This window comes from Mesorhizobium dulcispinae, from assembly GCF_033977345.1.
Classification (GTDB): Bacteria; Pseudomonadota; Alphaproteobacteria; order Rhizobiales; family Rhizobiaceae; genus Mesorhizobium; species Mesorhizobium dulcispinae.
Genome location: NZ_JAVIIY010000012.1, coordinates 55,641 through 111,543, shown reverse-complemented (window position 1 = coordinate 111,543; position 55,903 = coordinate 55,641). Strand labels below are relative to the sequence as shown.

Annotated in this window: 53 protein-coding genes and 2 tRNA genes (1 of these 55 running past the window's edge); 18 read left to right on the top strand and 37 right to left on the bottom strand. The window is 63.2% G+C overall.

Features of this window, described 5'->3' with window-relative positions:
* Positions 1-465: 465 nt before the first annotated feature.
* The 3 genes from trmFO to RFN30_RS23875 all read left to right on the top strand — a co-directional run bounded on the left by trmFO (position 466) and on the right by RFN30_RS23875 (position 2,543).
* Positions 466-1,875 carry a methylenetetrahydrofolate--tRNA-(uracil(54)-C(5))-methyltransferase (FADH(2)-oxidizing) TrmFO gene (trmFO, locus tag RFN30_RS23885; protein ID WP_320264535.1) on the top strand — a complete coding sequence of 470 codons (1,410 nt, stop codon included), beginning with the start codon at positions 466-468 and terminating at the stop codon, positions 1,873-1,875.
* 67 nt (positions 1,876-1,942) lie between these two features.
* On the top strand, positions 1,943-2,245 hold the full coding sequence (locus RFN30_RS23880) for a type II toxin-antitoxin system ParD family antitoxin (protein ID WP_320264534.1): 303 nt from the start codon (positions 1,943-1,945) through the stop codon (positions 2,243-2,245).
* Positions 2,217-2,543, top strand: coding sequence for a type II toxin-antitoxin system RelE/ParE family toxin (locus RFN30_RS23875; RefSeq protein ID WP_320264533.1), 327 nt, complete (start codon positions 2,217-2,219; stop codon positions 2,541-2,543). Before RFN30_RS23880 ends, RFN30_RS23875 begins: the two co-directional genes overlap by 29 nt.
* Before the next feature lie 8 nt (positions 2,544-2,551).
* On the opposite strand, the gene RFN30_RS23870 is transcribed toward RFN30_RS23875, so the two are convergent.
* The 6 genes from RFN30_RS23870 to yajC form a co-directional block, all read right to left on the bottom strand.
* Positions 2,552-3,499, bottom strand: a complete 948-nt coding sequence (locus tag RFN30_RS23870; RefSeq protein WP_320264532.1) for a sterol desaturase family protein — start codon at positions 3,497-3,499, stop codon at positions 2,552-2,554.
* Positions 3,499-3,924, bottom strand: coding sequence for a hypothetical protein (locus RFN30_RS23865; RefSeq protein ID WP_320264531.1), 426 nt, complete (start codon positions 3,922-3,924; stop codon positions 3,499-3,501). The genes RFN30_RS23870 and RFN30_RS23865 overlap by 1 nt, the downstream gene beginning before the upstream one ends.
* An 81-nt stretch (positions 3,925-4,005) precedes the next feature.
* The gene (locus RFN30_RS23860) at positions 4,006-4,848 is read right to left on the bottom strand and encodes a phytoene/squalene synthase family protein (RefSeq protein ID WP_320264530.1); all 843 of its coding nucleotides are present in this window, start codon (positions 4,846-4,848) and stop codon (positions 4,006-4,008) included.
* Positions 4,849-5,238: an Mth938-like domain-containing protein gene (locus tag RFN30_RS23855; protein ID WP_320264529.1), complete on the bottom strand. Its 390-nt coding sequence runs from the start codon at positions 5,236-5,238 to the stop codon at positions 4,849-4,851.
* A 78-nt stretch (positions 5,239-5,316) separates the two neighbouring features.
* Positions 5,317-7,872 (bottom strand): protein translocase subunit SecDF, encoded by a 2,556-nt coding sequence (secDF, locus tag RFN30_RS23850; protein WP_320264528.1) that lies wholly within the window; start codon positions 7,870-7,872, stop codon positions 5,317-5,319.
* A gap of 55 nt (positions 7,873-7,927) precedes the next feature.
* Entirely contained in the window at positions 7,928-8,266 is a 339-nt protein-coding gene (yajC, locus tag RFN30_RS23845; RefSeq protein ID WP_067000009.1) for a preprotein translocase subunit YajC, read from the bottom strand.
* Positions 8,267-8,532: 266 nt separating this feature from the next.
* On the opposite strand from yajC, the gene RFN30_RS23840 reads away from it, so the two are divergent.
* Entirely contained in the window at positions 8,533-9,405 is an 873-nt protein-coding gene (locus RFN30_RS23840) for an ATP-binding protein (protein ID WP_320264527.1), read from the top strand.
* Positions 9,406-9,507: 102 nt separating this feature from the next.
* On the opposite strand, the gene RFN30_RS23835 is transcribed toward RFN30_RS23840, so the two are convergent.
* From RFN30_RS23835 to RFN30_RS23775, 13 genes are all read right to left on the bottom strand, one after another.
* Entirely contained in the window at positions 9,508-11,040 is a 1,533-nt protein-coding gene (locus tag RFN30_RS23835; RefSeq protein WP_320264526.1) for a peptidoglycan DD-metalloendopeptidase family protein, read from the bottom strand.
* Positions 11,041-11,182: 142 nt separating this feature from the next.
* A complete protein-coding gene (locus RFN30_RS23830; RefSeq protein ID WP_320264525.1) occupies positions 11,183-11,836 on the bottom strand; it encodes a protein-L-isoaspartate(D-aspartate) O-methyltransferase in 654 nt (217 codons plus the stop codon).
* Positions 11,837-11,849: 13 nt separating this feature from the next.
* Entirely contained in the window at positions 11,850-12,608 is a 759-nt protein-coding gene (surE, locus tag RFN30_RS23825) for a 5'/3'-nucleotidase SurE (RefSeq protein ID WP_320264524.1), read from the bottom strand.
* 4 nt (positions 12,609-12,612) lie between these two features.
* A complete protein-coding gene (gene serS / locus RFN30_RS23820; RefSeq protein ID WP_320264523.1) occupies positions 12,613-13,917 on the bottom strand; it encodes a serine--tRNA ligase in 1,305 nt (434 codons plus the stop codon).
* 99 nt (positions 13,918-14,016) lie between these two features.
* Positions 14,017-14,892 carry a twin-arginine translocase subunit TatC gene (tatC, locus tag RFN30_RS23815; RefSeq protein ID WP_320264522.1) on the bottom strand — a complete coding sequence of 292 codons (876 nt, stop codon included), beginning with the start codon at positions 14,890-14,892 and terminating at the stop codon, positions 14,017-14,019.
* Positions 14,889-15,599 (bottom strand): Sec-independent protein translocase protein TatB, encoded by a 711-nt coding sequence (gene tatB, locus RFN30_RS23810; protein ID WP_320264521.1) that lies wholly within the window; start codon positions 15,597-15,599, stop codon positions 14,889-14,891. Before tatB ends, tatC begins: the two co-directional genes overlap by 4 nt.
* A 44-nt stretch (positions 15,600-15,643) precedes the next feature.
* Positions 15,644-15,862, bottom strand: a complete 219-nt coding sequence (locus RFN30_RS23805; RefSeq protein ID WP_095815328.1) for a twin-arginine translocase TatA/TatE family subunit — start codon at positions 15,860-15,862, stop codon at positions 15,644-15,646.
* A 180-nt stretch (positions 15,863-16,042) separates the two neighbouring features.
* Entirely contained in the window at positions 16,043-16,798 is a 756-nt protein-coding gene (scpB, locus tag RFN30_RS23800) for an SMC-Scp complex subunit ScpB (protein WP_320264520.1), read from the bottom strand.
* Positions 16,795-17,595 carry a segregation and condensation protein A gene (locus RFN30_RS23795; protein WP_320264624.1) on the bottom strand — a complete coding sequence of 267 codons (801 nt, stop codon included), beginning with the start codon at positions 17,593-17,595 and terminating at the stop codon, positions 16,795-16,797. Before RFN30_RS23795 ends, scpB begins: the two co-directional genes overlap by 4 nt.
* 63 nt (positions 17,596-17,658) lie before the next feature.
* The gene (nagZ, locus tag RFN30_RS23790) at positions 17,659-18,678 is read right to left on the bottom strand and encodes a beta-N-acetylhexosaminidase (RefSeq protein ID WP_320264519.1); all 1,020 of its coding nucleotides are present in this window, start codon (positions 18,676-18,678) and stop codon (positions 17,659-17,661) included.
* A gap of 132 nt (positions 18,679-18,810) precedes the next feature.
* A complete protein-coding gene (locus RFN30_RS23785) occupies positions 18,811-22,590 on the bottom strand; it encodes an SPOR domain-containing protein (protein WP_320264518.1) in 3,780 nt (1,259 codons plus the stop codon).
* Between the two features lie 103 nt (positions 22,591-22,693).
* Entirely contained in the window at positions 22,694-24,451 is a 1,758-nt protein-coding gene (gene argS, locus RFN30_RS23780; protein WP_320264517.1) for an arginine--tRNA ligase, read from the bottom strand.
* 63 nt (positions 24,452-24,514) lie between these two features.
* The gene (locus RFN30_RS23775; RefSeq protein ID WP_320264516.1) at positions 24,515-25,732 is read right to left on the bottom strand and encodes a deoxyguanosinetriphosphate triphosphohydrolase; all 1,218 of its coding nucleotides are present in this window, start codon (positions 25,730-25,732) and stop codon (positions 24,515-24,517) included.
* Between the two features lie 70 nt (positions 25,733-25,802).
* Between RFN30_RS23775 and erpA the strand changes: the two genes are divergently transcribed.
* From erpA to RFN30_RS23755, 4 genes are all read left to right on the top strand, one after another.
* Positions 25,803-26,150 (top strand): iron-sulfur cluster insertion protein ErpA, encoded by a 348-nt coding sequence (gene erpA / locus RFN30_RS23770; protein ID WP_320264515.1) that lies wholly within the window; start codon positions 25,803-25,805, stop codon positions 26,148-26,150.
* A 9-nt stretch (positions 26,151-26,159) separates the two neighbouring features.
* Positions 26,160-26,552, top strand: a complete 393-nt coding sequence (locus RFN30_RS23765; RefSeq protein WP_320264514.1) for a VOC family protein — start codon at positions 26,160-26,162, stop codon at positions 26,550-26,552.
* 7 nt (positions 26,553-26,559) lie between these two features.
* The gene (xth, locus tag RFN30_RS23760) at positions 26,560-27,354 is read left to right on the top strand and encodes an exodeoxyribonuclease III (protein WP_320264513.1); all 795 of its coding nucleotides are present in this window, start codon (positions 26,560-26,562) and stop codon (positions 27,352-27,354) included.
* 80 nt (positions 27,355-27,434) lie between these two features.
* Positions 27,435-27,728, top strand: coding sequence for a hypothetical protein (locus RFN30_RS23755; protein ID WP_320264512.1), 294 nt, complete (start codon positions 27,435-27,437; stop codon positions 27,726-27,728).
* A 65-nt stretch (positions 27,729-27,793) separates the two neighbouring features.
* On the opposite strand, the gene RFN30_RS23750 is transcribed toward RFN30_RS23755, so the two are convergent.
* The 9 genes from RFN30_RS23750 to RFN30_RS23710 all read right to left on the bottom strand — a co-directional run bounded on the left by RFN30_RS23750 (position 27,794) and on the right by RFN30_RS23710 (position 39,152).
* On the bottom strand, positions 27,794-28,621 hold the full coding sequence (locus RFN30_RS23750) for a tetratricopeptide repeat protein (RefSeq protein ID WP_126088767.1): 828 nt from the start codon (positions 28,619-28,621) through the stop codon (positions 27,794-27,796).
* Positions 28,608-30,332 carry a dihydroxy-acid dehydratase gene (gene ilvD / locus RFN30_RS23745; RefSeq protein ID WP_320264511.1) on the bottom strand — a complete coding sequence of 575 codons (1,725 nt, stop codon included), beginning with the start codon at positions 30,330-30,332 and terminating at the stop codon, positions 28,608-28,610. The genes RFN30_RS23750 and ilvD overlap by 14 nt, the downstream gene beginning before the upstream one ends.
* 290 nt (positions 30,333-30,622) lie before the next feature.
* Entirely contained in the window at positions 30,623-31,852 is a 1,230-nt protein-coding gene (locus RFN30_RS23740; protein ID WP_320264510.1) for an outer membrane protein transport protein, read from the bottom strand.
* A gap of 360 nt (positions 31,853-32,212) precedes the next feature.
* Positions 32,213-34,996 (bottom strand): valine--tRNA ligase, encoded by a 2,784-nt coding sequence (locus RFN30_RS23735; RefSeq protein WP_320264509.1) that lies wholly within the window; start codon positions 34,994-34,996, stop codon positions 32,213-32,215.
* Between the two features lie 217 nt (positions 34,997-35,213).
* A complete protein-coding gene (locus RFN30_RS23730; protein WP_320264508.1) occupies positions 35,214-36,029 on the bottom strand; it encodes a PopZ family protein in 816 nt (271 codons plus the stop codon).
* Between the two features lie 232 nt (positions 36,030-36,261).
* Positions 36,262-37,656 (bottom strand): TolC family outer membrane protein, encoded by a 1,395-nt coding sequence (locus RFN30_RS23725; RefSeq protein WP_320264507.1) that lies wholly within the window; start codon positions 37,654-37,656, stop codon positions 36,262-36,264.
* A 185-nt stretch (positions 37,657-37,841) separates the two neighbouring features.
* Complete coding sequence (locus RFN30_RS23720; protein WP_320264506.1) at positions 37,842-38,516, bottom strand: protein-L-isoaspartate O-methyltransferase family protein; 675 nt, start codon at positions 38,514-38,516, stop codon at positions 37,842-37,844.
* Between the two features lie 126 nt (positions 38,517-38,642).
* A tRNA-Cys gene (locus RFN30_RS23715) sits at positions 38,643-38,716 on the bottom strand.
* 175 nt (positions 38,717-38,891) lie between these two features.
* Positions 38,892-39,152 carry a hypothetical protein gene (locus RFN30_RS23710; RefSeq protein WP_320264505.1) on the bottom strand — a complete coding sequence of 87 codons (261 nt, stop codon included), beginning with the start codon at positions 39,150-39,152 and terminating at the stop codon, positions 38,892-38,894.
* 217 nt (positions 39,153-39,369) lie between these two features.
* Here RFN30_RS23710 and RFN30_RS23705 point away from each other — a divergent pair.
* Positions 39,370-39,444 (top strand) — tRNA-Asn (locus RFN30_RS23705).
* Between the two features lie 263 nt (positions 39,445-39,707).
* Here RFN30_RS23705 and RFN30_RS23700 read toward each other — a convergent pair.
* The 6 genes from RFN30_RS23700 to RFN30_RS23675 form a co-directional block, all read right to left on the bottom strand.
* Entirely contained in the window at positions 39,708-40,613 is a 906-nt protein-coding gene (locus tag RFN30_RS23700; RefSeq protein ID WP_320264504.1) for a GGDEF domain-containing protein, read from the bottom strand.
* 6 nt (positions 40,614-40,619) lie between these two features.
* Entirely contained in the window at positions 40,620-41,066 is a 447-nt protein-coding gene (locus tag RFN30_RS23695) for a response regulator (RefSeq protein WP_040969735.1), read from the bottom strand.
* The gene (locus RFN30_RS23690) at positions 41,063-43,039 is read right to left on the bottom strand and encodes a sensor histidine kinase (protein WP_320264503.1); all 1,977 of its coding nucleotides are present in this window, start codon (positions 43,037-43,039) and stop codon (positions 41,063-41,065) included. Before RFN30_RS23690 ends, RFN30_RS23695 begins: the two co-directional genes overlap by 4 nt.
* On the bottom strand, positions 43,036-43,959 hold the full coding sequence (locus RFN30_RS23685) for a porin PorA family protein (protein ID WP_320264502.1): 924 nt from the start codon (positions 43,957-43,959) through the stop codon (positions 43,036-43,038). The genes RFN30_RS23690 and RFN30_RS23685 overlap by 4 nt, the downstream gene beginning before the upstream one ends.
* Positions 43,960-44,226: 267 nt before the next feature.
* Positions 44,227-44,817, bottom strand: a complete 591-nt coding sequence (locus tag RFN30_RS23680; RefSeq protein ID WP_320264501.1) for an ATP-dependent DNA ligase — start codon at positions 44,815-44,817, stop codon at positions 44,227-44,229.
* A 698-nt stretch (positions 44,818-45,515) separates the two neighbouring features.
* Entirely contained in the window at positions 45,516-46,658 is a 1,143-nt protein-coding gene (locus RFN30_RS23675) for a helix-turn-helix domain-containing protein (RefSeq protein ID WP_320264623.1), read from the bottom strand.
* Between the two features lie 220 nt (positions 46,659-46,878).
* Here RFN30_RS23675 and RFN30_RS23670 point away from each other — a divergent pair, with 220 nt between their 5' ends.
* The 3 genes from RFN30_RS23670 to RFN30_RS23660 all read left to right on the top strand — a co-directional run bounded on the left by RFN30_RS23670 (position 46,879) and on the right by RFN30_RS23660 (position 50,105).
* The gene (locus RFN30_RS23670) at positions 46,879-47,169 is read left to right on the top strand and encodes a hypothetical protein (protein WP_320264500.1); all 291 of its coding nucleotides are present in this window, start codon (positions 46,879-46,881) and stop codon (positions 47,167-47,169) included.
* Between the two features lie 107 nt (positions 47,170-47,276).
* Positions 47,277-47,540, top strand: coding sequence for a hypothetical protein (locus RFN30_RS23665; protein ID WP_320264499.1), 264 nt, complete (start codon positions 47,277-47,279; stop codon positions 47,538-47,540).
* Positions 47,541-48,746: 1,206 nt separating this feature from the next.
* Positions 48,747-50,105, top strand: a complete 1,359-nt coding sequence (locus RFN30_RS23660; protein ID WP_320264498.1) for a coiled-coil domain-containing protein — start codon at positions 48,747-48,749, stop codon at positions 50,103-50,105.
* Between the two features lie 59 nt (positions 50,106-50,164).
* Here RFN30_RS23660 and RFN30_RS23655 read toward each other — a convergent pair whose 3' ends face one another.
* Complete coding sequence (locus RFN30_RS23655) at positions 50,165-50,857, bottom strand: hypothetical protein (RefSeq protein WP_320264497.1); 693 nt, start codon at positions 50,855-50,857, stop codon at positions 50,165-50,167.
* Positions 50,858-51,240: 383 nt separating this feature from the next.
* Here RFN30_RS23655 and RFN30_RS23650 point away from each other — a divergent pair, with 383 nt between their 5' ends.
* The 3 genes from RFN30_RS23650 (at position 51,241) to RFN30_RS23640 (ending at position 52,709) form a co-directional block, all read left to right on the top strand.
* Complete coding sequence (locus tag RFN30_RS23650) at positions 51,241-51,741, top strand: hypothetical protein (protein ID WP_320264496.1); 501 nt, start codon at positions 51,241-51,243, stop codon at positions 51,739-51,741.
* A gap of 42 nt (positions 51,742-51,783) precedes the next feature.
* Positions 51,784-52,089: a hypothetical protein gene (locus RFN30_RS23645; RefSeq protein WP_320264495.1), complete on the top strand. Its 306-nt coding sequence runs from the start codon at positions 51,784-51,786 to the stop codon at positions 52,087-52,089.
* Positions 52,090-52,280: 191 nt separating this feature from the next.
* A complete protein-coding gene (locus RFN30_RS23640) occupies positions 52,281-52,709 on the top strand; it encodes a cupin domain-containing protein (protein ID WP_320264494.1) in 429 nt (142 codons plus the stop codon).
* Positions 52,710-52,771: 62 nt separating this feature from the next.
* Here the strand turns inward: RFN30_RS23640 and RFN30_RS23635 are convergent, their stop codons facing one another.
* Positions 52,772-53,227, bottom strand: a complete 456-nt coding sequence (locus RFN30_RS23635; protein WP_320264493.1) for a carboxymuconolactone decarboxylase family protein — start codon at positions 53,225-53,227, stop codon at positions 52,772-52,774.
* Between the two features lie 246 nt (positions 53,228-53,473).
* Between RFN30_RS23635 and RFN30_RS23630 the strand changes: the two genes are divergently transcribed.
* The 3 genes from RFN30_RS23630 to RFN30_RS23620 all read left to right on the top strand — a co-directional run bounded on the left by RFN30_RS23630 (position 53,474) and on the right by RFN30_RS23620 (position 55,296).
* On the top strand, positions 53,474-54,229 hold the full coding sequence (locus RFN30_RS23630; protein WP_320264492.1) for a copper homeostasis protein CutC: 756 nt from the start codon (positions 53,474-53,476) through the stop codon (positions 54,227-54,229).
* Positions 54,229-54,741 carry a GNAT family N-acetyltransferase gene (locus RFN30_RS23625; RefSeq protein WP_320264491.1) on the top strand — a complete coding sequence of 171 codons (513 nt, stop codon included), beginning with the start codon at positions 54,229-54,231 and terminating at the stop codon, positions 54,739-54,741. The genes RFN30_RS23630 and RFN30_RS23625 overlap by 1 nt, the downstream gene beginning before the upstream one ends.
* Positions 54,742-54,810: 69 nt before the next feature.
* Complete coding sequence (locus tag RFN30_RS23620; protein WP_320264490.1) at positions 54,811-55,296, top strand: SRPBCC family protein; 486 nt, start codon at positions 54,811-54,813, stop codon at positions 55,294-55,296.
* Between the two features lie 3 nt (positions 55,297-55,299).
* Here the strand turns inward: RFN30_RS23620 and RFN30_RS23615 are convergent, their stop codons facing one another.
* On the bottom strand, positions 55,300-55,903 hold the 3' portion of the coding sequence (locus RFN30_RS23615) for an acyltransferase family protein (RefSeq protein WP_320264489.1). It continues 419 nt past the right edge of the window; 604 of the gene's 1,023 nt are visible here — the last part of the coding sequence; the start codon falls outside the window, past its right edge — the gene reads right to left on this strand; it ends in the stop codon at positions 55,300-55,302.

Here is a 55,903-nt window from a genome sequence, read left to right as displayed (position 1 = left end):
CCTTTACCTCCTCCCAAAGGTTGACCACTGAAACGGCGCCCGCCGGACCTCCTCCCCCGGCGGGCGTTGTTCTCCAGAAAGGATCCGCCCCTTGTCAATTGGCGGAAGGAATTTCGTCAAAGCCGACCTCCTCCCCGGCGATGGCGAATATGGTCGATCTTCACCTCCTCCCGAGGGTCGACCCCCGAAACGACACCCGCCGGACCTCCTCCCCCGGCGGGTGTTGTTCTCCAGAAAGGATCCGCCCCTTTTCAATTGGCGGAAGGAATTTCGTCAAAGCCGACCTCCTCCCCGGCGATGACGAATATGGTCGATCTTCACCTCCTCCCGAGGATCGACCCCCAAAACGACACCCGCCGGACCTCCTCCCCCGGCGGGTGTTGTTGTTTTTGAGGCAGACTTCCCGCTTCAGCCCGTCGAAACCGGCAATTGCATTCGCTGCGCCAAGCGACTATTTCGGCGCACATGAGCAAAAATCCTGTACACGTCATCGGCGGCGGCCTCGCCGGCTCCGAAGCCGCATGGCAGATCGCCGAAGCCGGCGTTCCGGTCGTGCTGCATGAAATGCGCCCCGTGCGCGGCACCGACGCGCACAAGACCGAGGGGCTCGCCGAGCTCGTCTGCTCTAATTCCTTTCGCTCCGACGACGCCGAAACCAATGCCGTCGGCCTGCTGCATGCCGAAATGCGACTCGCCGGCTCGCTGATCATGAGCGCCGGCGACGCGCATCAGGTTCCTGCCGGCGGCGCGCTTGCCGTCGACCGCGACGGCTTTTCCGACGCGGTCACAGCGAAGATCGAGGCACACCCCTTGATCACCATCGTCCGCGAGGAAGTGCCTGGACTGCCGCCGGCGGACTGGGACCAGGCGATCATCGCCACCGGCCCGCTGACGGCGCCGTCGCTGGCGCAGTCGATCGCCGAGGCAACCGGGGCCGATGCGCTCGCCTTCTTCGACGCCATCGCGCCGATCGTGCATTTCGACACGATCGACATGAATACGTGCTGGTTCCAGTCGCGCTACGACAAGGTCGGCCCCGGCGGCACCGGCAAGGACTACATCAACTGCCCGATGGACAAGGAGCAGTATCTCGCCTTCGTCCAGGCGCTGCTCGACGGCCAGAAAACCGAGTTCAAGCAGTGGGAAGGCACGCCCTATTTCGACGGCTGCCTGCCGATCGAGGTAATGGCCGAGCGTGGCGTCGAGACGCTGCGCTACGGACCGATGAAGCCGATGGGCCTGACCAACGTCCACAATCCGTCGGTCAAGGCCTATGCGGTCGTGCAACTCCGCCAGGACAACGCGCTGGGCACGCTCTACAACATGGTCGGTTTCCAGACCAAGCTGAAGCATGCCGAGCAGGTGCGCATCTTCCGCACCATTCCGGGGCTTCAAAACGCGGACTTCGCGCGGCTCGGCGGCCTGCACCGCAACACCTACATCAACTCGCCGACGCTGCTCGATCCGTCGCTGCAGCTGAAATCGCGGCTTGGCATGCGCTTTGCCGGGCAGATCACCGGCTGCGAGGGCTATGTCGAAAGCGCCGCGATCGGCCTGCTCGCCGGCCGCTTCGCCGCCGCCGAGCGGCTTAGCCAGGCGCCCTCGCTGCCGCCGCCGACCACCGCCTTCGGCGCGCTGCTCAACCACATCACCGGCGGCCACATCGTCTCGGATGACGAGCCCGGCAAACGCTCCTTCCAGCCGATGAACGTCAATTTCGGCCTGTTCCCGCCGGTGGAAGCACCTAAGGTCGAAGGCAAGCGCCTGCGCGGCAAGGACAAGACCGTCGCCAAGCGCCGCGCTATCACCGCGCGTGCTCTGGCCGATTGCAGGGCATGGCTGGGGTTGCCGGCGCGAGCCGAGGCGGCGGAATAAGCTTTTCGTTCCGATTGGACGCCCCATATAAAGTAGGATATTCTCCTACTTTATATGGGAGCAAGCCATGGAAGCCGCCGAGAAACTGTCGATCACCGTCACGCCGGCCATGGCGCGCATGATCCGCGAAAAGGTCGAGGACGGCTCTTTCGGGTCGGCGAGCGAGGTTATCCGCGCCGCGCTGCGCGCCTTCCAGCGCGAGGAAGAAGAGCATGCCGAGCGCATGGCCTCGATCCGAGCGCGCGTGAAGGCTTCGATCGAGGACAAGAGGCCAGCCGTTCCGCTCGACGAGGCGATCGAGAGGGTAAAGGGTCGGATTTCGCAATTGGCGCGAGACCATAATGATCCAGCGTCTCGCCGTCGTTCTTAGCGAAGCTGCCATATCCGATCTCGACGCTATTGCCGCCTATATTTTCGAAAGCAGCGGAAGCCAAAGCGTTGCCACAAGCTTCGTTGATCGCATCAAGGGCCGCTGTCACAGCATCGGCAATGCGCCTCGCGGCGGCCGCCCGCGCGATGACATTATGCTGGGACTGAGAACCGTCCCGTTCGAACAATCCGCTGTTATTGCTTATATCGTCGAGGCCGACGCTGTTCGCATCGTCAATGTCTTCTATGGCGGCCGCGACTACGAAGCGCTGATGCGCGGCAGCAGCGAACCATCCTGACGGCAAAACTACTCGGCCGGTTCCGTTGCCGCCATCGGCAACCCGGGCTTACCCGCCTCACCCGGGTTTCTCCGCACATAAGCCGCCTTCAGCGTCTCGGACGTATCGCGTGAGCCGTCATGGCTCCAGCCGGGCGGCTGGATGAGATAGTTGAGACGCTGGCGCAGCGTCAGCCCCGGCATGGCCGCGTCCTTGAACATGCCTATCCATTCGTGGAACGCCACCTTCAGCGGGTTGAAGGTGCCGATGTTCTTGACGATGCCGTAGCGCGGCCGGTCCTCCTTCAACTCCTCGACGAAAGTGCCGAACATGCGATCCCAGATGATCAGCGTGCCGGCGAAATTGGCGTCGAGATAGCGCGGGTTCGTAGCGTGGTGGACGCGGTGATGCGAGGGCGTGTTGAAGATGAATTCGAACCAGCCCCACATTTTGCCGATCGTCTCGGTGTGGATCCAGAACTGCCAGACCAAGTTCAAGCCGAAGACGAAGGCGATCACCGCCGGATGGAAACCGAGCAGCACCAGCGGCGCCTGCAGGATGAAGGTGAAGGTGAAGAGGCCGGTCCAGCTTTGCCTGAGCGCCGTCGAGAGATTGTAGTGCTGGCTGGAATGATGGTTGACGTGCTCGGCCCACACCCAGCGCACGCGGTGCGCGATGCGGTGATAGACGTAATAGCGCAGGTCATCGAGCAGGAAGGCGGCGACGAACACCCAGATCGACAGGCCGAGATTGAAGAAGCGGAACTGCCAGAGCCACAGCAGCGCCCAGTAGGATACGACGCCGAGCAGCAGCCCGGCAACGACATTGCCGGTTCCCATCATCAGGCTGGCCAGCGTATCGCGCGTCTCGAACGATCCCCTGGCGCGGCCGGTGCGCACCAGCCAGAGCTCGATCAGGATCGCAGTGACGAAGAACGGAATGGCAAGCTGGGTGACCTGCGGGAAATTGTAGTCCATCACGCCGCCTTTCGGATCTGATCTTGGCCTTGCAGCGCCGCCGCCACGGCCAGCGCGTCGGCTTCGTTGGCGAAGGCAAACCGTCCGCCTTTCCAGGTGAAATCATCCATTCGCAACGACACGGCCGTCCCTTCCCGCGCCAAGGCGAGAACATCCCGCGGCGTAACGATCCGGGTCAGGAAACAGTCGCCTATGGCCTGGACGATGCCGCAGCGTTGCGGACCAAGTTCAAGAAACGCGGCATGCCTGTCCGCTGTTAGCCGCACACGGCCGGGCTTTTCGTCAGGGAAATCCTCGGCGAAACACGCGAGCGCCTGATCGGCAGTGGCAAGCGTCGCGGTCGTCGTGCCACCGGCGAAATGCACGGCTGCGACCGAGAGCGCGATGCCGAAGACGACAAGGACGACCAGGACTGGCAGGCTCATGGAAAGGCGGCTCCTCCGGCGGCTCGCATTTCTTCGACGCGAGTCCACGCGACAGAACCCCTAGCATGATTGACGTTTACGTCAAAGGGGTGTCCAGCCCCGCATGGCAAGACGCAGGAGCAGCCAGTGCCGGCGCAAAGTTGAGAGCGCCGCAGTTCCCAGGAGCGGAGATCTGCCCGGTCTTTCCATCTTGCCGAGATAGGCGCGCGTCAGCGCCAACGGCAGGAAGGCGGGGCGCAGTGACGCGGGAAGCGCCGATGCGCCCTTCTCGAAAGCGCTGAGATGCTCCCGCGCCAAGGCTATCATCGCCGCCACCGCCCGCTCCGCGGCAGGACCACCGTCGCCTTTGACGAACTCTTCCGGTGTCGTACCCGCGGCCGCCAGGATGTCGGCGGGCACGTAGCATTGGCCCCGCCTGCGGTGCAGCGGCAACAAAAGCAGTAAGCCGGTGATGGCCTGCGCGCAGCCCGCCCTGCCCGCCAATTCAGCAAAGCGCGGCGCCTCAGCCGCATCGAGCACCATCGCCGCAAGCTGGATGAGCGCGGCGGCTGTCTCGCCGCAATAGCCCTCGAGGTCGGTGCGCGACGGCATCGGGTCGTCATAGAGATCGAAGATGCGCGCCTCGAGCATGTTCTCGAATGCGGTCTTCGGCAGATCGTTGGCGGCAATCGCCGCCCTCAGCGCATCGGCGGTCGGATGGCCGGTCTCCGCCCCCGCCATGATGACATCGCGCCACCATTGCAGCCTCACCTCGCCGGGCAGCGGCTCGTGGATGCGGTCGCGAACGCTGGCGACCTCGGCATTGAAGGCATAGAGCGCAAGCAGCGCGTCGCGCTTGTCCGCCGGCGCATAGAGCGCGCACAGATAGCGGTCAGGATCAGCGGCACGCACCGCATCCATGACGATGTTGGAGGTGCCGGTCATTCAATCGACGGCGATCAGCGCTGCGGCCACGGCGCGGTCCTCGGCCAGAAGCACATTGTAGGTGCGCACGGCCGCGCCCGTCGACATCGGGTCGGCCGATATGCCGGCCTCTTTCAGCGCGGCACGCAGCGCCGCCGGCAGCGGCCGCAGGTCCTTGCCGGTGCCGACCAGCAGGATCTCGACCTTGTCGGCCTGGGCGAACAGCTTGTCGAAGTCAGACACTTTCAGCGCCAGCGGATCGGCCGGTTCCCAGCCGTGGATGCCCGACGGCAGGCAGAGCAGCGAGCCGCGATGCGACATGTCGGCAAAGCGGAACCCGCCATTGCCATAGGCTTCGATCGGCGCCCTGCCCGGGAAATGCGCCTCGCGGATGATGATGCCTTTGGCCATGGGTCTAGAGCATGATGCCGAAAAGTGTGGAGCGGTCTTCGGACGACATCATGCTCTATCTCTTTGATTTAGACGGCGTCAGGTCGCCACGGCCTTGCCGCCGTTCACCGGCTTCTTCTCCTCTTCGGCAGTCGTGGCCTGTGGCCGCAACTTGAACAGGATCAGCAGCGGCGCGGCGATGAAGATCGACGAATAGGTGCCGAACACAACGCCGAACAGCATCGCCAGCGTGAACGAGCGGATCACCTCGCCGCCGAACAGCACCAGTGCCAAAAGCGCCAGGGACGTCGTGACCGAGGTCAGCGTGGTTCGCGACAGCGTCTCGTTGATGGCATTGTTCAGAAGCTGCGGCAGCGGCATCTTCTTGTATTTGCGTAAATCCTCGCGCACACGGTCGTAGACGACGATGGTATCGTTCAGCGAATAGCCGATGATGGTGAGGATCGCCGCAAGCGACGACTGGTTGAATTCCAGCCCCGATATGACGAAGAAGCCGATCGTCATCACCACGTCGTGCACCGTAGCGACGATAGCGCCGACCGCGAACTGCCATTCGAAGCGGAACCAGACATAGAGCAGGATGCCGACCAGCGCGATCAACATGGCGATCGTGCCTTGCTTGGCCAGCTCGCCGGAGACTGTCGGTCCCACCACCTCGACGCGGCGGAAGTCATACTGGTCCTGCAACTCGCCCCTCACCTTGTCGATGACGGTCTGCTCGGCATTCTCGCCGGCATCTTGTGTTCCGACGCGGATCAGGACGTCGTTCGGCTGGCCGAACTGCTGCACCTGGATCTCGCCGATGTTGAGCTCGGACAGCCGGCCACGGATGTCGGCGAGATCGGCGTTGCCCTGCTTCGCCTGCACCTCGATCATCGAACCGCCCTTGAAGTCGATGCCGTAATTGATGTCGACGGTCAGGAACCCGACGACCGACAGGATCGACAGCAGGCTGGACAAAGCGAAGGTCCAGCGGCGGATACCCATGAATGGGATCTTGGTGCCTGGCGGAATGAAGGTGACCGGCGCGCGCGGCAATTCCTTCGGGCGGGCGCGGCGCAGCCAGATGGCCACCAGCATGCGGGTGAAGGTGAAGGCGGTGAAGACCGTCGTCAGAATGCCAATGGCATAGGTGATGGCGAAGCCCTTGACCGGACCGGTGCCCAGCCAGAACAGCACCACGGTCGCGATCAGCGAGGTTACGTTGGAGTCGACGATGGTGGCCAGCGCCTTGGAGAAGCCGGTATCGATCGCCTGGATGACCGAACGGCCGTTTCGTCGCTCCTCGCGGATACGCTCGTAGATCAGAACGTTCGAGTCCACCGCCATGCCGATGGTGAGCACGATACCGGCGATACCCGGCAAGGTGAGCGTCGCGCCAAGCAGCGAAAGCGCGCCCACGATCATCGCTACGTGCACGGCAAGCGCGACGTTGGCCAGGAAACCGAGAAAGCCATAGGCGACGAACATGAAGGCGACGACCAGGACCGAGCCAATCATACCCGCCACCTTGCCGGCGTGAATTGAATCCTGACCGAGGCCAGGACCAACCGTGCGCTCTTCGATGATGGTCAATTTGGCCGGCAATGCGCCGGCGCGCAGCAACACGGCAAGATCGTTAGCGCTCTCGGCGGTAAAACTGCCGGAGATTTGCCCGCTCCCGCCAAGGATCGGCTCGCGGATCACCGGCGCCGAGATCACCTGGTTGTCGAGCACGATGGCGAACGGCTTGCCGACATTCTGCTGGGTCGCCTGGCCGAACCGGGTCGCCCCGCGAGAATTGAACGTGAACGAAACCACCGGTTCGTTGGTCTGTGAGTTATAAGTCGGCGTCGCATTCGACAGGTCTTCGCCCGACACGATAACGCGGTTCTCGACCAGATAGGGAACCGGAGGATCGTCCTGGGAATACAGGACCGAATCGCCTGGCGGCGGGCGGTTCTTCATCGCGTCCTGGACCGGCACCGACGTATCGACCATTTGGAACGTCAGCTTGGCGGTCTGGCCGATGATATCCTTGAGCCTTTGCGGGTTCTGAAGCCCAGGCACTTGGACCAGAATGCGATCATCGCCCTGTCGTTGTACGATCGGCTCGGTCGTGCCGAGCGCATTGACACGCCGCTCCACGACTTCGATCGCCTGCGACAACGCCGTCGACGTACGGTATTTGATACCGGCATCCGTGACGGTGAGCTTCAACAAGCCGGGCTCGGAATCGTCCAGCGCCATCGACTGCACGGAACCGCCGGTGAAGAGGCCAGCCGCGATCGGATTGGTTATCGGCTTCAGCGCTGTCTTGGCGGCTTCGACCTGGCTCGGATCGCTAATGCGCACCTGCACGGTCCGGCCCGTTCCACCAAGGCCGGTGTATTGGATCTTGGCTTCCCGCAGCAACGTCCTGATCTCGTCGCGCGTCGTCTCCAGTTGATCCTTGATCAGGTCGTTCTGATCCATCTGGAGCAGGATGTGCGAGCCGCCCTGAAGGTCGAGGCCGAGCGTCATCTGCCGTTTCGGCACCCAGCTCGGCAGTTGCGCCAGCGTGCTTGCCGGGAAGAGATTGGGCGCGGCGAGGATCACTGTGACGGCCACGGCCAGCCAGATCAGGACCATCTTCAGGCGCGAGAAATACAGCATTCGTTCTTATCCGTTCAGGCGTACAAGTGGCAGCGTTCCGCCATCGAGGTGAGGATTACTTCTTGGCGTTCTGGTTCGCCACCGGCTCGCCCTTGACGCGCACATCGGAGATCGTCGAGCGCAGCGCCGTCACCTTGGTTCCGCCGCCAAGGTCGATTTCCAGTTCGTTGTCGTCGATCACTTTGGTCACCTTGCCGACGAAGCCGCCGCCGGTCACCACCGTATCGCCGCGGCGCACCGCAGCCAGCATTTCCTGCCGCTTCTTCAGCTGCGTGCGCTGCGGCCGGATGATCAGAAAATACATGATCACGAATATCAGGACAAACGGCAAAATGCTGATGAACATGTCTGGCGAGGTGCCGACGCCTTGGGCGTATGCCGGTGTGACGAACATCAAGAAACTCCTGGATGATTGAAAACCGCCCGGGGCGGCCCCGCAAAATTTGGGCGGAATATAGTCGGTAAAGTTGCCAATGCAACTGCGCGACCCGCCGAATCCGTTGCTTTTCCAGCCGTTTGGCGCGTGCTAGAGGGTCGCAGCCGCAAGCCGCCTGGAACTGGCCGAAAAGATCGTGCTCCAACAAAAGCTTGCGGTTGGTTCTTGGTGCGCGGCCACGGACCCGTTTCACGTTCCGAGATTGCCAAAGCGAAAAGACGGAAATGACCGATAGCCTGGATGCCCTGAACAAAAAGCTCGACCGCCTGATCGAGGCGGTCTCCCGCCTCGCCCCGCCGCCGGTTCCTGAGACCGACCTCGGCGTGGCCGACTGCTTCGTCTGGCAGGCCGACCCCGGCTATCTGGAGCCGGTGCGCAAGGTCAACCGCGTCGACATCGGCCTGATCCGCGGCGTCGACCGCGTCCGCGACATCCTGCTCGACAACACCGAGCGCTTCGCGTCCGGCTTTGCCGCCAACAATGTGCTGCTCTGGGGCGCGCGCGGCATGGGCAAGTCGTCGCTGGTCAAGGCAGTGCACGCCAAGGTCAACGCCTCGGACACGCTCGACCGGCCTCTCAAGCTGATCGAGATCCATCGCGAGGACATCGACACGCTGCCCAAGCTGATGGGCCTGCTGAAGGCTGCCCCCTACCGCTTCATCCTGTTTTGCGACGACCTCTCCTTCGATCACGACGACACCTCCTACAAATCGCTGAAGGCGGCGCTCGAAGGCGGTGTCGAGGGCCGTCCGGCCAATGTCATCTTCTACGCCACGTCGAACCGTCGGCATCTGTTGCCGCGCGACATGATCGACAACGAGCGCTCGACCGCCATCAACCCTTCCGAAGCGGTTGAGGAAAAGGTCTCGCTCTCCGACCGCTTCGGCCTGTGGCTCGGCTTCCACAAATGCTCGCAGGACGAATATCTGGATATGATCGACGGCTATGTCCGCTACCACGGGCTGACGATCGACCCGGATACGCTGCGCGCCGAGGCGCTGGAATGGGCGACGACGCGCGGCAGCCGCTCCGGCCGCGTCGCCTGGCAGTTCACGCAGGACCTGGCCGGCCGGCTCGGCAAGCCGCTGAAAGACTGACGGTTCGTCATCGGCCGCAACTGAAAAAGCCCGCTCCTGGCGGAGCGGGCTGGAGCCGGCGGGCCGGACTGGAGGTCAGGCGGCGCGCAATTTGTTCTTATTCTATTCGAGATAGCCGCTCGGATCGACCGGGGCCGAGTTCTTGCGCACCTCGAAGTGCAGCTTCGGCGAGTCCGTGGTGCCGCTCATGCCGGACAATGCGATCTCCTGGCCGCGCTTGACCTTCTGGCCGCGTTGCACCTCGATCGAACTGGCGTGGCCGTAGACGGTAACCAGGCCGTTCTCGTGGCGCACCAAAACGGTGTTGCCGAATTCCTTGAGGCCGTCGCCGGCATAGATGACGACGCCGTTCTCGGCCGCCTTGATCGGCGTTCCTTCCGGCACCGCGATGTCGACGCCATCCTTGCCGGAACCGAAGCCGGAGATGACGCGACCGCGCACCGGCCAGCGCATCTTGCCGATGCCCGTCGCGTCCGGCGCCACCGCGTCGTCGTCCTCGGCCTGCTGGATGACCTTGGCGTCCTTCTTCGGCGGGGTGTAGGAGGCGAGCGTCTCCGACGGCGTGGTCTTTGCCGGCGGCTGCGTGGTCGCCGTCGTCACCGGATCGACGGCCGGCTTGGTCGCGGCAGGCTTGGCGGCGGCGACGGCAACGGTGCCGCCGGCCGGGACCTTGAGCGTCTGGCCAATCTTCAAAAGCCCGTCCTTCATGCCGTTGGCCTGCTTCAGCGCCGTGGCGCTGACGCCGGTCTTGCGGGCGATCGAGGAGAGTGAATCGCCCTGCTGGACGGTGTAGGTGCCGCCGGCGCCGGCCGGCTTTGCCTCGGCCATCTGCGCGGGCTTGGCGTTCTTCGAGCCGGCGGCGGCAGCGGAAGCATCGACCGGCGCCGCCGACTTGCCGTCCTTGAGCTTCGGCTGCTGCGGCAGGACCGCAACCTTCTCCGGCGCGCCGGCGGGCTGCTTCGGCGAATTGGCGGGCTTGGTGCTGTCGGCGACCTTCGGCTCGCCCTTGCTCGAATAGGCATAGGCCGGGATGACGATCTTCTGGCCGGTTCTGATGCCCTTGTTGGCATCGAGCCCGTTGACCTTGATGATCGCATCGGCCGGCACATGGTATTGACGCGCCAATCCGGAAATCGTTTCCCCTTCCCGCACCACGATCTCGGTCGCGTGCGGCGCCGCACTTGCATTGCGCACGGCATCGGGCTCGGCGGTCTTGAAGGGCTTCGCGGCCGGCGCGACAGTGCCGGTGGTCGACTTGTCGAGATGTGGCGCGGCAGGAGCCGGCGCGAGCGCCGGGGCGGAGGCGGTGTGCATCGGCTTGGCGGGAGCCGCAGCCGGCGCCGAGGGCGGCGGCAATTGCTGCGACGTCACCGGCTCGAGGCCGGAGCGGCTCACCGACTGGGTGTGGGTGCCGTCGACGGGCGCCGGCGCCACCGTGTCGCCCGGATAGGGCTGGTCGGCACCCTGCTTGTTGATGATGGCGCGCTGGTTGTTGGTCGACGAGGTGAAGACGTCGTCGACACCGTTGAAGCGCATCGCCTGCGAGCTGCAGCCCGCCGCGGCACCGGCGATCATGAGAACGGCGCAGCCACGCGCCAGATTGCGTCCGTTTGCCTTCAAACCATTGAATTGCATCGCAGTAACCCGCACAGACCCGGTACAAACTCTGGCCGTGATTAAAGCGCGTTAATGTTACTGGGCGGTTAACCCATTAGAATCCGTCGAAAATTTTCTTAAAATATTAGGGGGAATTTTGGCGGAGACCGCTAGGCGCTCGCTAGATCACCGCGGCGACGCTGCGCAGGATCGGTTGCAACCTGACCATGCCGATGTCCTCGCGCTCGAAACGGCTGCCGACCTTGGTGAGCTTGGCCAGCACCTGCTCGCCCTCCTCCGGGCCGAGCGGCGCGATGACGACGCCGCCGCTCGACAATTGATCGAGCAGGAACCGCGGCAGGCTGTCGAAGGCCGCCCAGGCCAGGATGCGGTCGAAGGGCCCTTCGTTGGGCAGGCCGTTGGAGCCGTCGGCCTGGCGCACGATGACATTGCTGATGCCGAGCGCCTCGAAACGCTGCTTTGCCTGCTCGGTCAAGGTCTTGTAGCGATCGATGGTGACGATGCGCGCGGCAAGCCTGGACATCACGGCGGCCGTATAGCCCGACCCGGTGCCGATCTCGAGCACGCGGTTGCCCGGCTCGATGGCTAAAGCCGCGATCACCGCCGCCTGCAGGTCCGCGCCCTCGATCGCCTCGCCGCATTCGATCGGCAGCATGCCATCCGACCAGGCGATGGAATGGAACTGCGCGGACAGGAAGCCGCGCCGCGGCGTCGCCTCGAAGGCAGCGACCAGCGCCTTCGGCGCCGTGCCCCTGCCCCGTAGGCGGAGCAGGAAAGCGGCAAAACCTTCGCGATCGTCGACGGCCGTGTTCATGCCAGAACCTTATTCATGACAACGCCTTGGTCAGCTGGTCGCGGAGTTCATGGGCGGTGAGGTCGAGCTGCAGCGGCGTTACCGACACCAGCCGGTTGCGCAGCGCGTGAAGGTCGGTGCCCTTCTTGCCTTCGACCGGCTCGCGGCCGAAGCGCAGCCAATAGTAAGGCAGGCCGCGGCCGTCGCGGCGCTCGTCGACCCAGAGGCTGTGCACGAGCTTGCCCTGCGAAGTGACGACCGTGCCCTCGATTTCGTCGGGGGTGCAATTCGGGAAATTGACGTTGAGCAGCACGCCTTCCGGCAGCGGAGTCGCAATCAGCCTCTTCAGCAGCGCAGGCGCCAGCGCCTCGGTCGTCTCGTAAGGAACGACACGGTCCTCGCCGACATAGGAGTAGGCCTGGCTCACCGCGATCGAGCGGATACCGAGCAGCGCGCCTTCCATGGCGCCGGCGACGGTGCCGGAATAGGTGACGTCGTCGGCGATGTTGGCGCCGGAGTTGACGCCCGACAGGATGAGGTCGGGCGGACCGGGCAGAATCTTCTTCGTGCCCATGATGACGCAATCGGTCGGCGTGCCGCGCACGGCATAGTGCTTCTCGCCGACCGTCCTCAGCCGCAGCGGTTCCGAGATCGACAGCGAATGCGCATAGCCGGACTGATCCTGCTCCGGCGCCACCACCCAGACGTCATCCGACAGCGTGCGGGCGATGCGTTCGAGCGACGCAAGCCCCTCGGCATGGATGCCGTCATCGTTGGTCAGCAGGATGCGCATAAGTTCATTTCGATTCGATCTTGGCGAGACCACCCATGTAGGGCCGCAGCACTTCAGGAATGGTTACGCTGCCATCCTCATTCTGGTAGTTTTCGATGACAGCAATGAGAGCGCGGCCGACCGCGGTGCCCGAACCGTTCAACGTGTGGACGAAGCGGTTGCCCTTGCCGTCCTTGTCCTTGTAGCGGGCGTCCATGCGCCTGGCCTGGAAATCGCCGCAGACCGAGCAGGACGAGATTTCGCGATAGGCGTTCTGCCCCGGCAGCCAGACCTCGATGTCGTAGGTCTTACGCGCGCCAAAACCCATGTCGCCGGTGCACAGCGTCACCGTCCTGAACGGCAGGCCGAGGCGCTTCAGCACCTCTTCGGCACATTGCGTCATGCGCTCATGCTCGGCGAGCGAACTCTCCTGGTCGGTGATCGAGACCAGCTCGACCTTATAGAACTGGTGCTGCCGCAGCATGCCGCGCGTGTCGCGACCCGCCGAGCCCGCTTCCGAGCGGAAGCACGGCGTCAGCGCCGTATAGCGCAGCGGCAGCTTTTCGTGCGCCGTGATCTCCTCGCGCACCAGGTTGGTGAGCGGCACCTCCGCCGTCGGGATCAGGCCGAGGCGCCCCTCGCCATGCGGCGTGAAGAACAGGTCCAGCTCGAACTTCGGCAGCTGGTTGGTACCGAACAGCACCTCGTCACGCACCATCAGCGGCGGCTGGATCTCCTCATAGCCATGCTCGGTCGTGTGCAGGTCGATCATGAATTGGCCGAGCGCGCGTTCCATGCGCGCGAGCTGGCTCGCCAGCACCGTGAAGCGCGAGCCCGACAGCTTCGCCGCCCGCTCGAAATCCATCATGCCGAGCGCTTCGCCGATCTCGAAATGCTCCTTCACCCAGTTCGGGCGCGCCGGCACTTCGCCGACGATGCGCTTGACGACGTTGTCGTGCTCGTCCTTGCCGACCGGCACATCGTCGAGCGGAACGTTGGGCAGCACGGCGAGCGCATCGTTCAGCGCCTTGTCGAGCTCGCGCTCGCGCGCCTCGCCATTCTGGATGAACGCCTTGATGTCGCCGACCTCGGCCTTGAGCCTTTCGGCAAGTGCTGAATCGCCCGAGCGCATGGCATTGCCGATCTCCTTCGAGGCGGCATTGCGGCGTTCCTGCTTGACCTGCAATTCGCTGAGATGCGCGCGGCGCGCCTCGTCCCTGGCGATCAGATCCTCGACGGCGGACTGCGCGTCGCCGGCCGACCACGAGCGCTTCACCAGCGCATCGACAAGGGCCTTCGGGTTGTCGCGAATCCATTTGATGTCAAGCATGGTTGATCCGTCCTCAGAGTAAGGTTCGAGGGCGTAAACCGCATCCCTGATCGATGCAAGACGGACCCGTGCCGCGGCCAGTGTTTTTCCGGCCGTTGCCTAGCTTGGCGCCTGCGTCGACGAGGTATTCGCGGCCTTTTCAGTCACCGACGATCCGGCATCCTGCTGCTCACGCGCTAGCCGGTCACGTGCCTGGCTGCGCTCGATCATACGTGAGGACCAGATCGCGACCTCGTAGAGAATGATGGTCGGGACGGCGAGGCCGCACTGGCTCAAGGGATCGGGCGGCGTCAGCACCGCGGCAACCACGAAAGAAAGGACGATCGCCCATTTGCGCTTGTCGGCCAGCGCCTGCGACGACAAAAGACCGACGCGCGTCAAAAGGCTGGTCACCACAGGCAATTGGAACACCAGGCCGAAGGAGAAGATCAGCGTCATGATCAGGCTGAGATACTCCGACACCTTCGGCAGCAGCGATATCTGCACCTGGTCGTCGGTGCCCACCTGCTGCATGGCGAGGAAGAACCACATCACCATCGGGGTGAAGAAGAAATAGACCAGCGAGGCGCCCATCAGGAACAGGATGGGCGACGCGATGAGGAACGGCAGGAAAGCGCTGCGCTCGTTCTTGTAAAGGCCTGGCGCGATGAACTTGTAGATCTGCGTGGCGATCAGCGGAAAGGCGATCACCATGCCGCCGAACATGGCGAGCTTCACCTGGGTGAAGAAGAATTCCTGAGGCGCGGTGTAGATCAGCTCGACCTTGTGCGGGTCGAGCCCCGCCCATTGTGTCGCCCATTTGAAGGGGATGACCAAAAGGTTGAACAGGCGCTTGGCGAAGAAAAAGCAGACGAGAAAGGCGACGAAGAAGCCGCCCAACGACCAGATCAGGCGGCGGCGCAGCTCGATAAGGTGCTCGATCAGCGGCGCCGACGATTTCTCGATTTCTTCCTTTTCCTTGTCCGAAACGCTCACTTGGCGGCTCCCGCCGTCTTCTTGGTATCGGCGGCCTTCTTTGGGGCCGGCTTCTTCGCCGCAGCGGGCTTTGCCTCAGCCTTGGGAGCCACCTTCTTGGCGGGCACGGCAGCCTTTGCCGGGGCCGGCGACGATTTAGCCGACGCTTTCACGGCCGCCTTGGATGCTGCTGTCTTCGCTGCGGCTCCGGGAGCCTTTGCCTTGGAGGTCGCCGCCTTTTTCGCCGGCTGGGCCGGCACCGCGGTCTCCCCCGCCGGTACGGTCACGGAGCCGTCGGCCATGACCGGAAAGACCGGCGCGGCCGGCGCGGCTTCGGTTCCGGCAACACCGGGCATTTCCGTCGCGCCGTTCTTGAGCGGCTCGGCGGCCTGCGGCGTCGATGCAGCCGGATCGGCCGGTTTTGGCTTCATCATCGTATCGACGCCGGCCCGCACATCGGCCGCGGCCTGCTCGAACGGATTGAGCTGCTTGCGGACTTCGGTCATCGGATTGAGGCTGCGAAGGCTATCTATCGAACTCTTGACGTCGTCGAGTTCGGCTTCCTTGAGGGCGTCGTTGAACTGCTTTTGGAAGTCGGCCGCCATGCCGCGCAATTTGGCCGCGGTGCGACCGAAAGTACGCAGCATGTTGGGCAAATCCTTCGGCCCGACGACCACGATCATGACGACCGCGATCACCAGCAGTTCGCTCCAACCGACTTCGAACATGGCAATCTATTCCAACGAGAGCTGTTCCAACGAGAGCGCGGGGCTCAGCTCTTGCTGACCTTTTCCTTGCCCGGCGAAACGGTCTCGTCGGCACGGTGCTCGACGGTGCGCTTGTCGTCAACGTCGTCGTCCGCCATGCCCTTCTTGAAGCTCTTGATGCCCTTGGCCATGTCGCCCATCAGCTCGGGGATCTTGCCGCGGCCGAACACCAGGAGCACGATGACCAGCACGATCATCCAATGCCAAATCGAAAACGAACCCATAACAATCTCTCTCGAATGTTTTCCCTCGGCGATGATCTATGCGTTTTCGCCCGGGGATTCAAACACAACCGCAATGAAGTTGATAAAATGGCTAGCCGATGTCACGCACTTTCGGCGTGAGCGCCTTGCTACGAATCGGCGCAGCCCCTGCTAATAGACCAATCGCACCGGATTCGCGGGTCACTCTTCCGTGACGCGCGGCGTGAGCAATCCGAGCTCCTCGAGGTCGATGTCGGTCAGCGCATCCTCGTCCTCGGTCAGCGCGTCCGGATCGGCCGGCGGCACCGGCATCGAGAAATTGGACGGCATCCGCGTCGACAAGAGCCCTGCGCCCTTCAACTCTTCCATGCCGGGCAGGTCGCGGATCTCCTCCAGCGCGAAGTGGTCCAGGAAGGCATCGGTCGTGCCGTAGGTCACGGGACGGCCGGGTGTGCGGCGGCGGCCGCGCATCCTCACCCACTCCGTTTCCAGCAGTGTGTCCAGCGTGCCTTTGGAGGTTTCGACGCCTCTGATGTCCTCGATCTCGGCCCGCGTCACCGGCTGGTGATAGGCTATGATCGCCAGCACTTCGAGCGCCGCGCGCGAGAGCTTTCTCTGCTGCACGGAGTCCCGGCTCATCAGGAAGGCGAGGTCGCCGGCGGTGCGGAAAGCCCAGGCCTCGCCGACCCGCACCAGGTTGACCCCGCGCTTGGCATAGATTTCCTGCAGATCGGCCATTGCCGCAGCTATGTTGACGCCCTCGGGCAGGCGCGCCGTCAATTGCCTTTCGCTGACCGGCTCGGCGCTGGCGAAGATGATCGCCTCGGCCATGCGGACGGCTTCCGACAGCTGCAGCCGCTCGGCGGGGTTCTCGATGGAACCCTGTTCGGCCATCTCGTCTTCGGGCTCGTCCTCGAGCTTGAACGGAATGACCGAAGCGTTGGCGCGTTCGCTCATGATGCCACCTCGACTGCCTTAACCCCTTGTGCGCGGCCGCGCAGGTAGATCGGCGCGAAAACCTGATCCTGCCGCACTTCCAGCTTCCCCTCGCGCACCATCTCGAGCGTCGCGGCGAAGGAACTGGCCACCGCCGTGCGCCTCTCTTCCGGTGCCGCCAGATACTGGATGAGGAAGCTGTCCAGCGCCGTCCAATCGCCGATCGTTCCGACCAGCCGCGCCAGCACGTCGCGCGCGTCCTTCAGCGACCATACGGCGCGGCGGGCGATCGTCACGTTGTTGATCGCCTGCCGCTGGCGCTGCTGCGCATAGGCGGTCAAAAGATCGTAGAGCGAGGCCGAATAGGCGTTGCGCTTCTCGACAATGACCATTTCCGGCATGCCGCGCGCGAAGACGTCGCGGCCGAGCCGGTTGCGGTTGACGAGCCGAGCTGCGGCGTCGCGCATTGCTTCCAGCCGCTTCAGCCGGAACTGCAGCACCGCCGCCAGTTCCTCGCCGCTTTCGCCCTCTTCGCCCGGCTGTTTCGGGATCAAGAGCTTCGACTTGAGGAAGGCAAGCCACGCCGCCATCACTAGGTAGTCGGCCGCAAGCTCGAGCCTGAGCGCTCTCACCCTCTCGATGAAGGCCAGATATTGCTCGGCGAGCGCCAGGATCGAGATGCGCGCCAGGTCGACCTTCTGGTTGCGCGCCAGATGCAGGAGAAGGTCGAGCGGTCCCTCGAAGCCGGCGACATCGACCACCAGCGACGGGTCGCCGGTCAGACGTGAATCGTCGTTCTCGGCCCATAGACGGTCCATCGGTGCGGCCTTCGCGGCCTTGCTGTCCAATGTTTCCGCCACTTGCCCTTCTATCCCTTCGGTTCAGGCCACCGCTTCGAAATAGGTGGCGAATTCCGCGCGTATCGCGCTTTCATCGGCGACGTCGCGGTCCTTTATATAGGTCAGCGCCCGCTCCGCTCTCGCCAGGGACTTGCCTTCGAGCATCGTCGTACGCGAGGCGATCCCGGACATTTCCTCGAAAACGCCGTTGCAGTGAAGGACGAGATCGCAGCCGGCCGCAAGGATCGCGGCCGCCTTTGTCGGGAAATCCCCAGAAAGTGCCTTCATCGACGTGTCATCGCTCATCAAGAGCCCGTCGAAGCCGATCTCGCCGCGGATCAACTCGTTGACGACCTTGGCAGAGGTCGTCGCCGGATTATCCGGGTCGACGGCGCTGTAGACGACATGCGCCGTCATCGCCATCGGCAGTTGGTTGAGCGCCTTGAACGGGGCGAAATCATGTCGCCGCAACTCGGCGAGCGGCGTGTCGACCGTCGGCAGCTCAAAATGCGTATCGGCAAACGCGCGGCCGTGGCCGGGAATATGCTTCATGACCGGCAGGACGCCGCCCGACATCAGGCCCTCTGCCGAAGCCCGGCCAAGCTCGATCACGGCATTGGGCTCCTTGCCGTAAGCGCGCGCGCCGATGACGTCGCTGGCGCCCTCGACTGGCACGTCGAGCACCGGCAGGCAGTCTGCGGTGATGCCGTGCCGCAGCAGATCGAAGGCGTGCAGCCGCGCGAGCAACCACGCGGCGCGGCGGCCGGCCTCACGATCGTCGCGCCAGAGGGCGCCGAGCGCGCCGCCGGCGGGATAGTTCGGCGCCAGCGGCGGCCGCAGGCGCTGCACCCGGCCGCCTTCCTGGTCGATGAAGACCGGAGCGTCCGGACGGCCGACGCAGTCGCGCATCGAGGCGACCAGATCTCGGATTTGCTCGGTCTCGCCGACATTGCGCGCGAACAGGATGAAGCCCCAGGGACGTTCGTCGCCGTAGAAACGGATTTCATCTTCAGTGAGGGATTTCCCGGCGCAGCCGAGGATCATGGATTTTGATTCGGTCATGAACGGAAGCTTAGGGGTTTAGGCGAGTAAAGGGAATCACCCTGCCCGGCGGAGCCCGAGCGCCCGAAAGCCGTCCACAACGAAAAGCCGGCGCGGCCTTACGGCTGCGCCGGCTTTGCGAGGTTCGAGACGTCAGCGCGACACGAAGCAGGTGCCGCCGGCCGCCTTGTAGCTGGTGCACAGGTTGATCGCGTCGTTGCGCGACTGCGCCGGCACGCGGACGCGGTAGAAAGTGCCCTTGCCGGCGATCTCCGCCTTGACGATGTTGGCGGTGCGGCCCGAGAGCACGCTGCCATAGCGGCGCTGCAGGTCCTGGTAGGTCGACTGGGCGCTTTCGACCGTCGGCTGCGAGGCGATCTGCATCGACCACGAGCCGCCGCCTGAAGCCGCCGGATCGATGGAGGCGACCTGGTCGGGCTTGACCTCGCCGACGATATCGACCGGCTGGTCGGACGGACGCGGCGGCGCCACAGGCACCTTCGCCGGCGTGTTGGCCGACTGGGCCTTGGCTTCAGCCTTCGGCGCGGCGGCAGGCTTCGCTGCCGCAGCAGGCTTGGCGGTATCGCCCTGGTCGTCGCCGCCCTGGTCTGCAGCCTGATCGGCGGCCGGCGTGACGGTGCCCGTCGGTTGAGCATCGCCCTGCCCGGCGGAAGCGACGTGCTGCGGCGCCGGATCGGCCGGCTCGGTCGCCGCGACTTGCGGCGCGGGAGCCGGGTCCTCGCGCGGAACCAGCGAGCCGTCAGGCTTCACCATCATGGTCTTCACCTTGCGCGGCGCAACGGCGACGACGTCGTTGTTGGTCCCCTTGTCGGCTTCCTGCAGCACCTGGGCGATGCGGTCTTCCGATTTCGGCGCCGGAGCAGCCGGCTGCGTGCCTGCCGGGGCGGCGGCCTGGGCAGTATCCGGCGCTACTGCGTCCGGAGCCGGCGCTACCGCGTCCGGAGCAGGCGCCGCGGCGTCCGGAGCCAGCGCTGTTGCGGCCGGAGCCGGCGCTGCCGCAGCCGGATTGCCCGCTGCGTCGGTGCCGGGCGCGGCATCGGTGTCGTCAGGCGAAAGGTCGACGATCCGGCTCTGCGGCGGTTCCTTCGACGCCACGTCGATCGGTTCCTCGGTGTTGGTCACCAGTTTCTGCTGCACCGGTTCGGTGGGCTTGGCTGCCCCACCCTTGGCCACGGCGTCATAGACCTTGTTGTCCTGGTTCGGCACCACCGCGCCGCCCGGATTTTCCGGCTTGACCTTGATCGGCGAATTGTCGGCCTTCACGATCACGGGCGCTTCGTTGCCGCCCTTGCCGCCAAAGGAGAAGGCAAGAGCGCCGAGACCGCCGGCAATCACCGCGGCGCCGACGAGCGCGGCAACCATCAGATTGCGGCTTCGCGGCTTCGCGGCTTCGCGCTCGGCAAGGCCCGGCACGGTCATCGCCTCGTCGAGTTCAGGATCGTAGTCGAGCTCGTCGACTGCAAATTCGTCGGCCTGCGAAACCGGGCGGCTGCCGGGCAAATAGTCGGCATCGAACGCACTCGCGGCCGCGGCATAGGACGGGGTCGCCGGCGCGGCGGGCGTCTCGGCGCGCAACTCACGACGATCATAGCCGTTCTTGAAGCCGGCATTGTAGGAATCGTCGTCATAGCCCCGGCTCTGCACCGGCGCGGCCGCGATCTCTGTCGCGTTCATCTCGCTAAGCAGGCCTGCAAACTCGGCATCGAGATCGTCATAGGCGGGTGCCGCCGGCTGGTCCTCCTCGAAGCTGAGCTCCGGGATATCGAGATCGTCGGCCAGCGCCACGATGCGCTCAGGCACGTCGACCGTCTCGACATCAGGCATTTCCTCGTGATGGCGGGGCTGCGGCGCCGATGCCGGCTTGGCGTAGCCGGAATAGTCCTGCGCCGGCTCGTCACGATAGGCGGGCGCCGCCATTTGCGGCGCCGATGCCGGCTTGGCGTAGCCGTAATAGTCCTTCGCCGGTTCGTCACGATAGGCAGGCGCCGCCATTTGCGGCGCCGAAGCCGGCTTGGCGTAGGCGGAATAGTCCTGCGGCTCGTCACGATAGGCGGGCGCCGTCATTTGTGGCGCCGAAGCCGGTTTGGCGTAGGCGGAATAGTCCTGCGCCGGCTCGTCGCGATAGGCGGGCGCCGCCATTTGCGGCGCCGAGGCCGTCACCGGCTGCGGCGCGAACGATGCCTGCGCGGGCGCGGCGACCGGGGTCACGCGGCTCCACGACCGGGACGGCTCGGCCGCCGCCGGCAGGTCCTGCTCGATGCCCTTGGCAAAGGCAGCATCGAAAGCCTCGTCATCGAAATCGATGCTCGGCTCGGCGTCCTGTTCAGCTCCGGTGTCTTCGAAGACCTGCCGGTCGAGTTCGCCGGCGAGCAGCGTATCGAGATCGGCATCGGCGGGCTGTGCGGTCTGCTCGCTACGCGCCGGCTCATGCTCATCGAGATCCCAATCGAGATCATCGGCGGCGACGACCGCCTGCTGGCCGGTGTAGCTGGCCGGCTGCGGCGCAGGGGCCGGTTCCTTGGCGACAGAAATCGGCGCGGGCGGAACGGGCGCAACCGGGGCCGGCGCAACCGGAATGGGCCGCGCGGTCATGGCACTGAGCAGCGCGTTGAGTTCGTCTTCCAGGCTCCGCTCGCTGGCGACCGCGACCGGCTTGGCCGGCTCGACCGCCGCAACCGGCGGGACCGGAGCCGTCACCGCCGGAGCAGGCTCCTCGAAGGATGGCTCGGCCGCAGCGACGGGATCGACGGCAGGAGCTTGCGGTTCCTCGGCAAGGGCATCGGCGAAGTTGAGTTCGAAATCGTCTTCGAAGACCTGATCGGTCGCGGCCTCATGGTCGGCGACGGGTTCAGGGTCGACGGCGGGAGCTTCCGGCTCCTCGGCAAGAGCGTCACGGAAGCTGAGCTCGAAATCGTCTTCGAGGACCGGATCCGCTGCTGCTTCGTGATCGGCGGAGAAATGCGCTGCCTCGACGGGCACCTCGACCGCCTGCGGCTGCTCGTTCTCGACCGACAGCTCCTCTTCCAGGATCAGGTCCTGCGGCTGATCGATATCCATGTCGACATCGGCCATTGCCTCATCGAAATGGGCCTCATCGAAATGGGCCTGATCGAATTCGGCTTCAGAGAATTCGGCTTGATCGGCCTGGCTGTCGAAACCTTCATCGGCGACCGGCTGGTCGGCAACGGCGTGAGCCTCGACCGGCTGAACGTCAGCGGCTTCGGGCTGCTCGATCTCACGATCATCGAATGACAGCTCGTCCTCGAGCGACATCTGGACTGCATTGTCGAAATCGGCGTCGAACGCCATCTCGGCGGCAGGCTCAACGACGGGAGGCTCGACAGCCGCTGGCTCGGCCGCCGCGGCGGCGCCTTGGCTCGCGTCGGGCACATCGTCGATGCGGAAGTCGTCATCCAGCGAGGCCGCCATTTCCTTGTCGATGGAAAGGTCGTCCTGCAGGGGCGAGACTTCCAGGGAACTCGCGACCGCCTTGTCGAAATCATCGTCGAAGGTCGTGTCGGCGGCCGGCTCCGGCGCACGGGGCGTGGCAAAGTGGGCGTGATCCGCCGCGTCGTCGAAAACAAAATCCCGCTCCAAGGACGCGGCAAGCTCGTCGTCGGTGAGAGCAGTCTTGGCAGCCTCGTAAGTCGGCTCTTGCCGGGCGGCCTGCTGCGCGACCGGCGCGTTTTCCTCGGCGGCGTCGAATTCGCCCATCAGCTCCTTTTCGAGATCGATGTCGAAATCGGACTCATCCGCAGTCTGGTTTGCGGGCGCAGCCTTTGCGACCGGCGGCGTCTGCGGCCTGACCGGCTGACGCGGGTCGAAACCCATGATGCGGGTCAGTTCCGCGAAGGGATCGTCGTCGGCGATGTGGTTGTTTGCGGCTGCTTTCAGCTGGGTTCTGTCTGCCATTATTGTTCCCGAACTCGCACACAGTCGGACGCCATGGACGTCGCGCAGGGTTGGCCCTTACCAGCGCAATGTGGGCAAAAGGTGACAGGTTTTTTAGTCAAACCTAACGCATTTCGGTAGGCGCATCAGCTCCTATCAGCGTCAGGCCGGAGGTCAAAACATCCGAAACAGCCTGCACCAGCCCTAGTCTGGCATACGTCAATTGTGGGTCGTTAACCTTAACAAAACGTAAGTCCGGGTTGTCGGTGCCCCGATTCCAGTGTGCGTGGAAGCTGGACGCCAGATCGTAGAGGTAGAATGCCAGCCGGTGCGGCTCCAGCGCAAGGGCGGCGGATTCGATCAGCCGTGGATATTCAGCCAGCTTACGGATCAGGCCGATCTCGCCCTCGTCCGTCAGCGACGCGACCGAGGCCACGAGCCGGTTGCGGTCGAAATTCGCCTCGCCCAATTGCTCGCTCGCCTGCCGGAACACCGAGTGGCAGCGCGCCGAGGCGTATTGCACGTAGAACACCGGATTGTCCTTAGATTGCTCGGTGACCTTGGCGAAATCGAAATCGAGCGGCGCGTCGTTCTTGCGGTAGAGCATCATGAAGCGGATCGGGTCGCGGCCGACCTCCTCCACCACGTCGCGCAGCGTGACGAAATCCCCCGACCGCTTCGACATCCGGACCGGCTCGCCGTCGCGGAACAGCTTCACCAGCTGGCAAAGCAGGACGGTGAGCTTGACCGTGTCGCCGGCGACCGCGCGCGCCAGCGCCTCGAGCCGCTTGACGTAGCCGCCATGGTCGGCGCCGAGCACATAGATGAGATCGACGAAGCCGCGCTCGACCTTGTCCTTGAGATAGGCGACGTCGGCTGCGAAATAGGTGAACGAGCCGTCCGACTTCACCAGCGCCCGATCCATGTCGTCGCCGACCGCGGTCGAACGGAACAGCGTCTGCTCGCGATCCTCCCAATCGTCCGGTTTCTCGCCCTTCGGCGGCGGCAGCTTGCCCTTGTAGATATGCCCTTTGAGCGTGAGGTCGGCGATCGCCGCCCGGATCTTCTTGGCATTGTCGGCATGCAGCGTGCGCTCGGAGAAGAACACGTCGTGATGCACGTTGAGCAGCGCCAGATCCTCGCGGATCATCGCCATCATCGCATCGACGGTGCGGTCCTTGACGATCGGCAGCGCTTCCTCTTCCGGCATCTCCAGCAGGCCGAGGCCGAACTCCTCGGCCAACGCCTGGCCGACCGGCACCAGATAGTCGCCTGGATAGAGACCGGCCGGGATCTCGCCGATGTCTTCGCCAAGCGCCTGGCGGTAGCGCAGCATGGCCGAGCGGCCAAGCACGTCGATCTGCGAGCCGGCATCGTTGATGACATATTCCTTGGTGACGTCGTAGCCGGCGAAGGCCATCAGGTTGGCCAGCGTGTCGCCGACGACGGCGCCCCGACAATGGCCGACATGCATCGGACCGGTCGGATTGGCTGAGACATATTCGACATTGGCCTTGCGGCCGCCGCCGATCTTGGAGCGGCCATAGTTGCGGCCCTCGCCGAGCAGCGCCGCCAGATGCGCCTGCCAGAAGCCGTCCTTCAGCCTGAGATTGACGAAGCCCGGCCCGGCGATATCGGCCGACGCGATGTCGGCATCGGCGCGCAGCGCTTCGGCCAGTTTCTCAGCAAGAGCGCGAGGATTCTGGCCGGTAGGCTTCGACAGCACCATTGCCGCATTGGTGGCAAGGTCGCCATGGCTCGCGTCGCGCGGCGGCTCGACCGCGATGCGCGACAGATCCAGCGATGCGCCATCCTTGTCTTTCAGATCAAGGGCTTCGACAGCTTTTACGATCCGCGCGTTGAAATCGGCGAAGATATTCATCGGGTATGCTCTGGGCTTTTAGAGAGGCGACCGGCCGCCTGGCCGGCAAAATCGTGGCTCGCCCTAGCTTAAATCCGGCGTATGGTCAAACAGCCGCCGATGTTCCTTGAGCGCATAGGTGTCGGTCATGCCGGCCAGGAAGTCGGCGACGCTGCGCGCCTTGATGCGATCCTGCGCTTTGTCCAGCCCTTCGCGCCAGCCATCCGGCATGGCGCGCGGGTCGGCGAAATAGACATCGAACAGGTCGCGCACGATCTGTTCTGCGTCGGCCCGCACGCGCATCACCTCGGCGTGCCGGTAGAGATGCTTGTAGAGAAAAGCCTTCAGTTCCTTCTCTGCCGCGGCCATGCCTGCGGAGAAGGTCACCATCGTCTCGCCCGCCGCCCTCACCGCATCGGCGCTGTCCGGCTTCAGGCGCTCGATATTGGCCTTGGCCGAGGCAATGACGTCCTCCACCATCAGCGTGATCTGCCGGCGCATCAGCTCGTGGCCGGTGCGTACGTCGTCGAGCTGCGGATAGCGGGCGCGCACGCCCTTCAGGATCGAACCCGGCAGGCCGACCTCCTCGAGCATATCCAGCGTCAGGAAGCCGGCGCGCAGGCCGTCGTCTATGTCATGGGTGTTGTAGGCGATGTCGTCGGCGATTGCCGCGCACTGCGCCTCGATGCCGGCGAAGCGGTCGAGCTCGAGGTCGTGCAGTTCCGAATAGTCGCGGATCGCCTGCGGCACCGGGCCCTTCAAGCCCATTCCACTGCCGCCGGTCAGCGGCCCATTGTGCTTGACCAGCCCTTCCAGCGTCTCCCAGGTGAGGTTCAACCCGTCGAATTCGGCATAGCGCCGCTCGAGGCGCGTGACGACGCGCAGCGATTGCGCGTTGTGGTCGAACCCGCCCCAGCCGGCCATCTTCTCGTTCAGCGCCTCCTCGCCGGTATGGCCGAAGGGCGTGTGGCCGAAATCGTGGACCAGGGCGACGGCTTCGGCGAGATCCTCGTCGCCGCGCAGCGCCCGCGCCAGCGCACGCGCGATCTGCGCCACCTCGATCGAATGCGTCAGCCTGGTGCGATAGTGGTCGCCCTCATGTGCGACGAACACCTGCGTCTTGTGTTTCAGCCGGCGAAAGGCGGTTGAATGGATGATGCGGTCGCGGTCGCGCTGGAACGGCGTGCGGGTCGGGCTTTCCGGCTCATCGAACAACCGGCCGCGCGACTGCGCCGGGTCGCTCGCATAGACGGCGCGCGGCCGGTAGCCGAATCCGATATCGCCGAGAGCATCCTTGCCCATTCGCCCACCAGTTGACTTGCCCCCGCCCGCTTCATACCTATCATGGGAAACCGAAAGCAAGGTGACGCCGATGGGCGCAGATGCCAAGACTGCCATGAAGGTCGAGATGACCGAAGCGGCCGCGAAGCGGATCGCCAGGATCCTGTCCGGCGAACCGGGCAAGACGGCGCTGCGCGTTTCCGTCGAAGGCGGCGGCTGCTCCGGCTTTTCCTACAAGTTCGATCTGGTCGACAATCGCAACGACGACGACGTCGCCATCGAGAAGGATGGCGCGACGATCCTGATCGACGACCTCTCGCTGGTCTATATGGGCGGCTCGGTGATCGACTTCGTCGACGACCTGATGGGCCAGTCCTTCCAGATCAGGAACCCGAATGCCGTCGCCTCCTGCGGCTGCGGCACCAGTTTCTCCATCTAGCGAGCCGGGATGCCTGCGATCGGCGCGGTCCGCCAGGTCGCGCTGTCGGCCGGGCGCGATCTCGATGCGACGCTGGCCTTCTGGCTGGGCGTGCTCGGCATGAGCGTGCACGCGCGCTACGATCCGCCGGGCATTGCCTTCATCATGGCGGGCGGCGTGCGGCTCCTCTTCACCGACGGCGTGCCGCCCGGCACCGTCTATCTCGATATTGCTGGCCTCGAGGCCTTCCATGCCGAGGCGAAAGCTACCGGCGTTCCCTTCACAGCGCCGCCGACGCTCGTCCATCGCGACACCGAGGGCCGGTTCGGTCCGGCGGGGGAAAGCGAATGGATGGCCTTTCTAAAGGATCCGGCAGGCAATACGATCGGCCTCGTCGAGCGCCTTGCGCCGGAAGAGCATTGAGGTCCCCATGAAGATCGTCACCTGGAACATCAACGGCGTCCGCGCCCGCATCGGCAACCTCACCCACTGGCTGACCGAGAGCGCGCCGGACATCGTCTGCCTGCAGGAGATCAAAACCCTCGACGACCAGTTCCCGCGCGCCGAGATCGAGGCGCTGGGCTACAATGTCGAGACCAACGGCCAGAAGAGCTTCAACGGCGTAGCCCTCCTGTCGAAGCTGCCTTTCGACGAAGTCAATCGCGGCTTGCCGGGCGACGATGCCGACGACCACGCACGCTTCATCGAAGGCGTCTTCTCGACCGACAAGGGCGCCTTGCGGGTCGCCTCGCTCTATCTGCCGAACGGCAATCCGATCGACGACGAGCGGAAGTTTTCCTACAAGCTGTCGTGGATGGCCAGGCTCGAGCGCTGGGCGCAAGAAAGGCTGAGGCTCGAGGAAGCGCTGGTGTTGGCCGGCGACTACAATGTCATCCCCGAGCGCGCCGACGCCAGGTTCCCCGAGAACTGGCTCGGGGACGCGCTGTTCCAGCCGCAGACAAGGCAAGCCTTCCGCCGACTGAAGAACCTCGGCTTCACCGAGGCCGTTCGCGCCGTCACCGATTCGCCCGATGTCTATACTTTCTGGGACTATCAGGCCGGTGCCTGGCAGAAGAACAACGGCATCCGCATCGACCACCTGTTGCTTTCGCCCGAAGCCGCCAACCGCTTTTCCTCGGCCTCGGTCGAGAAGCATGTGCGCGCCTGGGAAAAACCCTCCGACCACGTGCCGGTGGCGATCGATCTCGACCTGCGGCCGGCCTGAGAGCGCGCGCTCGGCGGCTTTCGTAAGACCCTGATATCGCCACAAATCGCGCGTTTGATGCGAATTGTTGCGGGGGTTCGATGGCTGTCCGATTTGTTCTTTGCCCTATCGGCTTCGCGCTGGCGTTTGCCACGCCCGCGCTCGCGGTCCCGGAGTGCCTTGCCAACGGCAAATCCTTCAAGGTCGGTGAGACGGCCTGTCTGACCGTAGCCGGCGAAAGTCACCTCGCCCGCTGCGACATGGTTCTCAACAATACGTCCTGGACGAAGGTCAAGGACGACTGCCCGGGCGAGAACCAGCCGCCGAAACTGCATCCGACGTCGATCTCGACGCCGGCGCCAAGCATGGTGCCGACGGAGCCGACCGAGAACTGATTTTCCCAATGGCGGCTTCCACTATAGGTATCGAATAGAGGGAATAAGCAAAAGCGGCGCGCCGCTTACTGGTCGCCGTTGTTGCCCTTGGTCAGGATGTCGTCGGCCAGCGAAATCGCCGTGCGGCGGTCGGCTTCGCCGGCGGCAGCGAAGGCTTCTTCCTGCATGCTGCGGATCCAGGGCTGGTCGGCCGGCGGAGCACGCTCCAGCGCCGCCGTCATCATCGCCAGGCCGCGCACGACCTTACCGCTCTGGAACAGGAGATTGCCGAGCGTCGCCTGCGCGCCGGCATGGCCCTTCTCTGCCGCAAGCTGCAGCCAGCGCCCGGCCTGCTTGACGCTGGCCTTCACGCCGCCCTCGCCCTTCAAAAACATCTGGCCGATCTCGAACTGGGCGTTCGGGTTACGGTAGTTGGCGGCCGCGCGCATGTAGTATTCCTGCGCCGCGACCTCGTTTTCCTCGACCGGGCTGCCCGGGATGCCTTTGCGCAGATAGTCGCCGAGCGCAACGAGCGCGTCAGAGACGTAGCTTTCCTCCGGCGAGCCGGGCTCGACGTCCTGGTCGACGATCTCCGAGAAGAACTTGAAGGCCGCATAATCGTCGCGCGCCACGCCGTCGCCTTCGGCATACATGCGCGCGAGCTTCCAGGTGGCGCCGATCTGGCCGTTCTCGGCGGCATATTTATAGGCCTCGACCGCCTGGTCCTTGTGGCCGTTCTTGTAGGCGGAGAAGCCGAACTGGAACACCGCCCACGGGCTCGACTGCGGCTTCACGCCGGTCTTGTCATCGAACACCTTGTCGTCGAAGGCCATAGCCTGCCCGACGGCGCCCAAGGTCGCAACCGCGACCAGTGCCGAAAAGACAGACGACCTCAACACCTCAAATGTCCGCATAGCAGTGTGTTTCTTTCGCACCGCCCGGATGGGTGACCGCGCCGTCGCGAGCCGACCCTACGGTCTGCGCATATTTCCAGATCGCGCCGGACTGATAGTCGGTCTTGCGCGCCTTCCAACTCTTTGCCCGCGCTGCCAGCTCGGCATCCGACAGCGCCACCTCGATCGTGCCTTTCACGGCGTCGATCGAGATGACGTCGCCATTCTTGATAAGCCCGATCGGACCGCCGACCGCCGCCTCCGGCCCGACATGGCCGATGCAGAAGCCACGTGTAGCACCGGAAAAACGCCCGTCCGTGATCAACGCCACCTTGCCGCCCATGCCCTGGCCGTAGAGTGCCGCCGTCGTCGACAGCATCTCGCGCATACCCGGACCGCCGCGCGGCCCCTCGTAGCGGATGACGAGAACCTCGCCTTCCCGGTAATTGCGCTGCGTGACCGCTTCGAAGCACTCCTCTTCCGAATCGAAGCAGCGCGCCGGGCCTGAGAATTTCAGCTCCGACATGCCGGCGACCTTCACGATCGCACCTTCGGGGGCAAGGTTGCCCTTCAAGCCCACAACGCCGCCCGTCTTGGTGATTGGCCGATTGGCGGGACGCACAACATCCTGGCTGTCATTCCAGGAAACGTGCTCCATGTTTTCGGCCAAAGTGCGGCCAGTGACGGTCATGCAGTCGCCGTGCAGGTAGCCATGGTCGAGCAGCGTCTTCATCAGGAGCGGAATGCCGCCTGCCTCGAACATGTCCTTGGCGACATATTTGCCGCCCGGCTTGAGGTCGGCGATATAAGGCGTCTTCTCGAAGATCGCCGCCACGTCGAAGAGGTCGAACTTGATTCCGGCCTCATGCGCGATCGCCGGCAGGTGCAGCGCCGCGTTGGTCGAGCCGCCGGTGGCCGACACGACGGTCGCGGCATTTTCCAGCGCCTTGCGCGTGACGATGTCGCGCGGCCGGATGTTTTTGGCGATCAGCTCCATGACCTTTTCGCCGGAAGCGAAGTTGAAGCGGTCGCGCATCTCGTAGGGCGCCGGCGCGCCGCAGGAATAGGGCAGAGCCAGGCCGATCGCCTCGGCGACGGTCGCCATGGTGTTGGCGGTGAACTGGGCGCCGCAGGAACCCGCCGACGGACAGGCCGCCTGCTCGATCTCGAGCAGCTCGTCATCGCTGATCGTGCCGACCGAATGCTGGCCGACCGCCTCGAACACGTCCTGCACGGTGATCTGGCGGCCGCGGTAGCTGCCGGGCAGGATCGAGCCGCCATAGATGAAGATCGACGGCACGTTGAGCCGCACCATCGCCATCATCATGCCGGGCAGCGACTTGTCGCAGCCGGCAAGCCCGACCAGCGCGTCGTAGCAATGGCCGCGCATGGTGAGCTCGACCGAATCGGCGATGACCTCGCGCGACACCAGCGACGACTTCATGCCCTGGTGGCCCATGGCGATGCCGTCGGTGACGGTGATGGTGCAGAACTCGCGCGGCGTGCCGTTGGCGGCCGCCACGCCCTTCTTCACCACCTGCGCCTGGCGCATCAGCGAGATGTTGCAGGGTGCCGCCTCGTTCCAGCAGCTGGCGACGCCGACCAGCGGCTGCGCGATCTCGGCCGCCGACAATCCCATGGCATAGAGGTACGAGCGATGAGGCGCGCGCGCCGGGCCAACGGTCACGTGGCGGCTGGGCAGCTTGGCCTTGGAGATCACCTTGGCGTCCATACTCGTCCTTGCCGCGCCTCACGCGGCCTGCCCCATCGCCGGGCCATACTGGCACGCATCCCGAGACCTCTCCGGGTTGCTCCGGGTTTATGGCGGGAAATGGGCAGTTCCCTCGGCAAGACTTCTAGCGCAGGGGTTGTTCATAAACTGTTGCCAAAACGTCACAATCGTGAAGGGCGCCGATTGTGACGCGAATTTGCAACAGAGGATCGGCCAATCCGGCCAGCCTGTTGATTGCGCAATGAAAAAGGCCGGGCGGTGCCCGGCCTTTTTTGCGGAATTGCGGACGTTTAGAACTTGATCTTGATGCCGCCCGAAATTGCGGTGACCAGATCGTTGCCGAAGTCGTAGCTGACATCGGTGCCGGCGGTGTACCCGTTCTCGTCGGTCAGCGTACCGGAATGGCCGCTGGTCATGACGCCGATCGCACCGGCCAGACGAACTTCAATATTCGGCTTCGGCGTATAGGCAACACCACCACCCAGCGTCCAAGTATCGGTCTGCGAACCGTAGCCATGAGAGGTGCCGCGATCCCACGTCAACTGGCCGGCGGCGCTCCACTGATCATTGAACTTGTGACCGATGCCACCCGAAACGGTCCAGCCGTCGCGATACATCAAGTCAAGCGATGTTGGCCTGATCAATGGATTCGTCACTCCGCTGTTACAAGCAAAGCCGAACGCCTTCGAGGCATCCGTACAAATCGGAACAATCTGCAGAACGCTCCAATTCACCCATTTTATCGAGCCGAAAGCGAGCCAACCGGGCGCGATGCCAGACTGCAGTTTCAGTTCCAGCGAGTCCGGCATGGACTGGGTTGGGGCATAGATATCAGTAACCGCGCCACCGACATTCAGCGTGCCGTCGATGTTGTCCAGCTTTACCTGAGAGTTGTAGACGAGGCTGGCGCGCAGAGCGATATCAGGGATTTCGTAAGCAATGCCGGCCCGCCAGCCCCAGCCGCTGCTATCCAGATCAACTCGACCCATTATGGTGCCAAACAGTGGGCTCGCATAGCTTTCCTTGAAGCCGTAGACTTCCTGGTAGAAGACGCCGCCGATAAAGCGAAGCTGGCCCTTGCCGGCATCCATTTTATAGGAGCAGGTCGCGGCGTAGTTATTGCTCTTAATGTCAGTTTCTATGTTTGAATAAGAGCCGTTCCAGATGCCAGGCGCAGTATGCGCGCCCCAAGGCTGCGAATAGTCGACCATGCAATCGACGCCTTGGACGACCTGAGCCTTCACGCCGATGCGCGGCACCCAGTAATCCTCGCTGTCGTTTGCCGTGCTGCTGACTGTGAGGCCGGCACCGCTGGTGTCGACCGCGTTCTTGAGCTTACGGTTCGGCATCACATAGGTCGCTTCCGCTTCCGTCGCAAAAGGCGCCGGATCGAACAGAAGGTCGATGTCGTAGCCGCCGCGCTCCAGGCCGCCGGCATGCGCCGGATGCATCGCCGCTCCGACCAAGGCTATCGAAAAGCACCCTGCCCCCAGCAGTGCTTTAAGACGCAAAATGTTCATGGAAATCCCTCCCCGAAAATACGCGGGATCAAGCTAGAGCCAATTCGGGTTAATGGCGCAACAACGAATTCAGGGTCGTACATGTACACCCTTGACAACTCGCATTTTCGCCATCCTGCCCGGCCGCGAAACCGAGCCAAATCGCGGCTTAACAGCCATCGAATGGCAGGAAAAAGCTGCAAAAACCTTTCAATATGGCCCCAAAACAGGCCATTTTGGGCGAAAAAGGCCCCATTGTTACATTATGGCAACAATGGGGCGCGAAGTTTCCGTTTACGTCAAAATAACGCAACGGCATGCCTGCTCTCAAGGTGCATTCCGTTCGGGAAAGCAGCCTTCCAGCGGCGGCGAATCTTGCCCTTAGCCGGCGTCGCGAACCCTGGTCAAAGCGAGCGAAAGCTTCTCCTGCGCCTCGCGATATTCGGCGAGCTTCTCGCGCTCGGCCTCGACGACCTCTTCCGGCGCATTGGCGACGAACTTCTCGTTCGAAAGCTTCTTGTGCAGGCGGGCGATCTCCTCGGTCACCTTGGCCAGTTCCTTCTGCAGCCGCGCGGCTTCCGCCGCAAGGTCGATCAGGCTGCCGAGCGGCAGGCAGATCGTAGCCTCATTGAGGACGATCTGGGCCGAGCCCTTGGGCGGCGTTTCCGCCAGCGAGATATCGCCGACGCGCGCCAGGCGTTTGATCGCCTGGTCGTGGCGTTCGAGCCGCTCGCGCGTCGCAGCATTGGCGCCGATCACCGCCAGCGGCGCGATCGCCGCCGGCGGCACGTTCATTTCCGAGCGCACCGAGCGGATGCCGGAAACGAGATCGACCAGCCAGTTGATGTCGGCGGCCGCGTCGTCGTCCTCGAAATCGGGCGACGGCCAGGCGGCGTGGCAAAGCAGCGACTCGCGTTCCTTGCCCTCGCCCGCCGTCTGCGCCCAGAGCTCCTCGGTCATGAAGGGCATCATCGGATGGAGCAGCTTGTAGATCTCGTCGAGCACGAAGGCGACGCAGGCCCGGCTTTCCGCCTTGGCTGCCTCGTCCGTGCCCATGAACACCGGCTTCAGCAGTTCCAGATACCAGTCACAGAACAGGTTCCAAACGAAGCGGTAGGCGGCGCTCGCCGCCTCGTTGAAGCGGTATGAAGTGATGCCCTCTGTGATAGCGCGCGCCGCCCGCGTCAGTTCCGTCAGGATCCAGCGGTTGACCGCGAGCTTGGCGTCGTTCAGCCAGAAATCGTCGTTGCGCGCGACCTCGTTCATTTCGGCAAAGCGCGTCGCGTTCCAGAGCTTGGTGCCGAAATTGCGGTAGCCGGCGATGCGCGCCGGGTCGAGCTTCACGTCGCGCCCCTGCGCCGCCATCACGGTCAAGGTGAAGCGCAGCGCATCCGCACCGTACTCGTCGATCAGGTCGAGCGGGTCGATGACGTTGCCTTTCGACTTCGACATCTTCTGCCCGTTCTTGTCGCGGACCAGCGCATGAACATAGACGGTATGGAACGGCTCCTCGTCCATGAAATGCAGGCCCATCATCATCATGCGGGCGACCCAGAAGAAAATGATGTCGAAGCCGGTCACCAGCACATCGGTCTGGTAATAGGTCTTCAGCTCCGGCGTCCGGTCGGGCCAGCCGAGCGTCGAGAACGGCCACAGCGCCGAGGAGAACCAGGTGTCGAGAACGTCCTCGTCGCGGGTCAGGATCTCGCCCGGCTGGAAGTTCTCCAGCTTGTCCTCGACCCAGGCCTTCCACGGGCCTTCCAGCGCCAGATAGTATTCGATCGCCGCGGCTAAAGCCTCTTCCTCGGTCTTCTCGACGAAGACGCGTCCGTCCGGCCCGTACCACGCCGGAATCTGGTGACCCCACCACAGCTGCCGCGAGATGCACCAGGGCTGGATGTTCTCCATCCAGTCGAAATAGGTCTTCTCCCAGTTCTTCGGCACGAAGTTGGTACGCCCCTCGCGCACCGAGGCGATCGCCGGCTTGGCGAGCTCGGCCGCGTTGACGTACCACTGGTCGGTGAGGAACGGTTCGATCGGCACACCGCCGCGATCGCCATGCGGCACCGTGTGGCGATGCGGCTCGACCTTTTCCAGGAAGCCGCCGGCTTCCATCAGCTCGACGACCTTCTTGCGCGCCGCGAAGCGGTCCAGCCCGTCGAGCTCGTCCCAGACGGCCTGGCGCTCCGGTGTCACCTCGAGACCGGCGAGGAAGTCCTCATTGTCCTTGAGCTTGACGTTGGCTTCGACCGTCAGGATGTTGATCGCCGGCAGCTTGTGGCGCTTGCCGACCTCGAAGTCGTTGAAATCATGCGCCGGCGTGATCTTGACCGCGCCCGAGCCCTTTTCCGGGTCCGAATATTCGTCGGCGACAATAGGAATCCGGCGGCCGACGATCGGCAGGATGACATTCTTGCCGACCAGGTTGCGAAACCGCTCATCGTCGGGATGCACGGCTACTGCGGTGTCGCCGAGCATGGTTTCGGGGCGCGTCGTGGCGACGGTGATGAACGTCTTCGGATTCTCTGGGTCGAACGCGGCTCCCTCGAGCGGATAGCGGAAGTGCCAGAGATTGCCGTTGACCTCGTGCTGCTCGACCTCGAGATCGGAAATGGCCGTCAACAGCTTCGGATCCCAGTTCACAAGGCGCTTGTCCTTGTAGATCAGGCCTTCCTTGTAGAGGGTCACGAAGACCTCGAGCACCGCCCTAGACAGGCCCTCGTCCATGGTGAAGCGCTCCCGGCTCCAGTCGGCCGAGGCGCCGAGCCGCTTCAGCTGGTTGAAGATCGCGCCGCCGGATTCGGCCTTCCATTCCCAGACCTTTTCGATGAACTCCTCGCGCGCCAGGTCGCGGCGGTGGATCTGCCTTTCCATGAGCCGGCGCTCGACCACCATCTGCGTGGCGATGCCGGCATGATCCATGCCGGGCTGCCACAGCACATTCTTGCCGCGCATGCGCTCGAAGCGCACCAGTATGTCCTGCAGCGTGTTGTTGAGCGCATGGCCCATATGCAGCGAGCCGGTGACGTTCGGCGGCGGGATGACGATGGTGAAGGCTTCCGCTCCTTCCTCCGCGCCGGCGCCGGCGCGAAAAGCGTCGGCCTCTTCCCAGATTTTGGCGATCTTCGGCTCGACGGTCTTGGCGTCGTAGGTTTTATCAAGCATGGAGGAAGTCCGAACTGTCGGGAACAAGCGTCCGGTGTAAATCGGAAGCTCTTGGCCGAGTCAACCGCGAGAAGGATAGGCCCACCTCGCCCAGATAGGCTTGGCGCGATCGGCGGCAATCCCATCCCTCGTCGCAAAACGATCCAACGGCCGTATTTCCCGGAAACAAAAGCGCCGCCGGGTGGCGGCGGCTTTTATCTTCAACGATTCGGCGGAATCATTGCGCGCCGCGCGCCACGCGCTCGATTTCCTCGCGCACCAGCCGTTCGACCAGCGTCGGCAGGTTGTTGTCGAGCCAGTCCTGCAGCATCGGCCGCAGCATCTCCTCGGCCATCTCGTCGAAGGTCTTCTTGCTGCGGCTGGCGAAAGCGTCCGAAAGTTCGCCGAACGCCGCCGCGACCTGACGGCCCGCATGCTCGGACAGGATCGCCGGACGCGCCGGCGGGACGTCGGCCGAGGATGGCCCTGAACCCGTGCCCGTGACGGGCGCCGCGGTTTTGACAGGCGGCACGGCAAGATCCTCCTCGTCGATCTCGACCTCGGGTGCGACCTCCGGCTGGCGCGTTGTCACTTTCGCCTTGACGGAGCTTCCGCCAACGGCGGCGATCTCGCGCCGCCAGTCGGCGACAATGCTATCGGCGCTTTGCGGTGCGCTTGCCGCGGCCCCCGCAACTGCCGGCGCGTCGGGCTCGGCGGCGACCCTGGCCCCGACTTCCGCCAGGGTGGTGGGCGCGGGCTTCACGGGTTCAGGGCGCGCCTCGGCGCGCGCGACCGCCGGATCGGACGCCGCGAGTTGGGCCTGTATCTCCGCCAGACTCACCGGCTTCCTGGGGGCGGATTCCGCGTTGAGCTCCGACCGGAAGGTGTCCACTTCGACCGTCGGCGCCGCCGCCGGCTGGAGATCCTGCCGCAGGTCAACATTGTCGGCCGCAGGCTGCTTGCGGCCGGTATCGCTGTCCTCGATGATCCTTCGGATGGAAGCAAGTATCTCTTCCATCGAAGGTTCGCGCTGTGCGCTGCTTGCCGTCGCCATCGTCACATCCGCCGCCCTTGTGACCCATTGCAGATTTTCATTCCGGCCGGGCCGGAATTCGAATCAATGGCAACAGCGTAACCGACCGATCGTCATCCGAGAATCCCCAATCTGGGGAGACGTTGGATTTCAACAGATTAGCCGCCGCCGCCAGCTGCCGGCCGGTTGGCTTTCAAATGCAAAAGCGCCGCGCATCCATTGGATACGCGGCGCTTGCGGAGTTGCAAAAGGATCAGCGGCCGTCCGGCGTGCGCAGCCCGATCCACTTGTCCTTGACGGCGTTGTAGTGCTCTTCCGGCCTGTACTTCGTCACATTCAGGGCAAGGCGCTCGGCCGACAAGCGGCCAATCGCCGACAGGATGGCGTAGCTCGCCACGACGACGTCGCGCTCGGAGCTGGCCTGGTTGATCTTGGCGGTGATGACGGCGTTCTGGGCGTTGAGCACGTCGAGCGTGGTCCGCTGGCCGACATTGCGCTCCTCGATGACGCCGTTGAGCGCCAGCTGCGCGGCGGCGATCACCTGCCGGTTGGCATCCACGCTTTCGCGCGCCGCGGTGTATTGCGTCCATGCCGAAGCGACAGCCTGGCGCACCTTGTCGCGATTCACGTCGACCTCGATACGGGCCTGGCTGAGCGATTCCTTCGATTGGCGAACCAGCGCCGAGGTGCGGCCGCCCGAATAGATCGGCACGGTGAGCGTTGCGCCGATATTGGCCGAATTCGTCGTCCCTTCGGACGCGGACGACGCAAGAGAGCCGGGCGAGGTGTTGCGGTACTGGCTCGAAATCCCGGCGCTGGCGGTAAGCTGCGGCAGAAGCGCCCCTTCAGCCGACTTCACCGAAAACGCCGCGGCGTCGACGAGATGCTCGGTGGCAAGGATGGCCGGATGCTCGGCGGCGGCAATGGTGAAGGCGCCGTCAAGGCTCGCCGGCAACAGCTTCCCAACCGGCGCGGCTGCCTTGAGCTTGCCGGGTTCGTCGCCGACGATCTGGTGGTAGGTGGCTGCACTGGCCAGCGCCGTCGCGCGAGCGGCGCTAAGCTGAGCCACCGCCGTGGCGCGCGAGGCATCGGCCTGCGCGACGTCGGTTCGGGTACCCTCGCCGACCTCGAAGCGCGACCGCGCGGCGCGAGCCTGCTCGGTCAGGAACTGCAGGTTCTGCTCGGTCAGCACCGCGATCTGGCGGTCGCGGATCACGTCCATATAGGCGCTTGCCGCGTTGAACAGGATGTTCTCCTCGGTGTTGCGCAAACTTTCCTGCGAGGCACTGACCTGCGCCTCGGCGGCGGCGACATTGTTCTTGGTCTGGAAACCGTCGAACAGCATCTGGTCAATCTCAACCCCAAAGTTGCCTGTGGTTATGTTTAAGGTCTTACCCAGGCCGTTGGAGTGGCTGCTCGTGTAGTCGATGCTTGCCGATCCCTTGATCGTCGGGCGGTAACCCGACTTGGCGATGGCCACACCCTCGTCGGTGACACGAGTGCCGGCGCGGGCGGAGTTCAGCTGCGAGTTGTATTGATAGGCCTTGGCGAGCGCGCCGGTAATGGTTTCGGCGGATGCGGCCAGCGGCGAAAGCGCGGTCGCCGAAACAAGCGTAGCTACTAGAAAAGTCTTGTGTAGGGGCGGCACGTATTATCCCTCATTCGTTTTGCATGGGAACCACGCCACGCCAGCCCACCCTTTAGGATCGGCCCGCGCCGCGCTATTTCTCGTTCCCCCGCTGACTGCCCCCGAAAACCCCGGAAAAGCAAATCAGCAACGATTGTTCAAGCGCAAGCGATCATGACCGCGCCTTCGCTGCAAGGCAAAACCGCTTAAAATTCGAACGCATGGACACGTTCGAAGCCCGGTAGTGGCTTAATTGCCGCATTAAATGCCCGTCTCCCGGTTACAACCCCCCCGGCCTTGAAAAATAGCCGGGCCACGCCAGAGTTGCCCTGCCCTTCGACCACAACCAGTCGTCCGTCCTCGGCGAGCTGGTCGAGCAGTGCCGCCGGCACCTCCTCGACGCTGCCACCAATGAAGATGACGTCATAGGGCGCCTTCGCGGCATGACCTTGCGGCAACGGCCCGGTCACCACTGTCACGTTCTGGCAATCCAGTGCCGACAGCGTCGACTTCGCGGCTTCGGCCAGCGCCGGGTCGCTTTCCAGCGCAACCACCGATTTTGCGATTCGGGAGAGCAGAGCGGCTGAATAGCCGGTGCCGCAACCGACATCGAGCACCGAATCCCTGTCGCCGATTTCAGCCAGTTGCAAAAGCTTGGCGAGCGGCGACGGTTCCATCAGGTAGCGGGCACCGCCGCCATTGACGCCAGCGGAAACACGGATGTCCTCGTCGATATAGGCAAGGTCCTGCTGCCCGGCGCCGACAAAAACCTCGCGCGGCACGGAAAGCATAGCTTCGATCAGCGGCGCGCTGGTCACATCGGTGGTGCGGATCTGGCCATCGACCATCTTCACGCGGCGTTCGGAGAAATCAGCGTTCATGTTCCAACCAACCCGCTTTCCGCACCCAATTCGCTGCCCGCGCCCAATGCAATTCCCAGGCAAAGTCCGCGGGCCAATTCGACTGGAACCTGACACTCCGGCGCGACAGCGCCGGAGTCCGGGCATTGGAGGCCTCGCCCGGAATCGAACCGGGGTGCAAGGATTTGCAGTCCTCTGCGTAACCACTCCGCCACGAGGCCTTCCATGCTCCCGGCGTTCCGAGCGAACTCATTATGTTGGCGGTGAAAGGTCGTCAAGCACCGGCAAGTCATTCCCGGCGCTTTCCATACGTCATCCGAAGACAGTGGTTGCCAATCGCTTGCGGCCGGTTCCGACGGTGCTGCCGCAGCTCGCCGGCCGCCTTTCGGCAAGCTCTCAATCGGGCCGGCGGCGACGTTCCCACCAGACGACGAAGCGCCGCCTGTGGCGACGCACCAACGCGAATTCGTAGGACAGCACCAGCAGGCCCAGCGGAATCATCCAGAAACCGAGAATCGGCAGAAAGCCCAGAATCCCGCCGATGGTAAGCAGCACGCCGATCGCGATCCGCAATCCCCGCGAGCGCGGCATCGCGAACTCGCGGCCGAAGATCGTGATCTTCCGCGCCGGGCCGTTATCGTCGTCAGTTGCCGTCATTCAAACCAGATCCCATCTGCGATGGCTAAAGCCATCGCTACCAAAGGCAAGAACCGGCCGCTTTGTTCCGTACCGGTGTGAAACCGTTCATATGTGGGCACCCCGAAACGATGCCACAAATGGCCGCACGAAAAACTGGAGAAAAAATGCGAATTGCTTCTTTGCAAAGCCGAAAGGTGTTTGCTATAGGCTGCGCCACTCACATCAGAGCCTCCGTTCCCCGGTAGCTCAGTGGTAGAGCAACCGGCTGTTAACCGGTTGGTCGCTGGTTCGAATCCGGCCCGGGGAGCCAACAATTCCGAAGACTCGTTGACCTTCTCACATTGCGTAGCCTCCCTTCAGGCAACGTCAATCATTCTCCTGATTCTGGAATCGGGCGATAATGTTCGCTCTTGCGATTGTCACTCCCAATCTCCCGCTCGTCGCTGAAGCCGGGGCACGCAGCCTCTCAGGGCGCACCTCGTAGGAAGTCCCGAACCTGGCTCGATAGGATCAGGAAACTTGATTCAACCGCAGAAGGGGAGAACGAACGACCCGAGCATAAGGAATGGGGACCTATCGTTGGACCGCCTTGGTCCGACGGCTATCTTTGTCCACGTACATCGCCTCGTCCGCTTCTGCTATTAAATCGTCGATAGATTTCAACGTGTCCGTCGTTGGATTGTGGTGGGCGAAGCCCAAACTGAGGGCCAGTTCCGGCTCCCCCGCAGATTCGCGATTGTGATCGTCCACAGCGCGCGCGAGGCGGCGACGCAGAAGTTCGACAGCTGTGCCGTCGACGCCATCTGTCATCGCGATAAACTCGTCGCCGCCGATTCTGGCGATCACATCGGATACCCGAAAAATGGAACGCAGAACCCCCGCGGTCCTGATCAACGCCCGGTCACCGACTTCGTGGCCAAAACGATCATTGATGCGCTTCATGCCGTCCAGATCGACGAAGGCCACCACCAACCCAGTTCCGGTCCTGACGGCGCGCTTCATCAATTCTCTGGCGAGCACTGCGAAGCCGCGACGGTTGTGAAGGCCGGTAAGCTCGTCGACGAGCGACAGGTCCCTTATCTGCAGCACCATTCTATGACGTTCGCGGGCATAGCGGATTGCGCGAACAATTTGCTGCCCGTCGATTTGCCCTTTGACAAGATAATCTTGTGCGCCGTCGCGAACCGCTTGAATCGCAGACTCCTCGTCGTTGAGGCCGGTCAGCACTATGACCGGGACGTCGGGGGCTGTCGCCTGAAACCGCCGAAGCGTATCCAAACCCGTGCTGTCGGGGAGAAACAAGTCGAGCAATACGAGGTCGAAGCTCTGATCGGCGAATTGCTCGAGGCCATGGGCCAGCCGATCCGCTGTCGAGATCATGAAAGGCTTGGCGCTGCCGTCTGTGAGCAGTTCCCGGATCAGTCTGGCATCACCGGGATTGTCTTCAACGAGGAGGATGTTTAACGCGCTTTCGGTCAACTCGCGCTACTCCGGTGGCAGTTTTACAATCGAGAGCCAGAAGTTCTCGATCCCCCGCACTACGCGTACGAATTCATCCAGGTCGACCGGCTTGGTGATGTAACAGTTGGCATGAAGGTTGTAGCTGGTCAGGATATCTTTCTCGGCCTGCGACGTGGTCAGCACCGCAACCGGGATCCGTCGCAAGTTTTCGTCCGCCTTGATTTCGGCGAGAACCTGACGGCCGTCCATTCGGGGCAGATTGAGATCGAGCAGAATCAGGTCAGGGCGTGGCGCATCGGCGTAGCGCCCTTCTCGCCGCAGCAACGACATGGCCTCGACGCCGTCCTGCACGACGTTGAGTTCATTGCGCACCTTTGCGTCTCGCAACGCCTCGATCGTGAGCCGAGCGTCGCCGGGATTGTCTTCGACGAGGAGGATGTTGATGGCGCGTTCAGTCGAGCTGATGTTCATACCGGATCCATTTGAGGTGCCGAAGATGTTGGAGTCAACTTCCGTGCTTGGTCGGTGTCCTCTATATCCCGACAGGGAAGCGTGAAGAAGAAGGTGGAGCCACGGTTGACTTCGGACTCGACCCAAATTCGACCGCCGTGGCGTTCGACAACTTTCTTGCAAATCGCGAGACCGATGCCGGTCCCCGGATATTCGGCCCGTGTGTGCAAGCGCTTGAAAACGGTGAAAAGCTGCTCGATGTATTTGGCATCAATCCCGATGCCATTGTCCGCGATCGAGAATAGCCATTCCCCGCCGTCTCGCCGCGCTGCGATCTCAATTTCCGGAACGCGCTCGCCTCGGAACTTGATGGCGTTGCCGATCAGGTTTTGGAACAGTTGAATCAGCTGGAATCGATCGGCATCGATTTTCGGCAGCTCGGACTTTCGGATGATTGCGCCGCTCTCGATCCGCGCCGCTTTGAGGTTCGCCAAAGCGCGCTCGACCACAAGGTTGCAATCGATCGCCTCGAACGCGCTGCCCTGCGTGCTGACACGTGAGTAGACCAGCAGGTCGTTGATCAATGCCTGCATCCGCGCAGCGCCATCCACAGCAAAATGGATGAACTCGTCGGCATCGGCATCCAACCGTCCTTTGTAACGTCTGCCAAGCAGCTGGGTATAACTCGCCACCATTCGCAGCGGCTCCTGCAAGTCATGCGAGGCGACAGAGGCGAAGCGCTCCAGCTCTATGTTTGATCGGGCCAACTCGCTTGCCCTCAGGTCAAGCTCGCGCGTCTTTTCCGCGACACGCTGCTCCAGGGTGGCAGCATGCGCTTGCAGCTCGGATTCCCGGCTTTTGAGCGCGGTCGTCATTCGATTGAAGGCACGCGCCAAACGACCAAGCTCGTCGCTCGAGGACTCAGGCAGCACCACATCCCGCTCGCCCGCCTCGACTCGTCTGGCGCCCGCCTCGATGCGCCGAATAGGGTTGGTAATGGTTCGCGACAACAATCCCGACGCTGCCGATGCAACGAGCAAAAGCAGTCCACCAGCGATCGCAAGGCTCTGGCCGAGTTGATAAACAGGGGCAAAGGCTTCTTCCTTGTCGAGCTTTGTGATGAGACACAAACCAAACTTCGGCATCCAGCGATAAACGGTGATCGCCGGAACGCCGCGGTAATCATTCGAGAGATCCAGCCCATCATTGTGTTCAAGGCAGAGCCGGGCCGCGGCGCTTCGGTCCGAGGTAAGGATGCTCGCCTCGGCGTCGGTCAGCAGGCGCGGTCTGTTGACAAACTGCCTGTGCGTGTCAATCAAGTATGCTTCGTCGGTCGCGCGCAGCCCCGCTCGTCGATCGACAGTGCTAGCCAAACTCTCTGTTCCGAGACGGGCGACCAGAACGGCAACAAATGCACCGTTGCGGGCACGAAGCGGCGTGGATAAGAACGGCGACAACAGGGTGAGATTCCTTGAACGGTCCGGCACCAGGTAGAGGCCAGCACGGATCTTGCCATTGGTGAAATAAGGCTCGCCCACGCCCTGTCGGCCACGATCGGTAGGATCCGTCGCCGTCAGGACTCGGCCCGATTTCGGTTCCATGACGAAAAGGGCGACAAAATCCTCGCCCCCTCCGGTGCGCGCCGCAAGATCGTCGCGCAAGTCAACCCAATCGTCGGGCGTCGCATCCGCGGGAAGATCGGCAAGCTTGGTGAAATCGTCGACAATGTGGGGCGATTGGCTAAGCCCGCGCAGCTCGCTCAGCTGCCCGTCGAGCCAGGACCCGATCGCGGCCTGTTTTTCCAAAGCTCGCGATTGGACCTCGGCAACAACGCTGCTCTCGAGCGCCGCCCTGCCCTGGTTGAAGGCCAGCCATCCGGTCGCGCCGAGAAGAATTGCAGCGAAGAGCGCAAAAAGCAGGGTAAGCTTTTGTGAAATCCCAAGCCGCAAGAGCGGCAAGGCCTCTTGCGGATCTACATGCGATCGCGTGCTCATTCCGCTCTCGGCCGCGCGCCGCGGCGAAGCTGCAGCAAGCCGATCCCCAACCAGGCGAGAGCCAACGCTAGCAGGGCAACGGGCAGCCAGATTTTCGCCGCCAATATGCGCAGTCGGACCGAAGTCGCCATGCCGAACAGGTCGGCTTTGGACCGCGCGGAATACCTGGCCTGCCAGACACTAAAGTCTCCTATCGACTTCCCCGTGGCCGGATCGACGAAAAAGCTGTGGCCATTATCCGTCATGTCGACGAGGGTACCTGAGACGGGCTCGACCCACAGAAAGCCTTCGCCGTCCGTCCCGACCCCGAAGCGCTCGGGTACATCTGGAAGGTAATCATAGGTCTTTGTCTCGTCGAGGTCCGCAATCGTGAAGCGGTACACTGCGAGCGTCAGACCATCGACCACCTCATTGCGATCGAAAGCTAAGTGCCGTGGACCGCCGTAATAAGGGTCCCAGACCTCATCAGCAACGCCCCTCAGCTGCGGCGGGAACATGAATTGCCCGCTGCGGCTAAGATCGCCGTAACCGGCCACATTCTGGCGGGTCTTGCGATCGACGCCATAAAGGCCGGTGGTTTGATAATTGACCTGACCAGTGTCAGTCGTCCAGTCGATATGGCTCTGAACGATGGCAACGTCGCCGGTGGCGCTCAGCACTTGGTCGACACGACGGCCCTCCTGGTGGAACGCGGCAAAGGCCGCATCCGGCGTCTGCCGAAAGCGGCTATCCGATTCGAGAATGATGCTGGCGGTATAGTCAGCCGGCAGCCTCTCCAAGGCTGGTCCAAGGCTCAATCGGATAATCGCTGCGGTAACGATCAAAAACGCTGGTGGCGCAAGGACCCACAGGAACGGCATCGAGCGCCGCGCCTGCGGAGCATTCACCATTGCCGATGCATGCGGGGCATCAGCTCCCATCGTTGCTCCTTCGGCTCGCCAACGACAATCGCCTTTCGGCACGGATCGCACCTATGCCGACCAATATTTCTTGCGTGCATTCAGTCTATCCGCGAGCAATTCTACGATATCTGCTTCCCACAGGGTGATCAAGATCAAGGATCTATTGCCCATCGCGGATTCTCTCGTCTTATCTGCAACATAGCTAATATTCTGCTTACGATTTGGCCTTGAGCGGGTTGGGTGCTCGGGCGGGATCACGCACCTGGCAATTCAAAAACTGGGTGTCTAATATTTGGCCATCAGCCATGTTTTAGACCGTCCGCTCCTGTAGCGGCTATCGGCGCGTTTCGAAATGACGCCATCAAGCCCGGGTTTCTCGATGGCGCGAAAGATCGCCAGCGCGTCGCCCTCAAAATGCTCGCTGTATTGGATCTTGCCGAGGCCGGGCTCAACCAATTGCCGCAGCGCTTGCTTCCGCTGCAGCAAGGGTAAGGGGGCGAGATTGCGACCGTCGAGATGGAGGATGTCGAACGCGACGAACACCAGCCGGCTCGGCTCGTTCCAGATCGCGGCTTCCAGCGCAGGGGAATCGGGCGTGCCACGCTCGCCTGAGACAATCACCTCGCCATCGAGAATGGCTGCCCGGCATGGCAGTTCGACCGCCAGCGCGATGGGCCAGTATTTTGCCGTCCAGTCGCGGCCGTTCTTGCTGTAGAGACGCACGCCGCCCTTATCGATGATGATCTGCGTCCGGTAGCCATCGAGCTTGGCCTCGTGAACCCACCCCTCATCTTCGGGCGGCTGCTCGACAAGAGTTGGCATCTGCGGCGGAATGAACTCCAGCCGTTTGCCGTCCACCTTGTCACGCTTACCCAACTACGCCACCATCTTTGATGGATAGCGGTGGCGCGAGCGGCACAGGCGATCCGGTATCCCCCAACTTGGACACCTGCCGCCTGTGCCGAGCCCCCACTAAGCCATTCTGCGACGGATTGAACACCGGCCGACCGCCCTCGGCCATTGGCACGCTTACTCAATTACGCCACCACCTTGACGGACAGCGGTGGCGCGAGCGGCACAGGCGAGCCGATGTCCCCCAACTTGGAAACCTGCCGCCTGTGCCGAGCCCCCACTAAGCCGCCGAGCCCCCCACGAACCCATTTTGCGGCGGAACGAACACCAGCCGGCCGCCTCCGGCCTTGGCACGCTAACTCAATTACGCCACCACCTTTGACGGATAGCGGCGGCGCGGTCGGCACAGGCGGTGCGATATTCCCCCCAACTTGGAAACCTGCCGCCTGTGCCGAGCCCCCCGCTAAAGTCATCGCGAACATCTACGAATAAGGTCGCGTTGTCGTTAGCGGCACATCCAAATACTTATCCGGGCGTACATATCTCGATTTCGGCGCGGCAGACCTTTACGCCGTCTCCGAGGGCTCATGCTATTTTGGGTTGCCGTCAGCCCACGAGATCCCTCGCCCAATTGCGGCATTGCCGTCTGGCAGCCAACAGCGTTCCAAGCGGCGTTCTTACAGAACTGGAAGTGTCGCCGATGTCGACCGCCGCCGCCCTGCTCAGCTTCCAAGCGCCTTGAGCCAACCTTCAAAGGAAGATGCCTTCTCCTGCTCGCCAGGCGAAACAGAGTGGGTGGGGCGCGGCAACACCATCGTCCCACGGGCTTCACGAGGGCTGTAGCCGAATTCCTTGCTGAACGCCCGGCTGAAGTTTGCCGCTGAGCTGAACCCGAAGGCTTCCGCAATTTCAACAATGCGTCGATTATCCGCTGCATCGCTAAGCGCAAGATGGGCTGCCAAAAGTCGGCGACTTTGAATGTAATGGAGAACGCCACCGCTCGGTTCGAATAACTGATAGAGACGGGATCGCGAAACGCCGAGCGCCCGGCACATTGAATCCGGTGTCAGACGAGCCGCGTCCAGATTGTTTTGCACGTATCGACGCGCTCGCTCCATTAGCGCGACACTCGCCAGTTGTTCGGCCGCCGCGGCATGTTCCGCCGGAGGCGCAAGGCAGGCAATGATCATGCTGCGTGTTGCATGTACGATGCGGGGCAGATCTTCCGCCGTTAGATTGCGCAGTCTTGTTACGACGCTGTTGACGTAGTCGATCAAAAGATTGGCAAAGTTGCCGGACAGAATTGAATTGTTGTTTGCGTCGAGGGTCCCCGCCGCATCGGCGAACAAATCACGCGGCAAATAGAGAAAGAGACTTTCGGATTCCGTTGTCCTCCCGCGAAACGGGTAGCCAAGTGATCTGATCTCCAATTTGCCAGGCTGCCCCTCTGCGACGCGGCGATCGACCTCCGTCCATGAACGACCAGTATGTGGCAAGACGACATACCAGTGATCGATCGAGCTGGACCGAAGCTTCGCTGCGGAACGCATATAACTGTGTGCCGGCGCGCGCTGCTCAACGATCAGCATGCCACCAAGATTCCAAGCCGTGTGATCGGCAGGGAAGCCGTCGTCCCGCGATTTGTTATCCGGCAACTTGACTTCAACAAGCGGTGCCACATGCGCTTGCCAAGCGGTGAATTGATCCTCTGGTGCCAATTCGAGCGTTGAAAAGGACAAAGGTTCTAGCACCGGCGCGAGTGGTAGAGCGGCCTCATTGTGAGGTTGAACGTCGCGCGGCCAACGACGTCGCTCGCGCTCCGGCGCTTGCCCCGCATGCGCCTCATCTTGCCCCTTAGCGTCCATCGCGCGTGGTGTCATATCCGATTCCGGTATGCCCATGCCCACGCAATCATGTGGTGTATCCAGGGCATCTGGCAAGCCTGTCGACCTCACCGGCGATCACGCTGGATTACAAAAAGAAATGCATCCCGAGATAAGTTTCTGGATGTGACGATAACGACACTCTTCGGACTGGTGCGTATAGAATCCGACATCGTGAAAGCGATGTTGAGGAGACCATGAAATGAATGAAAAGCTCAAAGGAGAAACTCGCCGCAAGATAATTCTCGATGGATACGTTAATAACGAACCATTGAAAGATATTGCGGCAAAGCTCGGATGCTCACTGGCAAGCTTGAAAGTCAGCGCCAGCAAACTCGGTTGCACCAGAACCCCCAAAGAGGCGGCGGATTTTCGGCGAGGCTTTCGAATACCGGAAGACAAGCGCCAAGATTATTACCAACTGATGACGTCCGGGCAATATAGATCTCGCGAGTGCGCGCAGATCTTGGGAATATTGACAGCACAGCCGTGATATTCGGGCATATCACCACAATAGTATGAACGATACTATCGCTCAAACCTCAGTGAGAAAAGCCCGCCGCAAAGCAAGGGGCGGCGGGCCCTGAAAGGTCCGCTCAAATGCTGCGTCGGCGTTTTAATCGCACCTGTCTTAGCCCTCTCGATCTGGATGTTTGCGAACGCGTGTTCAATCAGGTCTGCGCGGATGAACAGCTCGATCCTTTGGACCCGGACGCCGAGATTTTGGCGGTGATGGTTGTGGCCATTTTTCGAAATGCTCATACCAACGAGTGCGAACTGCTGGAGGCGGTCAGATCTCACCGGGAGAATCATGGGAATCGGCCGATAGCGTCGCTCAAAAATGCTCAGCGACGCCTTGATTGAGATGCTGGACAGGATTGTCGGCATCCGACGTGCAGCGATTTTTCGCTTCGTGGGTACCACTCAACGGCAGTTTTGGCCGAAGTGCGGCTCAGATGGTTGACCACGGAGGTCTGTGACCTAGCTTAAAACCGACGATGGACCGTCCAGACTCCGAAATGGCAGCATGGCACGCACCGTGGGAGAACTCTCGAGACGTTGAGGATGGAGAGGTGCGACCGGGTTTTTCGGAGCCCTGCGCGTTCTTGACGGCCGACAATCCGCGGCCACGACATCTTCAGGTTTCGTTTCAGGCAAGAATCGTCTGCGCCGGCACATCTGTCAGCGCACGACAGGCGCTCCGCCATGCAATGACAAATTCGCACGGCACTGGAGGGGCCCCGAAACAGTGACAGCCTCGAGAGCGGGCGGAAGCTTTAGCCAACCAGGGCGAGTATCCACACACCGCTTCACGAGCTTGAAAATTGCACCGAAGACCGCACAGGCACGGCGATGTCCAACCATCTTGCCGGATTTTACGCAGACAACACAGATCTCGCTCTCCTGGGCGGGATGACGATATTTGTATTGATAGGCGTTTGTCTTTTGCTCCGGCGTATCTTTGTCGCGGCGCAACGGCGTCACCTGCCACCAAATGGCTACCTGAGCGAAAGCAGGTCTGTTCCCCTCGATGAGGCTTCCTGGGCCTGGGACCGCCCAAGCGACCCTACGACCGAGCCCGCTTCTTCCCAGGTTGCCGTGCCCCCGGTCCCGGACGTCCGACCTCAGGATCTCAACAACCGGCAGTCCGGGGTGCGAAACGAATATTTCGACACGACGTCCGAAGCTGACGAGAGCTCGCCCGGGAGCCCGACCAATGCTTCGGCGACCCTCTTCGCCATGGCCTCACCTCCCCGCGTTCACCGGCCGACGAGTCTCGCGTTACGCCTGAGCGTCGCCGCAATCTGTCTGGCCGTGCCGCTCGGTTATGCGGTGACGAGACAAAGCTCGGTCGAAAGCGCCCCCGCCATTTCGCAGGCCGATAGCCAGTCCCATCCTGATCTTTCACGCGCCGTCGAGGTTCCGGCGAGTACTGCATCGGATACGCCTGGATCAACCCAGGGACCCACGAGTGTCGAATTGCCTAGCCCGACTGCGAAAGCACAAGTCCGGGCAGCTCTCGCTCAGGCGGCCGCTGCCAGGGAATTGGCCGGCCAGGAGCACCGAGCGATGGAGGGGGAGCGCGCCAGGAGCGCCTCCCTGCAGAGCGCGCTCTTTGAGTCGCGCAAGCAGATCGACGCGCTGAAGACAAGCATGGCGGCCGCCGGCAAGGCCGGCGAGGAGCGTTTGCGCAACGAACTCGCGGCAACCCGCGCACTCGACGCATTGCAGTGGATTGCGCAAGACGTCCGAGCGTTGCTCGGCGAAACCATCAACTATGTCTTTGTAGAGATGCCCGCTGCTCGCCTTGAACGTCAGCGAACCAAACGGATGGCGCGCGACCTGTCGCAAGCGCGAGCGCAAATTCTACAGCTTGAGGCCAAAGCCGCCGAGGATCGCACCAGGGCCGAGGCTTCGCTGACGCAAGCGAGCGGAATCCTTGCCGAGGAGCGGCGGAAGTCGAAGGACCTTCGTGGCGACATCGCCGACATGGAGCTGTCCAAGGCCGCGATCGCGGCCACGGCCGAGCAGGAACGGACCGGTGCGGCCACAGCGCGGGAACGGGTTGAGCAGACCGCGACCGCGACGGCGCAGGCCCTGGCACGGGAACAGGCTTCAGCCGTCTCGGCCCAGGAGGACCTCAATAAAGCCCGCCTAGAACGCGACGCGGCTGAACAGGAGCGAGCCAAGGCTATCGCAGCCAAAGAGCGCGCCGAGCAGACTGCAACGGAGACGACGCAGGCCCTGGAACGAGAACGCGCTTCGGCCATCTCTACCCGACAGGATCTCGACAAAGCCCGCCTAGAGCGCGATGCGGCTGAACAGGAGCGCGCCAAGGCTATCGCAGCCAAAGAGCGCGCCGAGCAGACTGCAACGGAGACGACCCAGGCCCTGGAACGAGAACGCGCTGCAGCCGCCTCGGCCCAAGAGGACCTCGACAAAGCGCGCCTCGAGCGCGACGCGGCTGAACAGGAGCGCGCCAAGGCTGTCTCGGCCAGAGAGCAGGCCGAGCAGACTGCAACCGCGACGGCGCAGGCCCTGCAGCGAGAACGCGCTTTGGCCGTCTCGGCCCAGGAAAACCTCAACAAGGCCCGCCTCGAGCGCGACGCAGCCCGAGACCTTTTGGGGCAGGCCGCCATCAGGCTCAAGGAGGCGCTGGACAAGCAACGTGAAGCGACTGTTTCTCTCGCCCGCGAGCTGGCCGCGGTACGCGCGGATAACGACAAGCTCAGGGCCGAGCGCCGCGACGCACAGATTGAGCAGCCCGCGAAGCCGCGCTCTGGCCTCGCATCGGCCGGCACGGACAAGGTGAAGGTTGTCAGCCAGAAGACCACGCGCAGCAAGGTCCGCAACCCGTCTCGGGTGATCCGCGTGCGTTCTATCACGCTCCCCTATTCCCTGCGGCCAAGACATTCGACGCTCGATTGAGTCTCGACGATTGCGCAGGGCGGGATGAATTCGACGGCGAGACGTTCGGCGCCGTACCCCTATGTCAGCCCGATCACGCTGCCTTCCGCGTTCAATTCGCAGCTGACCGGCGCCTGGCGCGTCTCGACGCTGGCTTGATGTCCATAGTCGATGCTGACCTGAACGGGGGCCGAGATCCGCTGCCGGCTCAGCCGCTGTATCGAACCGGCGCTGCTGACGCGCACACCGGTCGCCCCAAACTGGGCCGCGGCCTGCTCGATTGCGTCACGGCAGGCGCGAACGACGTCGTCCGGGACGCCCGGCAGCGCTGCAAGTGGATGGACCGCCGGTGGAACAGCGCTGTCTTCGGACGGCTGTAGGGCAGGCGGAAGGTCAAGCGACCGTCCGCCGTCCGAGGACGGGACGACAGCGGCCGCTTTGGCGGCCGAGGTCGATGGCACTGCCGTCGTTGGGTCGGTCTGGGCATCGTCGGATGATGGACTGCTGCTGGGGTCGCCGGGATCGCTGGAGTCGCCGGGATCGACGCCAAGTCCTTTGTGCGGGCTGCCATTGTGATTTTGCTGGCCACCGGCGTCATGGCCTCCATCCTCACCTTGCTGGCCGCCGGCGCCATGCCCTGCGCCCTCACCTTGATGGCTGCCGGCGTCATGACCTCCGCCGTGCTCGTCGCCGGCTGCAGCGCCCGCGCAAGCCACCGCTATCGAGCAAGCGAATGTGAAACATACCAGGCTGGATCGATGGGATTGACGCACGGCGGCCTCCAACGGTGCGTCGGCCCGGCCGTCCATCCGCGGCATGCAGTCGGAACGGTGCAACCGCCGCTGCCCCACTCGCGACTGCGCAATTAACTAGGGGATGAGTCCGGTGTATCAAGGACGCGATGCGTGTCGATGCTGGCATATCGACGGCGATTTGGTCACGGTGAATCTCGGCGTTCCCGTCACCGCCAACTAGTGACCGCTCGCTGACAAGGCATATAAGCGCATTTGAAGTCGGTCCCAGTAATAACCGCCTATATCTAGTCGAATGCCTTATCGGATCCGGCGGAACGGCGCTTACCCAAAATAATCGCCCCTCTTGCACAAATATTCACTTTAAAGGATGCTTAACCCTAAGCCGTGGGAGGGCCGGGGGTATGAGAGTAAAGGCGTTGTTGGCACTAGGTGCCAGTGCCGCACTATGCGGCTGTCAGACGAGCAATCAAGCAGACTACATACAAATCGGTTATGGGCCCAGTTTCGACGTCGCGCATGCGCAGTGCGAAATGCAAAAGGGGTCGGCAGACCAAGGCTATATTGCCATCGGGTCCCCCGCTTTTGTAGCTGGGGCTGGGATCGGCAATGCTCTCGGCAATGCCATCGCCGAAGATCAGTACATGAAGAACTGCCTCATTATCAACGGCTGGAAGCGCGCGCCGCATGGCCAGGGCACTGCAGCGGCCGCAGCCGTCGCTGCCGGTGCATCACCGACCCCCTATGGGATAGCCCGTGCCCCGGGCAGTTGGATTAACACAGCGCTGCTGGACTGGTCCGACGCAAACAAGAAGTGCTCCGCTGGCGACAAAGAAGGATGCGCCACTCGCGAGAAACTTGCCGCGAAGCTGAGGGCCGCGGGCGTCAACCCGTCACCGGTCTGAGGGGCCGAAGCGCGGGCGGCAGGCTGGCACCGGGCGAAGGCGATGATACGGCTCTGCATAGCAGCACTGCTGGCGGTTTCGCCACGTGGCGACGCCCACGCAAATGGCGAGCGCCGGAGCATGATCCCCGCCTGCGAATGGGCGGTGAGAATGGTCGGCTTCCCTCGCGACTACCGGCTCCTGCATGCCGAAGAAGACTTCAAGACTTGGCATGCAACCATTGAGTACGAGTCGCGAGATGACCATGGTACATTTGTTCACCACTCGGCCTATTGCAATTTCTGGCATCGTCGGCTGAGCACGATGAGCATCGACGACGACGCCGAGGGGAAGATCATAGTCGACTGAAGCCGAGACCGGCCTGGCCGCTCCCCTGAAGGCGGATCTCCAGTGCGGCAGCGCGCTTATGACGATTACAGACGGGACAGCAGGGGTTACGTCTTAGTGCGCGCTTCAACATCAGCTTTGGGTTTCCAGCAAACCATCCTTGCGCGCGGACAGCGCCTGCGCGATCTTGCCCACCGTTTTGGGAGGAAGTCGTGCGAAAAATCCTGGCATCGGCGCTGCTGGCAGCAGCGCTTTCTTCAAGCACCGCCAACGCTCTGGACAGCTCCGGCACGCCTGTTGTCGTGACGCCGCTGGCGTCGAAGACGACGACGGCTTCCGGCCGGCCGATCACGCTGCCGCAGAAGAATGTCGAGGTCCAGGTCTCGGCCTACCAGATCGCGCCGGGCGCGACGCTGCCGGTGCACAAGCATCCCTTCCCGCGCTATGCCTATGTCGAGGCCGGCACGCTCAAGGTCACCAATGTCGAGACCGGCAACAGCAACACCTACAAGACCGGCGATTTCATCGTCGAGATGATCGGGCAATGGCATCAGGCCGCCAATATCGGCACCGATCCGGTGAAGCTCCTGGTGATCGACCAGGTCGAGCAAGGCGCCAAGAACACGATCTTGAAGCAGTAGCCGGCAGCAACGCCGCTCGGCCAATGAGGCGCCCGCTCCAAGGCGGGCACCCCATATCCATGTCAGCCCCAGGCACCCACAGGCTGCCTGGTCGGCGCGTTCAGGCGGTTGAAGGCGTTGATCAGCGCGATCTGGATGAGCAGCGCGGCAAGCGCCTTGTCGTCGTAATGCCGGGCCGCCTCGTCCCAGACGTCGTCGGGCACCGCGTCGGAGCGGTCGGCCAATCGCGTCGCGGCTTCCGTCAGCGCAAGCGCGGCCCGTTCCGCACCGGTGAAGTAAGGCGTTTCCCGCCAGGCGGACACGGCGAAGATGCGCTCGTCCTTCTCGCCCGCCTTCTTCAGCTCGCGCGCATGCATGTCGACGCAGACGCTGCAGGCGTTGATCTGGCTGGCGCGCAGGTGGATGAGCTTGCGCGTCACATAAGGCACCTCGGCGGCTTCGGTCGACTTGTCCAGCGCCAGCAGCGCTTGCAGGGCGCCTGGAATGAGCATCACCGGGTTCTTCAATCTGGCTTCCATGATCTGTCTCCTTTGGTTCTCGCAGCCGATGCCGTGCTTCTGTCCGCCATCGGCGGCTCCGGCTCGATCAATAACTATAAAGTTATGAATCGACATATAACTTTGCAGTTATGAGTTGTCAACCGAGATCGGGCAAATCCGGAAGCGGAAAGCGAGCGCCTTCGTTGCTGGACCGATCGATGCGGCTTTCGCCGCAATCGCCCCGATGCTAGGGCTGCGCCTTCTCTTCAACATGGATGGACGCTGGTGACCGACGCCCAAAAACCTCTGATCGAAATCTGCGTCGAAGGCATAGACGGGCTGCTTGCCGCGCAAGCCGCCGGCGCCGACCGGGTTGAGCTCTGCGCCAGCCTCGTCGAAGGCGGCATCACGCCAAGCCTCGGCACGGTGCGCGCAGCACTTGAGCGCGCGGCCATCCCGTTCCATGTCATCGTGCGTCCGCGCGGCGGCGATTTTCTCTATAGCGAGGCGGAATACCAATCGATGCTCGCCGATGTCGGCACACTGCGCGATCTCGGCGTGGCCGGCGTCGTCGTCGGTTGCCTGACCGCCGACGGCGCCATCGACGATGCGCGCATGAGCGAACTGGTGCGCGCCGCCGGCCCTCTCGCCGTCACCTGTCACCGCGCCTTCGACATGACGCGTGATCCGGCCGAGGCGCTCGAAGCGCTGATCCGCTGCAAGGTCGGCCGCGTGCTGACCAGCGGCCAGCGCGACACCGCGCTGGAAGGCGTCGACCTGCTTGCCGAGCTCATTCGCCAGGCAGGCGAACGCATCATCATTCTCGGTTGCGGTGGGCTGGCGCCCGACAATATCGGCGAAGTGCTGAGGCGAACCGGGCTGAGCGAGATGCATTTCGCTGCGCTTGCCGACGTGCCGAGCGCCATGCGCTACCGCAACCCGCATGTCGGCATGGGCGGCAACGACCTCGATCGCGAATACCGCAACACGGTGACCGATGAGGCCCTGGTGGCGGCAACGATCGCGGCCGCGAGGGCCTGATGCCGGAACTGACGATGTCGAAGGATCGGCTGCCGATCGAACGTGTTTCGCCGGCCGACGAGGCCGCCATCCTCGTTCTCAACAACGAGCATGCCGCCGAATTGTCCTGGCTGGAGCCGGAGCGGCTGTCGTTCCTGATCGGGCAGGCATTCTACACACGCCGCATCGGGACGCTCGAAGCCTTCATCATGTGCTTCGATCAGGACGCCCGCTACGACAGCCCGAATTTTGTGTGGTTCCGCGAGCGCCATCCGCGCTTCGTCTATGTCGACCGCGTGGTGGTCGCAGCCGAGGCGCGCGGCCGTGGCCATGCCCGCCGCCTCTACGAGGATCTGTTCGAGCATGCCCAGCGCGCCGGCCACACGATCGTCACCTGCGAGGTCAATGCCGATCCGCCGAACCCTGCCTCGGATGCCTTCCATGCCGCGCTCGGCTTTGCCGAAGTTGGCGATGCCGTGATCCACGGCGGCAAGAAGTCGGTGCGTTACTACGCCAAGCCGATCGTGGGCTGAGCAGCCGCTGGCAACGCAAACAAGCCCGGGCTAATGTAAGCACTCCGCTGGCTTGAGGGGCGCGACATCATGCCAAGCAACGTCTTCCGTTTCGACGAGAGCTGGGACATTCCGGAAGGGACGCCGCAGGAAGTGTGGGACGTTCTGTCCGACGCCAAGCTGCTGCCGCTCTGGTGGGGCGATGCCTATAAGGAAGTCGAGCCGCTCGACAAAAAGGGCAAGGGTGTCGTCGGTTCGCGGGCGAGAGCCAGGGCGCGAGGCGCCCTGCCCTACGAGCTGAACTTCATCATCGAGGCCGCCGAGCTCGATCCGGGCCGGCTGGTGGTGGTGAAGACCTTCGGCGATTTCGACGGCCTGTGGCGGGCCGAATTGTCGCCGTCCGGGGCCGGCACGCATGTGAAACTCACCTGGCAGGTCATCGTGGAAAGGCCGATCCTCAAGCTCCTGGCGCCCCTGCTCAGGCCGGCCTTTGCCTGGAACCACCGCTGGACCACGCCGCGCGGCGAAGCTGGGCTTCGGCGCTACCTCGCCGCGCGGAAGAGCGACAAGGCCTGAAACTCACCAATTGCGGTTGAGCCAGCCGCGTGCCGGTTTCTCAACGATGTAGTAGCTCGCCAGCGCGCAGGCGAAGACTGCTGCCAGCATCGGGATCGGCGCGACGTCGCGATCGTAGACGAATTTGTAGAAGGGCTGCTGCCAGAGATAGAGCGAATAGGACCACAACCCTAGCATCACCATCGGCCGCGACGACAGCAATCCGGTCAGGTAGCCGCCGGCGAAATCGAGCGTGTTGACGGCGAGCGCCAGCAGCGGCACGCCCAGGAGATAATGCGCGGGCGTCGGCACCGGATCGAGGAACAGCATGACCGCACACGCTGCCGCCGCCAGCGCCACATGCTGATTCCTGAGGAATGCCGGCAACCGTCCGTCGGCCTTGAGCAGGCAGATCGACACCGAAAGCAGGATCGAGGCGATATGCACATCGGTTCGCCAATAGCTGGTCTCGTAATCCATGCCGAGAACCCAGTAGGAGATGGCGCCGTTGGCCATGGCCAGCACGGAGAGTGCCACAAGCAGCCGCACGACATTCGCGCGCCCTGACACCACCACGCTGATCAGCGCCAGGATGACATAAGAATGCTCCTCGATGGCGAGCGACCAG

What these genes read in the sequence shown, in the direction of transcription:
- RFN30_RS23860 (WP_320264530.1), bottom strand. Translation starts at nt 4,848, where the DNA reads ATGACCGGCACCTCCAACATCGTCATGGATGCGGTGCGTGCCGCTGAT.
- RFN30_RS23730 (WP_320264508.1), bottom strand. Translation starts at nt 36,029, where the DNA reads ATGGCGACGGCAAGCAGCGCACAGCGCGAACCTTCGATGGAAGAGATA.
- RFN30_RS23635 (WP_320264493.1), bottom strand. Translation starts at nt 53,227, where the DNA reads ATGGAAGCCAGATTGAAGAACCCGGTGATGCTCATTCCAGGCGCCCTG.
- RFN30_RS23880 (WP_320264534.1), top strand. Translation starts at nt 1,943, where the DNA reads ATGGAAGCCGCCGAGAAACTGTCGATCACCGTCACGCCGGCCATGGCG.
- RFN30_RS23755 (WP_320264512.1), top strand. Translation starts at nt 27,435, where the DNA reads ATGGCTGTCCGATTTGTTCTTTGCCCTATCGGCTTCGCGCTGGCGTTT.
- RFN30_RS23875 (WP_320264533.1), top strand. Translation starts at nt 2,217, where the DNA reads ATGATCCAGCGTCTCGCCGTCGTTCTTAGCGAAGCTGCCATATCCGAT.
- RFN30_RS23670 (WP_320264500.1), top strand. Translation starts at nt 46,879, where the DNA reads ATGAATGAAAAGCTCAAAGGAGAAACTCGCCGCAAGATAATTCTCGAT.
- RFN30_RS23835 (WP_320264526.1), bottom strand. Translation starts at nt 11,040, where the DNA reads ATGCAATTCAATGGTTTGAAGGCAAACGGACGCAATCTGGCGCGTGGC.
- xth (WP_320264513.1), top strand. Translation starts at nt 26,560, where the DNA reads ATGAAGATCGTCACCTGGAACATCAACGGCGTCCGCGCCCGCATCGGC.
- RFN30_RS23685 (WP_320264502.1), bottom strand. Translation starts at nt 43,959, where the DNA reads ATGGGAGCTGATGCCCCGCATGCATCGGCAATGGTGAATGCTCCGCAG.
- secDF (WP_320264528.1), bottom strand. Translation starts at nt 7,872, where the DNA reads ATGCTGTATTTCTCGCGCCTGAAGATGGTCCTGATCTGGCTGGCCGTG.
- RFN30_RS23695 (WP_040969735.1), bottom strand. Translation starts at nt 41,066, where the DNA reads ATGAACATCAGCTCGACTGAACGCGCCATCAACATCCTCCTCGTCGAA.
- scpB (WP_320264520.1), bottom strand. Translation starts at nt 16,798, where the DNA reads ATGAGCGAACGCGCCAACGCTTCGGTCATTCCGTTCAAGCTCGAGGAC.
- RFN30_RS23775 (WP_320264516.1), bottom strand. Translation starts at nt 25,732, where the DNA reads ATGGGCAAGGATGCTCTCGGCGATATCGGATTCGGCTACCGGCCGCGC.
- RFN30_RS23650 (WP_320264496.1), top strand. Translation starts at nt 51,241, where the DNA reads ATGAGAGTAAAGGCGTTGTTGGCACTAGGTGCCAGTGCCGCACTATGC.
- ilvD (WP_320264511.1), bottom strand. Translation starts at nt 30,332, where the DNA reads ATGGACGCCAAGGTGATCTCCAAGGCCAAGCTGCCCAGCCGCCACGTG.
- RFN30_RS23840 (WP_320264527.1), top strand. Translation starts at nt 8,533, where the DNA reads ATGACCGATAGCCTGGATGCCCTGAACAAAAAGCTCGACCGCCTGATC.
- RFN30_RS23625 (WP_320264491.1), top strand. Translation starts at nt 54,229, where the DNA reads ATGCCGGAACTGACGATGTCGAAGGATCGGCTGCCGATCGAACGTGTT.
- RFN30_RS23620 (WP_320264490.1), top strand. Translation starts at nt 54,811, where the DNA reads ATGCCAAGCAACGTCTTCCGTTTCGACGAGAGCTGGGACATTCCGGAA.
- RFN30_RS23740 (WP_320264510.1), bottom strand. Translation starts at nt 31,852, where the DNA reads ATGAACATTTTGCGTCTTAAAGCACTGCTGGGGGCAGGGTGCTTTTCG.
- RFN30_RS23735 (WP_320264509.1), bottom strand. Translation starts at nt 34,996, where the DNA reads ATGCTTGATAAAACCTACGACGCCAAGACCGTCGAGCCGAAGATCGCC.
- RFN30_RS23645 (WP_320264495.1), top strand. Translation starts at nt 51,784, where the DNA reads ATGATACGGCTCTGCATAGCAGCACTGCTGGCGGTTTCGCCACGTGGC.
- RFN30_RS23830 (WP_320264525.1), bottom strand. Translation starts at nt 11,836, where the DNA reads ATGAACACGGCCGTCGACGATCGCGAAGGTTTTGCCGCTTTCCTGCTC.
- serS (WP_320264523.1), bottom strand. Translation starts at nt 13,917, where the DNA reads ATGCTTGACATCAAATGGATTCGCGACAACCCGAAGGCCCTTGTCGAT.
- nagZ (WP_320264519.1), bottom strand. Translation starts at nt 18,678, where the DNA reads ATGACCGAATCAAAATCCATGATCCTCGGCTGCGCCGGGAAATCCCTC.
- erpA (WP_320264515.1), top strand. Translation starts at nt 25,803, where the DNA reads ATGGGCGCAGATGCCAAGACTGCCATGAAGGTCGAGATGACCGAAGCG.
- RFN30_RS23675 (WP_320264623.1), bottom strand. Translation starts at nt 46,658, where the DNA reads ATGGACGCTAAGGGGCAAGATGAGGCGCATGCGGGGCAAGCGCCGGAG.
- RFN30_RS23805 (WP_095815328.1), bottom strand. Translation starts at nt 15,862, where the DNA reads ATGGGTTCGTTTTCGATTTGGCATTGGATGATCGTGCTGGTCATCGTG.
- RFN30_RS23710 (WP_320264505.1), bottom strand. Translation starts at nt 39,152, where the DNA reads ATGACGGCAACTGACGACGATAACGGCCCGGCGCGGAAGATCACGATC.
- RFN30_RS23660 (WP_320264498.1), top strand. Translation starts at nt 48,747, where the DNA reads ATGGAGGGGGAGCGCGCCAGGAGCGCCTCCCTGCAGAGCGCGCTCTTT.
- trmFO (WP_320264535.1), top strand. Translation starts at nt 466, where the DNA reads ATGAGCAAAAATCCTGTACACGTCATCGGCGGCGGCCTCGCCGGCTCC.
- RFN30_RS23690 (WP_320264503.1), bottom strand. Translation starts at nt 43,039, where the DNA reads ATGAGCACGCGATCGCATGTAGATCCGCAAGAGGCCTTGCCGCTCTTG.
- RFN30_RS23665 (WP_320264499.1), top strand. Translation starts at nt 47,277, where the DNA reads ATGCTGCGTCGGCGTTTTAATCGCACCTGTCTTAGCCCTCTCGATCTG.
- surE (WP_320264524.1), bottom strand. Translation starts at nt 12,608, where the DNA reads ATGCGCATCCTGCTGACCAACGATGACGGCATCCATGCCGAGGGGCTT.
- RFN30_RS23750 (WP_126088767.1), bottom strand. Translation starts at nt 28,621, where the DNA reads ATGCGGACATTTGAGGTGTTGAGGTCGTCTGTCTTTTCGGCACTGGTC.
- RFN30_RS23795 (WP_320264624.1), bottom strand. Translation starts at nt 17,595, where the DNA reads ATGGACCGTCTATGGGCCGAGAACGACGATTCACGTCTGACCGGCGAC.
- RFN30_RS23765 (WP_320264514.1), top strand. Translation starts at nt 26,160, where the DNA reads ATGCCTGCGATCGGCGCGGTCCGCCAGGTCGCGCTGTCGGCCGGGCGC.
- tatB (WP_320264521.1), bottom strand. Translation starts at nt 15,599, where the DNA reads ATGTTCGAAGTCGGTTGGAGCGAACTGCTGGTGATCGCGGTCGTCATG.
- RFN30_RS23870 (WP_320264532.1), bottom strand. Translation starts at nt 3,499, where the DNA reads ATGGACTACAATTTCCCGCAGGTCACCCAGCTTGCCATTCCGTTCTTC.
- RFN30_RS23865 (WP_320264531.1), bottom strand. Translation starts at nt 3,924, where the DNA reads ATGAGCCTGCCAGTCCTGGTCGTCCTTGTCGTCTTCGGCATCGCGCTC.
- yajC (WP_067000009.1), bottom strand. Translation starts at nt 8,266, where the DNA reads ATGTTCGTCACACCGGCATACGCCCAAGGCGTCGGCACCTCGCCAGAC.
- argS (WP_320264517.1), bottom strand. Translation starts at nt 24,451, where the DNA reads ATGAATATCTTCGCCGATTTCAACGCGCGGATCGTAAAAGCTGTCGAA.
- RFN30_RS23720 (WP_320264506.1), bottom strand. Translation starts at nt 38,516, where the DNA reads ATGAACGCTGATTTCTCCGAACGCCGCGTGAAGATGGTCGATGGCCAG.
- RFN30_RS23855 (WP_320264529.1), bottom strand. Translation starts at nt 5,238, where the DNA reads ATGGCCAAAGGCATCATCATCCGCGAGGCGCATTTCCCGGGCAGGGCG.
- RFN30_RS23785 (WP_320264518.1), bottom strand. Translation starts at nt 22,590, where the DNA reads ATGGCAGACAGAACCCAGCTGAAAGCAGCCGCAAACAACCACATCGCC.